Origin of the sequence: Kitasatospora sp. YST-16, assembly GCF_026802215.1 — a bacterium.
GTDB lineage: Bacteria > Actinomycetota > Actinomycetes > Streptomycetales > Streptomycetaceae > Kitasatospora > Kitasatospora cineracea.
Genome location: NZ_CP113837.1, coordinates 2,216,888 through 2,274,558, shown reverse-complemented (window position 1 = coordinate 2,274,558; position 57,671 = coordinate 2,216,888). Strand labels below are relative to the sequence as shown.

Genomic DNA, 57,671 nt, shown 5'->3' with positions numbered 1-57,671 from the left:
GCGCCGAACTGGTCGACCCCGACATCCTGCTCCTCGACGAGGCCACCGCCGCACTCGACCTCGCCACCGAAGCCGCCGTCAACCACGCCGCCGACCGGCTCAGCGGCGGACGCACCACCCTGGTCATCGCCCACCGGCTCACCACCGCCGAACGCGCCGACCGGGTCGTCGTCCTCGACCACGGCCGAATAGTCGAGGACGGCACCCACACCGAACTGCTCGACCGCGACGGCGCCTACGCCAAGCTGTGGAGCGCCTTCATCGCGGAGGGCCACCCGACACCCGCCCTCGGCTGAGCCGTCGATTCGTCGATCCGCTGAGCCGTCGCGGCCGACGGCTCCCGCGCCCGCCCCCGTGAACCGGCGGGCGCGGAACGGCAGATACGGGGAGGTGGGAGTGGGAGGGCCACCGGCCACCACCGCCGGCGGCACGCCTGGTACACAGAACGGGCGACCGATCGAGGGGACGGGAGCACCACCCCGTCACCCGGTCGGGAGGCCACGCCCATGCGCCCACGCGCGTTCGCGCCGCCCACGGTCGCCCTCTACGCGGCCGGCCAACTGCCCGCCCACCTGCTGCCCACCCTGGTGGGCCGCCTCGCCGGGGCCGGTCCCGCCGTCCGCCGAACCGTCGTCCACCCCGCCCAGGCGCACCCCACTGACGTGCGCCCCACCGCCGCCCGCCCCGTCGTCCGGATCCCGGAGCAGCGCCGGCCGGTGCCGACCGCCCACCCGGACGGGCACCTGGACCGCAGCCGCACCGCCCGCTCCGGCTACGCCTTCAGCAGCGCCCGGAACAGCGCCTCCAGGTCCACCCCGGACGGCAGTTCGCTGACCTGACCGTCCCCGACCTCCACCACCCGCCACCGGTCGGCCCCGGTCGTCGGCTCCCCGGCGTCCGCCGGTCCGGCCCCGGCGCGGAGGGCCAGGTCGGTGGTGACGAACCGGCAGCCCAGCCGGCGGACCAGCGGGCGGACGGCGGACAGGTCGGGTTCGATCCGGTGCGCGGGGCTGTCGGGGTGCGGCCCGACCAGCACCGGCTCGCCGTCCAGCCACCAGACCCGGGCCTCCTCCGCCCGCCCGTCCGCGGCCCGCACGAACCGCTCGAAGCGGCGCACCACCAGCCCGCCCGCCAGGAACTCGCCCTGCAGCTCCGCGAAGCGCGTCGCCACGCGCTCCAGCGCGTCGAGGTCGGCCAGCTCCGGCACGTAACAGGCCTCGGCCCACTCGTGCTTGCGGGACTTCACGTAGTCCTTGACCACCGCGGGCCCCCGCCCGCCCAGGGCCGCGGCGGCCTCGGCCAGCGCGCGCCGGTCCCAGCCGGTGCCGGGCAGCCAGCTGCTGGCGGGCGTCAGCGGTTCGAACGTCCGGTACCAGCCGGGCAGTTCATGGGCGGTCGCGTAGGCGGCCGGTCCGGTCAGCAGCGGGCGGCCGAGGGCGGCCAGGGCCGCGGCGAGTTCGGCGTACCGGGCGGTCGGGACCATCCAGCCCCGGTACCACAGCGGTCCCGGACCGGCCGGAACGCGGCGGACGGCTGCCCCGACGTCCCCGGCGAGCAGCGCGTCGTGGTCGAGCAGGACGTGGCCGCCGCCCACCGCCCGGACGGCCTGGGCCTCCCAGGCGAAGTGCGGGTCCACCCGGCGGGGGAGGAGCGGGTCGGACGGAAGGATGACGGCGGGTTCGACCATGCGGCTCAGATTAGGTCCACCGATCGGTGGAGGGGCCGGAAATCCCTTGGCCTCGCCCGGAGATCAGCCCGAAAACCCGATCGACACCCCGTTCCGGCCTCTGTCAGGGTGACCGCATGGGATGGATCACAGCACGTCGGAGACGCACGGGTGAGCGGCTCCCCCGGCAAGCGGCGCGGACGGTGGTGCTCTCACCGGAGGGCGAGGTGTTCCTGTTCCGGTCGGACAACTCCGAAGTCGGGGTGCACTGGAACGCCCCGGGCGGCGGCCTGGAGCCGGGGGAGACCCCGGTCGAGGGGGCCCTCCGGGAACTGCACGAGGAGACCGGCTGGACCGACCTCCGGCCCGGCGCACTCGTCTGCACCTGGGAGCACGACTTCACCTGGCACGGCACCCCGGTCCGCCAGCACGAGCACATCTTCCTGACCCACGGCCCGCGGCGTGAGCCGGGAGACGTGGCGGCGGTCCACCGGGTCGACGGCATCCTCGGCTGGCACTGGTGGACACCGGCCGAACTCGCCGCGCCGGACGCCGACCCGCTCTGGCCGCCGAACCTGTCCGGCCTGCTCACCGCCATCCGGGCCGCGGCACCCGACCCGATCGAACCCGTCCACCTCGGCCACGTCCCCAACCCCGACCGCAGAAAGGGAAACTGACGAGCACGCAACCGTCGAACGACCGCGCGACGTGCGCGGACCGGTTCAGCGGAGCTGGCGCCGACCCCTCCGGCGCCCGCGAGCCGCCGGTATCTCGGCCTGCCAATCGCGCAGCCCGAGCTCCCGGTCGTGCACCGCCTCCGGGTTGATCACCACCGACAGCCGCGCCGAACGGAGCTCCTCCGGGCCCAGCCCGGTCGAACGCTGCAACTGCTCGGTGGGAACCGACACCGCGATGGCCGGCCGCCACTCCGGCAGTACCACCTGGCAGGTGCCGGAACCGAACCGCAGCAACTCCGCCGACACCCGGCGGTCCGGAGCCCGCCCGCCCTGGCCACTGCTCTCGCCCGACCCGGGCGACCCACCGATCAGCACCCCCATCGGCACCCCGACCAGATCCACCGGCACACCACCGGCCCCAGCCCCGGCCGCAGCCTCCGCCGCTGCCACGCGGAACCCGTCCGGCGCCGCCGGCACCGCCCGCACCTGACTCAACCGCCGCGAAGGCGCGGGCCGCCGCTGCGGACGCGCCGGCCCCGCCGGGCCGCCGACGCCCCAGGCCCCCGGCGACCACTCGACCACCCCGGGGGCCACCACACCCGAGCTCACACCCGCGCCCGTACTCGCTCGCGCCTGCGCCCCCGTGTCCGGGCCCTCGCCGTCCGTCACCGGTCCGTCCGTCACCGGTCCGCCCGGCGTCGCCGGCCCGGGTGGCACCCAGTCGTACCCGGCGCCGCGGCCCGCCGAACCCGCCTGCACCGCAAGGCGGTCGGCGTCAGCGTGCGGCCGGTCCGACGCGTTCTGTTCGCGCGAGGTCATGGCTGGGCCCCTCCGGATTCTGAGCTCGCCCGATCCTGCACCACCGGCGCGCGTCGGGCCAAGGGACGTACGTGCACACCCGATGGTTCCCGTCCGCAGGGCCAAACCCGTTGCGGGCCCGAAGCGCCGGGCTATGGTGGGAGGCATGTCTCTCACGTCATGCCTGCGCTGGTGGCCGTCCTAGGACGGCCGTCCCCCACGCATGACTCCAGGGCCGTCCGCAAGGGCGGCCCCGGCGCGAGCACCTCGGACGGACCAGGGCCCACCCCGGCGGGCGGCCACCAGCCGCAACCGAGGAGCCCACCCGCCATGACCACCACCACCACCTCCGCCCCCGACACCGCGAACCCGCTGGTCGCAGCCACCGCCGCAGGACACCACCGGATCCTGACCGGCGACCGGCCCACCGGGCCGCTGCACCTCGGCCACTACTTCGGGACGCTCCGGAACCGGGTCGAACTCCAGTCACGAGGGCTCGAGTTGATGATCGTGATCCCCGACTACCAGGTGATCACCGACCGGGACCGCGCCGACCGCCTCTCCGAACACGCGGAGAACCTGGTGCTCGACTACCTGGCCGCCGGCGTCGACCCGGAGCGCGCGACGATCTTCACCCACAGCGCCGTCCCTGCGCTCAACCAGCTGATGCTGCCCTTCCTCAGCCTGGTCAGCGTCGCCGAACTCTCCCGCAACCCCACCGTCAAGGACGAGATCACCCACTCCCGGCAGGCCGCCGTCAGCGGGCTGATGTTCACCTACCCCGTCCACCAGGCCGCCGACATCCTGTTCTGCAAGGCCGACCTCGTCCCGGTCGGCCAGGACCAACTGCCGCACCTCGAAGTCACCCGCACCGTCGCCCGCCGCTTCAACGACCGCTACGCCCCGCTGTTCCCCGAACCGCAGGCCCTGCTCTCCCGCGCACCCCTGCTCCTCGGCACCGACGCCGGCAAGATGAGCAAGAGCCGCGGCAACGCCATCGCGCTCGGCGCCGACGAGGACGAGACCGCCCGGCTACTCCGCGGCGCCGTCACCGACCCAGACCGCCACATCACCTACGACCCCGAGAACCGCCCCGGCGTCTCCAACCTCCTGCTGCTCACCGCCCTCTGCCAGGACCGCGACCCGCATGCCGTCGCCGAGGAGATCGGCAACGGTGGCGCCGCCCTGCTCAAGCGCACCACCACCGAAGCGGTCAACGAGTACTTCCGCCCGCTGCGGGCCCGCCGCGCCGAACTCGCCGCCGACCGCACCGTCCTGCGCGAAGTCCTGCACGCCGGAAACGCCCGCGCCAACGCCATCGCCGACCGCACCCTCGCCGAAGTGCGCACCGCCATGGGCACCTTCTGACCCCCGACCCACCGCGCCCCAGGCTGCCGACGCCCCGGTACCCGGTCTCCGGGGCCGTCGGCAGTCTGACGGGGCGACAGCGGCAGCACCGGGATGGGCCGTTCCCGGACGGGGGATACCGTCAGCGGGCGGAACAACGGCCGGCCGCTCCGCCGAGCCCACCGCCGTCCGTCCCCGCCCGTTTCCGTTCGCCCTCACCCGCCCCCGTTCGCGCTCCCCGAAGGAGTACCGGATGTCCCTGCGCCCGCTCCGCCCCGGCGACCGGGTCGCCCTCGCCGCCCCCAGCGGCGCGATCGACCCCGCCCGACTCGACCTCGGCATCGACATCGTCCGCTCCTGGGGCCTGGACCCGGTGGTCCTCCCGCACCTCCGCGACACCCACCCCACCCTGCCGCACCTGGCCGGAGTCGACGCCCACCGCGCCGCCGACCTGCAGTCCGCCTGGCTCGACCCCGACATCGCCGCCGTCCTCTGCGTCCGCGGCGGCTTCGGCGCGCACCGGATGGTCGACCTCCTCGACTGGGACGCGATGCGGGCCGTGCTGCCGAAGCCCCTGGTCGGCTTCAGCGACATCACCGTCCTGCACGAAGCCGTCGCCCAGCGGCTCGGCGCCCCCACCCTCTACGGCCCGATGCCCGGCACCACCGTCTTCAGCACCGACCCCGCCACCGCCGAACACCTGCGCCGCACCCTCTTCGAACCCGCCACCACCACCGTCCTCACCGGCCCCGACGCCACCCCCCTCGTCCCCGGACGGGCCCACGGCGTCCTGATGGGCGGCTGCGCCTCCCTGCTCGCCGCCGACCGCGGCACCCCCGGCGCCCGCCCGTCCTTCGCCGGCGGCCTGCTCATCCTGGAGGACATCAACGAGCAGCCCTACCAACTCGACCGGATCCTCACCCAGCTCCGCCGCAGCGGCGCCCTCGACGGACTGGCCGGCGTGGTCCTCGGCTCCTGGGACGGCTGCGGCCCGCTCGACGGCGTCCGCGCCGTGATGCTCGACCACTTCGGCGACCTCGGCATCCCCGTCCTGTGGGAGCTCGGCTTCGGCCACTGCCCGTCCTCGATCACCGTCCCGCTCGGCGTCCCCGCCACCCTCGACGCCGACGCCGGCACCCTCACCCTCGACGCACCCGTTCTCAGCGCCCCTACTGGCGCGTAGGGTGCGATCCATGCACGTCGAAGGCACCCCCAGCACCGCCCCCGCCACCGAGCAGCCCGCCACCGCGGAGCAGGCAGTGGCCCGGGCCCTCGGCCTGCTCCGCGGCCCCGGCAGCGGCACCGGCCGGACAATCCTCGGCCTGACCGGACCGCCCGCCGCCGGAAAGTCCACCCTCGCGCACCTCCTGATCGACGAGATCAACCGCCACGAGGGCCCCGACACCGCCGCCTACCTCCCCCTCGACGGCTTCCACCTCTCCAACGCCCAGCTCGACCGCCTCGACCTGCGCCCCCGCAAGGGCGCCCCCGAGACCTTCGACGCCCACGGCTACCTCGCCCTCCTCCGACGTGTCGCCACCGACCGCTTCCACGCCGTCTACGCCCCCGACTTCGACCGCACCCTCGACGAACCCGTCGCCGCCCGCCACCTCATCCGCCCCCACACCCGTCTCGTCATCACCGAGGGCAACTACCTCGCCGCCCCCACCACCCCCTGGACGGACGCCCGCGCCCTGCTGCGCGAACTCTGGTACGTCGACGCGGACGAGACCACCCGCGACACCCGCCTGCTCGCCCGCCACACCACCGGCGGCCAGGACCCGACGACCGCCCGCCGGCGCATCGACAGCAACGACCGCCCCAACGCCGCCTACGTGGCGACCACCCGGGCGGCCTGCGACTGGGTGGTCCACCCGAGCGAGTTTGCACCTGCCCGCCAATCGGCGTAGTGTTCACTAGTCGCTCGGCAGGGAGCACCGGACACGCATCTGTGTGGACGGTCCCGGGGCGGCCAATCCCTTGAGAAACCAGTTCGATGATCCGTGACGGGTCGCGTGTCTTTCGCGTCCCCGTTCGTATTTTCGGCGTGCGCTTTTTCGGAGATTGCGGCCGATTCGCTTTCAGGAGCGGGGATCGGCTAGAGTTTGAAACGTCGGACGGGGCGTCAAGCCGCAGAAGACGAAAGCGAGTCGGGAAAGAGCACAAGCTCGGATCTGATAAGCTGGAAACACGAAAGAACGAAGCGCCCGGAGGGTCCGCAGGAATGCGGTCCGAAGGAAGTGTCCGTTCCTTGAGAACTCAACAGCGTGCCAAAAGTCAACGCCAGATATGTTGACATCCCCGGCCTCGACGTCTTGTCGGGGTTGGAGATTCCTTTTGAAGTAAAACACTAGCGAGGACGCAGTGCGCGGGGCCGCCTTATTCCGGTGGTTGCTGTGCCGCTCCCTGTGAAGACATTCACGGAGAGTTTGATCCTGGCTCAGGACGAACGCTGGCGGCGTGCTTAACACATGCAAGTCGAACGGTGAAGCCCTTCGGGGTGGATCAGTGGCGAACGGGTGAGTAACACGTGGGGAATCTGCCCTGAACTCTGGGACAAGCCTTGGAAACGAGGTCTAATACCGGATACGACCGTCTCCCGCATGGGGGTCGGTGGAAAGCTCCGGCGGTTCAGGATGATCCCGCGGCCTATCAGCTTGTTGGTGGGGTAACGGCCCACCAAGGCGACGACGGGTAGCCGGCCTGAGAGGGCGACCGGCCACACTGGGACTGAGACACGGCCCAGACTCCTACGGGAGGCAGCAGTGGGGAATATTGCACAATGGGCGAAAGCCTGATGCAGCGACGCCGCGTGAGGGATGACGGCCTTCGGGTTGTAAACCTCTTTCAGCAGGGAAGAAGCGCAAGTGACGGTACCTGCAGAAGAAGCACCGGCTAACTACGTGCCAGCAGCCGCGGTAATACGTAGGGTGCGAGCGTTGTCCGGAATTATTGGGCGTAAAGAGCTCGTAGGCGGCCTGTCGCGTCGGATGTGAAAGCCCGGGGCTCAACCCCGGGTCTGCATTCGATACGGGCAGGCTGGAGTGTGGTAGGGGAGATCGGAATTCCTGGTGTAGCGGTGAAATGCGCAGATATCAGGAGGAACACCGGTGGCGAAGGCGGATCTCTGGGCCATTACTGACGCTGAGGAGCGAAAGCGTGGGGAGCGAACAGGATTAGATACCCTGGTAGTCCACGCCGTAAACGTTGGGAACTAGGTGTTGGCGACATTCCACGTCGTCGGTGCCGCAGCTAACGCATTAAGTTCCCCGCCTGGGGAGTACGGCCGCAAGGCTAAAACTCAAAGGAATTGACGGGGGCCCGCACAAGCAGCGGAGCATGTGGCTTAATTCGACGCAACGCGAAGAACCTTACCAAGGCTTGACATACACCGGAAACGTCCAGAGATGGGCGCCCCTTGTGGTCGGTGTACAGGTGGTGCATGGTTGTCGTCAGCTCGTGTCGTGAGATGTTGGGTTAAGTCCCGCAACGAGCGCAACCCTTGTTCTGTGTTGCCAGCGAGTAATGTCGGGGACTCACAGGAGACTGCCGGGGTCAACTCGGAGGAAGGTGGGGACGACGTCAAATCATCATGCCCCTTATGTCTTGGGCTGCACACGTGCTACAATGGCCGGTACAAAGGGCTGCGATGCCGCGAGGCGGAGCGAATCCCAAAAAGCCGGTCTCAGTTCGGATTGGGGTCTGCAACTCGACCCCATGAAGTTGGAGTTGCTAGTAATCGCAGATCAGCATGCTGCGGTGAATACGTTCCCGGGCCTTGTACACACCGCCCGTCACGTCACGAAAGTCGGTAACACCCGAAGCCGGTGGCCTAACCCGTCAGGGGAGGAGCCGTCGAAGGTGGGACCAGCGATTGGGACGAAGTCGTAACAAGGTAGCCGTACCGGAAGGTGCGGCTGGATCACCTCCTTTCTAAGGAGCACACGGCAGCTTCGGGCGAACGTCCCGGAGTGCTAGCTCATGGGTGGAACGTTGACTATTCGGCACGGTTCGGCGCAAGCCGCCAGTACTGCCCTTCGGGGTGTGGAACGCGACTGCTTGCAAGGGACCGGGTCGGGCACGTTGTTGGGTCCTGAGGGAACGGGAGTTGCCTCATGGATGCCGGCCTCATGCCGGGCGCCCTGTTGTGGGGTGTCGGGTTTGGGTGTCTGGTCGTTGTTTGAGAACTGCACAGTGGACGCGAGCATCTGTGGCCAAGTTTTTAAGGGCGCACGGTGGATGCCTTGGCACCAGGAACCGATGAAGGACGTGGGAGGCCGCGATAGGCCCCGGGGAGCTGTCAACCGAGCTTTGATCCGGGGGTGTCCGAATGGGGAAACCCGGCAGTCGTCATGGGCTGTCACCCATACCTGAACACATAGGGTATGTGGAGGGAACGCGGGGAAGTGAAACATCTCAGTACCCGCAGGAAGAGAAAACAACCGTGATTCCGGGAGTAGTGGCGAGCGAAACCGGATGAGGCCAAACCGTTGTGGTGTGAGACCCGGCAGGGGTTGCCGCGACGGGGTTGTGGGAGTGGGCTTGATCGGTCTGCCGGCCGGTCGGCGAGTCAGAAACCGTTGGTGTAGTCGAAGGACATGCGAAAGGTCCGGCGTAGAGGGTAAGACCCCCGTAGACGAAACATCAGCGGCTTGCTTGCTCATTTCCCAAGTAGCACGGGGCCCGAGAAATCCCGTGTGAATCTGGCGGGACCACCCGCTAAGCCTAAATATTCCCTGGTGACCGATAGCGGATAGTACCGTGAGGGAATGGTGAAAAGTACCGCGGGAGCGGAGTGAAATAGTACCTGAAACCGTGTGCCTACAAGCCGTGGGGGCAGCCTTCGGGCTGTGACTGCGTGCCTTTTGAAGAATGAGCCTGCGAGTTTGCGGTGTGTAGCGAGGTTAACCCGTGTGGGGTAGCCGTAGCGAAAGCGAGTCCGAATAGGGCGTCCAGAGTTGCATGCCCAAGACCCGAAGCGGAGTGATCTAGCCATGGGCAGGTTGAAGCGCGGGTAAGACCGTGTGGAGGACCGAACCCACCAGGGTTGAAAACCTGGGGGATGACCTGTGGTTAGGGGTGAAAGGCCAATCAAACTCCGTGATAGCTGGTTCTCCCCGAAATGCATTTAGGTGCAGCGTCGCGTGTTTCTTGCCGGAGGTAGAGCACTGGATAGGCGATGGGCCTTACCGGGTTACTGACCTTAGCCAAACTCCGAATGCCGGTAAGTGAGAGCGCGGCAGTGAGACTGTGGGGGATAAGCTCCATGGTCGAGAGGGAAACAGCCCAGAACACCGACTAAGGTCCCTAAGCGTGTGCTAAGTGGGAAAGGATGTGGAGTCGCAGAGACAACCAGGAGGTTGGCTTAGAAGCAGCCACCCTTGAAAGAGTGCGTAATAGCTCACTGGTCAAGTGATTCCGCGCCGACAATGTAGCGGGGCTCAAGCACACCACCGAAGTCGTGTCATTGCAGCAATAGGGCCAACGCCTGCTGTGATGGGTAGGGGAGCGTCGTGTGCCGGGTGAAGCAGCCGAGGAATCGAGTTGTGGACGGTTCACGAGTGAGAATGCAGGCATGAGTAGCGATACAAGAGTGGGAAACTCTTGCGCCGATTGACCAAGGGTTCCTGGGTCAAGCTGATCTGCCCAGGGTAAGTCGGGACCTAAGGCGAGGCCGACAGGCGTAGTCGATGGACAACGGGTTGATATTCCCGTACCCGCTTTGAAGCGCCAACGTCGAACCTCTTGATGCTAAGCCCGTGAAGCCGCCCGGAGTCTTCGGACAATGGGACGTGGTGGAGCCGGTGACCCAACGGGGTAGTAGGTGAGCGATGGGGTGACGCAGGAAGGTAGTCCAGCCCGGGCGGTGGTAGTCCCGGGGTAAGGGTGTAGGACGTTGCGTAGGCAAATCCGCGCAACACGAAGTCTGAGACCTGATGCCGAGCCGATTGTGGTGAAGTGGATGATCCTATGCTGTCGAGAAAAGCCTCTAGCGAGTTTCATGGCGGCCCGTACCCCAAACCGACTCAGGTGGTCAGGTAGAGAATACCGAGGCGTTCGGGTGAACTGTGGTTAAGGAACTCGGCAAAATGCCCCCGTAACTTCGGGAGAAGGGGGGCCATTGCTGGTGACGGGACTTGCTCCCTGAGCTGGTGGTGGCCGCAGAGACCAGCGAGAAGCGACTGTTTACTAAAAACACAGGTCCGTGCGAAGCCGTAAGGCGATGTATACGGACTGACGCCTGCCCGGTGCTGGAACGTTAAGGGGACCGGTTAGTCCGATTTCGGTCGGGCGAAGCTGAGAACTTAAGCGCCAGTAAACGGCGGTGGTAACTATAACCATCCTAAGGTAGCGAAATTCCTTGTCGGGTAAGTTCCGACCTGCACGAATGGCGTAACGACTTCTCGACTGTCTCAACCACAGGCCCGGTGAAATTGCATTACGAGTAAAGATGCTCGTTTCGCGCAGCAGGACGGAAAGACCCCGGGACCTTTACTATAGCTTGATATTGGTGTTCGGTTCGGCTTGTGTAGGATAGGTGGGAGACTGTGAAGCGGCAACGCCAGTTGTCGTGGAGTCGTCGTTGAAATACCACTCTGGTCGTGCTGGATGTCTAACCTGGGTCCGTGATCCGGATCAGGGACAGTGTCTGGTGGGTAGTTTAACTGGGGCGGTTGCCTCCTAAAGGGTAACGGAGGCGCCCAAAGGTTCCCTCAGCCTGGTTGGCAATCAGGTGTTGAGTGTAAGTGCACAAGGGAGCTTGACTGTGAGACTGACGGGTCGAGCAGGTACGAAAGTAGGGACTAGTGATCCGGCGGTGGCTTGTGGAAGCGCCGTCGCTCAACGGATAAAAGGTACCCCGGGGATAACAGGCTGATCTTCCCCAAGAGTCCATATCGACGGGATGGTTTGGCACCTCGATGTCGGCTCGTCGCATCCTGGGGCTGGAGTAGGTCCCAAGGGTTGGGCTGTTCGCCCATTAAAGCGGTACGCGAGCTGGGTTTAGAACGTCGTGAGACAGTTCGGTCCCTATCCGCTGTGCGCGTAGGAGTGTTGAGAAGGGCTGTCCCTAGTACGAGAGGACCGGGACGGACGAACCTCTGGTGTGCCAGTTGTCCTGCCAAGGGCATGGCTGGTTGGCTACGTTCGGGAGGGATAACCGCTGAAAGCATCTAAGCGGGAAGCCTGCTTCGAGATGAGCACTCCCACCTCCTTTGAGAGGGTAAGGCTCCCAGTAGACGACTGGGTTGATAGGCCGGATATGGAAGCCCTGTGAGGGGTGGAGTTGACCGGTACTAATAGGCCGAGGGCTTGTCCTCAGTTGCTCGCGTCCACTGTGTTGTTCTGAAACAACGACCCCCCGCCGGGGAGACCCGGCCGGGCGGTGCACGGTTTCATCGTGTTTCGGTGGTCATAGCGTGAGGGAAACGCCCGGTTACATTCCGAACCCGGAAGCTAAGCCTCACAGCGCCGATGGTACTGCAGGGGGGACCCTGTGGGAGAGTAGGACGCCGCCGAACAATCATTCAAGAAAGGGCTCCAGCCGTCAGGCTGGGGCCCTTTCTGCATTTCCGGGCCGGGCCGGGAGTATTGCCGGGTGGGGCGGTGCACGGCACACTGTGGCGTCATGGTCGTGCAGCAGGGCGAGGGGGCCGGTGGTAGAGCCGGTCGGGGCGAAGACGACTTTCGGGCGTTCTACGAGGCGGCGTACGGGCAACTGGTGGCGCATCTGTACGCGCTGACGGGGGATCTGGGTGAGGCGCAGGACGCTGCCCAGGAGGCGTTCGTGCGGGCCTGGAACCACTGGGGGCGGCTGGTGTCGCACGAGAATCCGGTGGCGTGGGTGCGGTTGACGGGGCAGCGGATCGCGATCAGCAGGTGGCGGCGGGCCCGGACGGCGTTGCAGAGCTGGATCCGGCACGGGGACGGGCAGTCGCCGGTTCCGGGGCCGGGGCCGGAGACGGTGGCGTTGGTGGAGGCGTTGCGGCGGTTGCCGGAGGCGCAGCGGTCGGCGTTGGTGTGGCACCACATGGGGGGTCGTTCGGTGGCGGAGATCGCTGCGGACGAGGGAGTGCCGGTGGGGACGGTGAAAGCGCGATTGCACCGGGGGCGGCAGGCGTTGGCGGTGTTGTTGGGGGAAGAGCCGGCGGTGGTCGTCGAGGAGTCGGTGGGCGCGCCGCTGCGGCCGGTTCGGGCGGCTGCCGCGGGTGAGGGGCGGGACGGGGCGGGGCAGCGGACGGCGGGGGACGACAGCGGTGAAGGGGGGCCGGTGGCGCTGGTGTTGACGGGGGAGCAGGTGCGGGTGGCGGAGGACTGCGGGTCGCATGTCTAGGTCTGAGCTACCGGAGGTGGACGAGGCGGAGGACCGTCCGGCGATCGGGGCTGCCCGGTTGGAGGCGATGTTCGACGGGCTGCGGCGTGAGGTGGTGCTGCGGGTGCCGGCGCCGGAGAGCGCGGAGGTGGTGCGGCGCGGGTCGCGGCGCAGGCGTCGGCGTCGGGCGGGTGCGGTGGCCGGGGCGGGGGTGCTGGGTGTCGCGGCGCTGTGGACGACGGTGTCGGTGGTGCCGGTGGGGGGCGAGCACGGGGTGGCGGGGGTGCCGGTGCAGCAGTCGGCGTTGCCGCGGCCGGGGGAGTCGGTGACGTTGGCGCTGCCGCAACTCCCTTCGCTCCCGCCGACCCTGACGCCGGCTCCGGTTCCGACGTCGACGGCGGGTACGGGCATGCGGTCGACCGCGGTTCCGGCCTGGGAGGTGCTGCCGCTGGAGTCGGCGGAGCCGGAGGTGCGGGCGCTGGCGTTGGGGGTGGCACGGCTGCCGCGGGTGCTGGGCGGGTACGGCCCGTGGGCGGTGGTGGCGTCGCCGGCGAGCCCGTCGGCGAGCGCCGGCCCCACGTCCTCCGCCACCGGCACCGCTACCGGCACGGCCACGGCCACGCCCTCCGGGACGGCGTCGGCACAGGATTCAGCACAGGCTTCGGTGTCGCCGTCCGCGGGCCCGGGTTCGCTGTTCGCGGAGGAGTGCCTGCCGTGGCTGGTGACGTCGGTGGGGGCGGAGCGGGTGTGGGGGGAGACGTACGCGGACGGTGGGACGGGCGGGGCGACGGCGCGTCAGTACGTGCTGAGCTTCGGGACGGTGGCGGACGCGGAGATCGCGCGGGCCCGGCTGCTGGGGGGCGGGGCGTGCGTGGACTCCGGTGCGGGTTGGACGGTGGAGGGTCGGGCGGTCGGGGTGGTGGCGCTGGGGATGCGGCAGCCCTCGGTGGCGGCGGAGGAGGTCGCGGTGCACCTCCGCGGGTCGAAGGTGGCGGTGCTGGTGGTGCACCGGGGCGGGCGCGGGGTGGCGCCGGAGGCGGGGGCGTCGGGCCCGTTCCGGGCTTCGGCGGCGGAGTTCCTGGCGCTGGGGGCGCCGGAGCAGTCGATCGTGCCGGTCGGCTGAGGACCAGGACACAAGCACAAGCACCAGCACCAGGACGAGGGCAACGGCAAGGAGCAGGAAGGCAGCACGCACGGGGGGCTTTCGAAAAAAGTTCGGAATCCCGTGCAACCCGCCTGCTTCGGGCGGCGTTGGAGTGTTGGGACCGTCGCTGTGTGGGCGTCGGTCGAGGGGGGAAGCGCGGGGCCGGACGGTGGGGGCAGAACAGGGGACTGCCCCCACCGTCCGGCCCGGTGTCCTCCTGACAGGACCTGACAGGACATGGCAGGACCTGGTGGGACGAGGCCGTGGTGAGCCGTCGGGCTCCGGTCGGAGGGGGTGGGCGTGGGGGTCGAGGCCGTGGAGGCGGTGCCGGATCTTGCGGAGCTGCGCAGGAGGGCGGCCGCGGAGGGGCCGCCGCCCGAGGAGGGCATGGTGGTGTGCGAGAACCTGGTGCGCATCCACCGTTCCGAGGGGGTGGAGGTGCAGGCCCTGCAGGGGCTGGACCTGGTGGTGGCGGACGGCGAGTTGATCGCGGTGGTCGGGGCCTCGGGTTCGGGGAAGTCGACGCTGCTGGGGATCCTCGCGGGGTTGGACGTGCCGACGGCGGGCAGCGCCCGGGTGGCGGGGCACGACCTGTTGGCGATGGGCAAGCGCGAGCGGCTGGACTTCCGGCGCCGGAAGGTCGGCTTCGTGTGGCAGCAGACGGCGCGCAACCTGCTGCCGTACCTGACGGCGGCGGAGAACGTGATGCTGCCGATGGGGTACGCGGGCGTGCCGCGGCGGGACCGGCGGCGGTTGGCGGGGGAGTTGTTGGAGCTGCTCGGGATCGGGCACCTGGCGGGTCGGCGGCCGGCCGAGTTGTCGGGCGGTGAGCAGCAGCGGGTGGCGATCGCGGTGGGGAACGCGAACTCCCCGGCACTGCTGCTGGCGGACGAGCCGACGGGCGAGCTGGACAGTGCGACCAGCGAGGAGATCTTCGCGGCGCTGCGTTCGGTGAACGAGGAGTTGGGGGTGACGGTGCTGATCGTCACCCATGACCTTATGGTGGCGCAGGAAGTGCGCCGGACCGTGCGGATCCGCAACGGGCGGACCTCGACGGAGGTGCTGCGTCCCGAGCGGGGCGAGCCGGGGGTGGAGTACGCGGTGCTGGACCGGGTGGGCCGGCTGCAGTTGCCGTCGGACTTCACGGAGGCGTTGCAGCTCAGCCGTCGGGTGCGGTTGGCGTTGGAAGAGGACCACATCGGGGTGTGGCCGGCCGAGGAAGAGGTGCGCGGGTGAGCAGCGGGGCGATGGTGGTCGTGGAGGACGTGCACCGGACGTTCGGGGAGGGCGACCGGGCGGTGCACGCGGTGCGCGGGGTGTCGTTCACGGCGAAGGCCGGGGAGTTGACGGCGCTGCGTGGCCGGTCGGGTTCGGGCAAGACGACGCTGCTGAACCTGGTGGGCGGGCTGGACACGCCGTCCGCGGGGAAGATCAGCATCGCCGGGACGGACCTGGCGGGGCTGGACGAGGCTGGCCGGTTGGAGCTGCGGCGGGACCGGATCGGTTTCGTGTTCCAGTCGTTCGGCCTGATCTCGGTGCTGACGGCGGCGGAGAACGTCGGGGTGCCGATGCGGCTGCGCAAGGTGGCGGTGAAGGAGCGCGAGGAGCGGGTCCGGACGCTGCTGGCGATGGTGGGGCTGGCGGAGCACGCGGAGCAGCGGCCGACCGAGATGTCGGGCGGTCAGCAGCAGCGGGTGGCGGTGGCGCGGGCGTTGGCGAACGAGCCGGCGCTGCTGATCGCGGACGAGCCGACCGGTCAGCTGGACTCGGACACCGGGTTGGCGATCATGCAGTTGCTGCGCGCGGTGGTGCGCAGCGAGGGGGTGACGGCGCTGGTGGCGACGCACGACCCGCAGTTGATGGAGCTGGCGGACCGGGTGCTGGAGCTGCGGGACGGCAGGATCGTCGAGTCGTAGACCGGAGACCGGAGACCGGAGACCGGAGACCGGAGACCGAAAACCGGAAGGGGCGGGGCGGCCGCCGTGCAGTGGGCCGTCCCCGTCCCGAACGGGCGTCAGGGCGTCCAGAGTTCGCGGACCTGGTCGGCGATCCGGTGGCCCTGGGCCCGGCCGGCTTCGGCGGAGGGGGTGCGGACGGTGGTGTCGAGCGGGTTGGGGCCGGCGGCGGCGAGGGAGTCCTCGTCGGGGGTGACGGCGAGGACGTACTGTCCGGCGGCTTCGAGCAGGGCCAGTTCGGGGGCGAGGAACGGGTCGGCCATCGGGGCGAGGACCAGGACGACGGGCTGGCCGGTCATCAGGTCGGCGTTGTTGGAGCTGCGGATGCCGCCGTCCATGTAGCGGTGGCCGTCGATCTCGACGGTGGGCCAGATGCCGGGGACGGCGCAGCTGGCGGCGACGGCGTCGACCAGGGGGACGCCGCTGTGCCGGTCGAAGGTGCGGGGCCGGCCGGTGTCGGCGTCGACGGCGGTGAGGGTGAGCGGCCAGGCGGGCCAGTCGTGGCCGGGGAGGCGGCCGGCGATGACGGCGAGCCGGTCGGCGGCCGGGACGGTGTCGGCGGCGAGGGCGAACGCGCCGACGCGGCGGCGCAGTTCGTCGGGGTCGGTGATCTCGGTGAGCAGGCCGTGGAAGGTTTCGAAGAGGGCGGCGACGGCCTCGGCGGGCGGGACGATCTCGTGGTTCTGGGCGGTCGGGTCGGTCTGTCGGCGGTAGAGCTCGGCGAGCGGGAGGCCGGAGGCGAGTTGGCCGGCGACGGTGGCGCCGGCGGAGGTGCCGAGGACGTGGTCGGCGGTGCCGGGGAGGTCGAGTCCGGTTTCGGCGAGGCCGTGCAGCAGGCCGGTCTCCCAGGAGATGCCGGCGAGTCCGCCGCCGCCGAGTACGAGTCCGCGCATGGGTGGTTCTCCCTCGAATTGTTCGATTCCCCGGAATTCTGGCCCAATCGGCGGCGGTGGGCGTCAAGAAGTTGACAATTCTCGGCCCCGGCCCGTCTGATCAGCGGATATTGCGATTGGTGGCCGTAGTCTCTGACGCATGGTGCACACGGCCCGCGGCAGGCTGCGGATCTACCTCGGGGCGGCCCCCGGCGTCGGCAAGACCCACGCCATGCTGTCCGAGGCGCACCGGCGGCTCGAACGCGGCGCGGACGTGGTCGTCGGCTTCGTGGAGACCCACGGCCGGGTCCGCACCGCCGAGTTGCTGGAGGGCCTGGAGACCGTCCCGCGCCGGACGGTCACCCACCGGGGCGCCGAGTTCACCGAGCTGGACCTGGACGCGGTGCTGGCCCGCGACCCGGCGGTCGCGCTGGTCGACGAGCTCGCCCACACCAACGTCCCGGGCTCGCGCCACGCCAAGCGCTGGCAGGACGTCGAGGAGCTGCTGGCGGCCGGCATCGACGTGGTCTCCACCGTCAACGTCCAGCACCTGGAGTCGCTGGGGGACGTGGTCGAGGGCATCACCGGGGTCCGGCAGCGGGAGACCGTCCCGGACGAGGTGGTGCGCCGGGCGGACCAGATCGAGCTGGTCGACATGTCCCCGCAGGCGCTGCGCCGCCGCCTCGCGCACGGCAACGTGTACGCGCCGGACAAGGTGGACGCGGCGCTCGCGCACTACTTCCGGCCCGGCAACCTGACGGCGCTGCGCGAGTTGGCGCTGCTGTGGACGGCCGACCGGGTCGACGAGTACCTGCAGCGCTACCGGGCCGAGCAGGGCATCCAGGGCACCTGGCAGGCCCGGGAGCGGATCGTGGTCGGTCTGACCGGCGGCCCGGAGGGCGCCACGCTGGTGCGCCGGGCGGCCCGGATCGCGGCCCGCCACAGCGCGGGCGAGCTGCTGGCGGTGCACATCTCGCGCTCCGACGGGCTGACCGGCTCCTCCCCGCAGGCGCTGATCGAGCAGCGGGCGCTGGTGGAGAGCCTGGGCGGCAGCTTCCACTCGGTGCTCGGCGACGACCCGGCGGCCGGGCTGCTGGACTTCGCCCGCGGCGTCAACGCCACCCAGATCGTGATCGGCACCAGCCGCCGCAGGGTCTGGCAGTACGTGTACGGGCCGGGCGTCGGCTACACGGTGACCAGGGACTCCGGCGACATCGACGTCCACATGGTCAACCACGAGCACGCGGCGCGCGGGCGGGGCCGGATCCCGATCCGCAAGGTCACCGACCTGGGCCGGACCAGGACGGTCGCGGGCTGGGCGATCGGGGTGGTCGGGCCGCCGCTGCTGGCGCTGGCGCTCACGCAGCTGCACGGTCCGGGGCTCTCCACCGACATGCTGCTGTTCCTGTCGCTGACGGTGTGCGCGGCGCTGGTGGGCGGGCTGTTCCCGGCGATCGCCTCCGCGCTGGTGTCCTCCTCGGCGCTCAACTACTACTTCACGCCCCCCATCCACACCTTCACCATCGCCCAGCCGGAGAACATCGTCGCGGTGGCGATCTTCGCCGCGGTCGGCATCGCGGTCGCCACCGTGGTCGACCTGGCGGCCCGGCGCAGCCACGTCGCGGCCCGGGCCCAGGCCGAGGCGCAGACGCTGTCCGCGCTGGCCGGCACGGTGCTGCGCGGCGCGCCCACCGGCGAGGGGGTGCTGACGGCGCTGCTGGAGCAGGTCCGGGAGACTTTCCAGCAGGAGGCGGTGGCGCTGCTGGAGCGGGCCGAGCCGCACGGGCCGTGGCAGGCCGCCGCCGCGGTGGGCCCGCGCCCGCCGGCCGGGCCCGAGCAGGCCGACGTGGACGTCCCGGTCGGCGAGCGGCTCGCGCTGGTGCTGCGCGGCCGGGTGCTGCCCGCCGAGGACCGGCGGATGCTCGGCGCGTTCGCCAACCAGGCGGCCGTCCTGCTGGAGCGCCGCCGGCTGGCCGGGGAGGCGGCCGCGGCCCGCCGGGAGGCGGAGGGCAACCGGATCCGCACCGCGCTGCTGGCCGCCGTCTCGCACGACCTGCGCACCCCGCTGGCCGGGATCAAGGCGGCGGTCTCCTCGCTGCGCGCCGAGGACGTCGAGTGGGACCCGGAGGACGAGGCCGAGCTGCTGGCCGGGATCGAGTCCGGCGCGGACCGGCTCGACCACCTGATCAACAACCTGCTGGACATGAGCCGCCTGCAGACCGGCACCGTCACCCCGCTGCTGCAGCCCACCGACCTGGACGAGGTGGTGCCGTTCGCGCTGGGCGGCGTGCCGCCGGGCAGCGTGCGCCTCGACGTGGCGGAGTCGCTGCCGATGGTGCGGGCCGACGCGGGGCTGCTGGAGCGGGTGCTGGCCAACCTGGTGGAGAACGCCGTCAAGTACGGGCCGCCGAACTCACCCGTCCTGGTGAAGGCGGATCTGCTGGAGCGGGACGGCCGGGTCGAACTGCGGGTGGTCGACCGCGGACCGGGCGTCCCCGAGGAGGCCCGGGAGCGGATCTTCGCCCCGTTCCAGCGCCTCGGCGACGCCCCGCGCGGCGCCGGCGTGGGCCTCGGCCTGGCAGTGGCGCGCGGCTTCGCCGAGGCGATGGGCGGCACCGTCACCGCCGAGGACACCCCCGGCGGCGGGCTGACCATGGTGGTCTCGCTCCCCGCCGTCGAGCTGGCACTCCCCGACAAGCGAAAGGCCGGTCCCGCATGACCCGGGTCCTCGTGGTGGACGACGAACCGCAGATCGTCCGCGCCCTGGTGATCAACCTCAAGGCCCGCAAGTACGAGGTGGACTCCGCGCACGACGGCGCGAGCGCCCTGGAACTGGCCGCCGCCCGGCACCCCGACGTGGTGGTCCTCGACCTGGGCCTGCCCGACATGGACGGCGTCGAGGTGATCCGCGGCCTGCGCGGCTGGACCAGGGTGCCGATCATCGTGCTGTCCGCCCGGCACGCCTCCGACGAGAAGGTCGAGGCGCTGGACGCCGGCGCCGACGACTACGTCACCAAGCCGTTCGGGATGGACGAGCTGCTGGCCCGGATGCGGGCCGCCGTCCGCCGGGCCGAACCGGTCACCGCCGAGGGCGAGTCGGTGATCACCACCGAGGGCTTCACCGTCGACCTGGCCGCGAAGAAGGTCAACCGCCAGGGCGCGGACGTCCGGCTCACCCCCACCGAGTGGCACCTGCTGGAGGTGCTGGTGCGCAACTCCGGGCGGCTGGTCAGCCAGACCCAGCTGCTCCAGGAGGTGTGGGGGCCCGCCTACCGCAAGGAGACCAACTACCTGCGGGTCTACCTGGCGCAGCTGCGCCGCAAGCTGGAGGCGGACCCCTCGCACCCCCGGCACTTCATCACCGAACCGGGCATGGGCTACCGCTTCGAGCCGTGACGGAGCACCGGCGGACGGGTGATCGGGCCCACCCGCGGCCCTGCCGCCCGGCACCGGCGAACCGGTACCCTTCCGGCATGAGTGGTGACAACACCGGCGACCAGCCGCAGGGCCGTTTCCGCCGCATGCTGAGCCGGTTGACCTCCTCCTCCGAGGAGCTGGAGGCCGAGGAGCTGCGGCAGGACACCGCGGAGGCGGGCTGCACCCCGATCGCCGCCTGCGGCGACCGCGAGATCGTCACCGTCGCCGGCACCCTGCGCACCGTCACGCTCCGCCCGCGCGCGGGGGTGCCCGCGCTGGAGGCCGAGCTGTTCGACGGCACCGAGGCGCTGGACGTGGTGTGGCTGGGCCGGCGCTCGATCGTGGGCATAGAGCCGGGCCGCCGCCTCATCGCCAGCGGCCGGATCAGCCACGCACGCGGGCGCCGCGTGCTCTTCAATCCCCGCTACGAGCTGCGTCCGGTGGGACACGGGAGCGAGTCCGCGTGAGCAACGAGGCGATCAGGGTGACCGCACACGGTCCGAACGGCCCGCAGGACGACGAGCGGTCCGGGGTGTACGAGCAGCCCGCGGCCGAGCCGGAGCGGGACGCCTCGAAGGAGGCGGCCGAGACGGTGCTCAAGGCCTTCGGCGGCGTCCGCGGCATGATCGACATGACGCTGCCCGGCCTGGTGTACATCGTCGCGTTCAACATCACCCACAAGGTGCCGGTGGCCGCCTGGTCGGCGCTGGCGCTGTGCGCGGTGTTCGTGGTGCTCCGGCTGGCCCGCCGGGAGACCATCCAGCACGCCTTCTCCGGCGTGTTCGGCGTGGCGATCGGCGCCTGGATCTCGATGAAGACCGGCAAGGCCGAGGACTTCTACCTGCCGGGCCTGCTGTGGAACGTCGGCTACTGCCTGGCGCTGGCGGTCTCCGCCCTGGTGCGCTGGCCGATGATCGGCCTGATGCTCGGCCCGATCACCGGCGAGATGTTCACCTGGCGCAAGCAGAACCCCGGCCGGCTGGCCGCCTACACCAGGGCGACCTGGGCCTGGGTGCTGATCATGGGCCTGAAGCCGGTGATCCTGTTCCCGCTGTACTTCACCCACAACATCAACCTGCTGGGCTGGCTGAAGGTCGCGCTCGGCATCCCGCCGCTGCTGCTGGCGATGTACGTGACCTGGCGGATCCTGCTGACCGCGCCGCCGCCGATCAAGGCGGAGCTGGACGAGGACGAGGCGGAGCCGCGGAAGTGACGGAGCCGCAGGAGTGACCGGAGGGCCCCGCGCACCGCGCGGGGCCCTCCGTCGTGGAGCGGGGCGGGATCAGCCGGCCAGCAGCGTCTCCAGCTCCTCCTCGCGCTCCTGGGCGGCGACGAACAGCAGCTCGTCCCCGGCCTCCAGGGTGTCGCTGCCGCCGGGGACCAGCACCCGGCCCTCGCGGATGATGGTCACCAGCGCGGTGTCCACCGGCCAGGCGACGTCGCCGACCCGGGTGCCGACCAGGGCGGTGTCCGCGGCCAGGGTCAGCTCGACCAGGTTGGCGTTGCCCTGCGAGAAGCGCATCAGGCGGACCAGGTCGCCGACGCTCACCGCCTCCTCGACCAGCGCCGACATCAGGCGCGGGGTGGAGACCGCGACGTCCACGCCCCAGGACTCGTTGTACAGCCACTCGTTCTTCGGGTTGTTCACCCGGGCGACCACCCGCGGCACGCCGTACTCGGTCTTGGCGAGCAGCGACACCACCAGGTTGACCTTGTCGTCGCCGGTGGCGGCGATCACCACGTGGCAGCGCTGCAGCGCGGCCTCGTCCAGCGAGGTGATCTCGCAGGCGTCGGCGAGCAGCCACTCGGCGAGCGGGACCCGCTCCACCGAGATGGAGTTCGGGTTCTTGTCGATCAGCAGGACCTCGTGGCCGTTCTCCAGCAGCTCCCCGGCGATCGAACGGCCGACGGCTCCGGCTCCGGCAATGGCGACGCGCATCAGTGACCAGCCTCCTCGGGGCCCTTGGCGAACGCCGCCTCGACCGCGGTCAGTTCGTTGCGGCGCAGCATCACGTGCACCAGGTCGCCCTCCTGCACCACCATCTGCGGGGTGGGCAGCACACCCTCGCCGACCCGGGTGACGAACGCCACCCGGACGCCGGCGGCCTCCTCCAGCTCGGAGAGCCGGTGGCCGACCCAGGCGGGGGTGAAGGCGACCTCGGCGAGCTGGACCGAGCCCGACGGGTCCTGCCAGACCGGCTCGGCGCCGCTGGGCAGCAGCCGGCGCAGCATCTGGTCGGCGGTCCAGCGGACGGTGGCCACGGTCGGGATGCCCAGCCGCTGGTAGACCTCGGCGCGGCGCGGGTCGTAGATGCGGGCCGCGACGTGCTCGACGCCGAAGTTCTCCCGGGCCACCCGGGCCGCGATGATGTTCGAGTTGTCACCGCTGGAGACGGCGGCGAAGGCGCCCGCCTCCTCGATGCCGGCTTCCTTCAGGGTGTCCTGGTCGAAGCCGACGCCGGTGACCCGGCGGCCGTTGAAGCCCGCGCCGAGCCGTCGGAAAGCGGTCGGGTCCTGGTCGATGACCGCGACCGAGTGGCCTTGTTTCTCGAGCGTTCTGGCCAGGGCGGAGCCCACGCGTCCGCAGCCCATGATGACGATGTGCACGCGCCTACCTCACCCGATCCATTGGGGTCATGACCTGCGTAAACACCGCTCATCGTCCTTCCGTGCACCCGATTTCGGGGGCCACTTGTCGGCCGCGCCTGTGATCCGACGCGAGGGGGCAACTCGGTGTTGCCCGCAAACCCTTCTGCCGACACGCTAGCCGGTCCGCCGAACACAGTCGCGAGCAAGGTGGCCCCGCGAGGCATCCGGTGCCACCCGGAGCCCTTACGATCCCTTGTTGTGCCTATGCCTGCTGACCTACCGAAACGCATCCTGATCGGGCGTGCGCTGCGCAGCGACAAGCTGGGGGAGACGCTCCTCCCCAAGCGGATCGCGCTGCCGGTGTTCGCCTCGGACGCGCTCTCCTCCGTCGCGTACGCGCCCGAGGAGATCCTGCTGACGCTGTCGCTGGCCGGCGCCTCGGCCATCCACTTCTCGTGGCAGATCGGCGTCGTGGTCGCCATCGTGATGCTCGCGGTGGTCGCCTCCTACCGGCAGAACGTGCACGCCTACCCGAGCGGCGGCGGCGACTACGAGGTCGCCACCGTCAACCACGGGCCGAACTCCGGCCTGGTGGTGGCGAGCGCGCTGATGGTCGACTACATCCTCACCGTGGCGGTGTCGACCACCTCCGGCGTGGCCAACGTGGTCTCGGCGGTGCCCGCGCTGCGCGGGCACGAGATGGCGCTGTCGGTGTTCCTGGTCATCCTGCTGATGGGGATGAACCTGCGCGGCGTGCGCGAGTCCGGCTCGGCGTTCGCCGTCCCGACGTACGCGTTCATGGTCGGCGTCATGGGCATGGTGGTGTACGGCCTGATCAGGCACTTCGGGTTCGGGGCCGCGCTGCCCGCGGAGAGCTCCTCGTACCACCTGGCGGCGACGCCCGGGAACAGCTCGCTGGCCGGGTTCGCGCTGGTGTTCCTGCTGCTGAAGGCGTTCTCCTCGGGCTGCGCCGCGCTGACCGGTGTGGAGGCGATCTCCAACGGCGTCCCGGCGTTCCGCAAGCCGAAGAGCAAGAACGCGGCGACCACGCTGCTGATGATGGCCTCCATCGCCGTGACGATGTTCATGGGCATCATCTACCTGGCCCACCTGACCGGCACGCAGATGGCCGAGAACCCGGCCGAGCAGCTGATCGGCGCGCCCGCGGACTACCACCAGAAGACCGTGCTGGCGCAGATCTCCGAAGCGGTGTTCTCCAACTTCACGCCCGGCTTCTACTTCGTCGCCGCCACCACCGGCCTGATCCTGGTGCTGGCCGCCAACACCGCCTTCAACGGCTTCCCGGTGCTCGGCTCGATCCTCGCCCAGGACCGCTACCTGCCCCGGCAGCTGCACACCCGCGGCGACCGGCTCGCCTTCTCCAACGGCATCGTGCTGCTGGCCGGCGCGGCGATCCTGTTCATCGTGGCGTTCGGCGCCGACCCGAACCGGCTGATCCAGCTGTACATCGTCGGCGTCTTCGTGGCGTTCAACATGAGCCAGTCCGGCATGATCCGGCACTGGACGAGGCTGCTGAAGACCGAGACCGACCCGAAGAAGCGCGCCCACATGCAGCGCAGCCGGGCGATCAACACCTTCGGCCTGGTGATGACCATGGCCGTGCTGATCGTGGTGCTCGCCACCAAGATCGGCCACGCCTGGATCGCCATCGCCCTGATGGTCGTGCTGTTCGTCATGATGAAGGCGATCCGCCGCCACTACGACCGGGTCAACGCCGAGCTCAAGGCCGCCGAGGAGCCCGACGACGCCGCCCCGCCGACCCGGGTGCACGCCATCGTGCTGGTCTCCAAGATCCACAAGCCCGCGCTGCGCGCCCTCGCGTACGCCCGCCTCGCCCGGGCCCAGACCCTGGAGGCCGTCACCGTCAACGTCGACCCCGAGGACACCGCGGCGCTGCGGCAGGACTGGGACGAGCGCGGCCTCGACGTGCCGCTGAAGGTCCTGGACTCCCCGTACCGCGAGGTCACCGGGCCGGTGCTGGAGTACGTCAAGAACCTGCGCCGCTCCAGCCCGCGCGACGTCGTCGCGGTCTACATCCCCGAGTACGTGGTCGGTCACTGGTACGAGCACCTGCTGCACAACCAGAGCGCGCTGCGGCTCAAGGGGCGGCTGCTGTTCAAGCCCGGCGTGATGGTGACCTCCGTACCCTGGCAGTTGGAGTCCTCGGAGCGGCGCAAGCCGCCCAAGGCGTGGTCCGCGCCCGGCGCGGTGCGCCGCGGCGAGCCGCGGCGGCGGCCGGCGCCGGCCGGTTCGGCGAGTCCGGCCGGTTCGGCCGGTCCGGCCGACGAGGGCCGGGGCGGGACGGACACCGCGCCGCGCGACTGAGGCTCGCGCGGCCCGTCCGACCCCCGCATGGCCTTCAATGGGCCCGTGGCGGATCCTTCCCGGTCCGCCGCGGGCCGCCGTGTTTGCCGCACGGCGCGCTCCACCCGCTCCGCCCGCTCCACCCCGCTCGTCCTCCCGCTGTCTCCCGTAAGGAAGCGACCCCCGTGACCCGCAACAACCCGCCCCGCTCCTCCGGTCGCCAGGGCCGCCCCGGCCGCACGTCCGGCGCCAAGCCGGGGCAGGTCGCGCACCCGCGCTGGAGCAGCCGGCCCTCCCGGCCGGAGGCCACCGACCGGGAGGGCAACACCGCCCGCAGCCTGCCGCCCGTGCCCGCCGAGCAGCGCCCCGCGAAGGCCGAGCAGGCTGCCCCGAAGACCGAGAAGGCGGCGAAGACCGGGAAGGCCGGGAAGGCCGCGCCGAAGACCGAGAAGACCGAGAAGGCGGCGAAGGCGGCGAAGCAGGCGCAGGGCGCTGCCGGGGGTGCGGGCGGGAAGAAGCCGGCCCGGCAGGGGCGCAAGCCCGGGGCGGTGCGCCCGCCGAAGGCGCTGCGGCCCGCGCAGCCGGTGCTGCGGCAGCCCTCCGGGGACCCGCTGGTCGGCGAGCGCTACGAGGTCGAGGTCGGGCCGGTCGCGCACGGCGGGCACTGCGTGGCCCGGCACGAGGGCCGGGTGCTGTTCGTCCGGCACGCGCTGCCCGGCGAGCGGGTCGTCGCGCAGGTCACCGAGGGCACCACCACCTCGCGCTTCCTGCGGGCCGACGCGGTGGAGGTGCTGGAGGCCTCCAAGGACCGGATCGAGGCGCCCTGCCCGTTCTCCGGCCCCGGCAAGTGCGGCGGCTGCGACTGGCAGCACGTCACCCCCGGCGGGCAGCGCAAGCTCAAGGCCGCCGTCCTCACCGAGCAGCTCGCCAAGCTGGCCGGCCTCACCCCCGAGGAGGCCCGCTGGGACGGCTCGGTCGAGCCGGTCGGCGGCAAGCTCCCCGCGGGCGAGGTCCCGGCCTGGCGCACCCGGGTGCAGTACGCGGTGGACGAGGAGGGCGTGATCGGGCTGCGCAAGCACCGCTCGCACGACGTCCAGCCGATCGACCGCTGCCTGATCGCCGCGCCCGGCGTCAGCGAGCTCGGCATCGAGTCCCGCGACTGGACCGGGGTGGCCGCCGTCGAGGCGATCGCCGCGGCCGGCTCCTCCGACCGGCAGGTGATCCTGCGGCCGCGGCCCGGCGAGCAGCTGCCGCTGGTCGAGCTGGACCGCGAGACGTCCATCGCCCGGATCGACGAGCAGGACCTGTTCCACCGCGTCCACGGCCGCACCTTCGTCCGCGAGCGCGCCGCCGACCGCACCTGGCGGGTCTCCGAGGGCGGCTTCTGGCAGGTCCACCCCGAGGCCCCCGACACCCTGGTCGACGCCGTCCTCGCCGGGCTCGACCCGCAGTGGGGCGAGAGCGCGCTCGACCTGTACTGCGGCGTCGGCCTGTTCGCGGGCGCGCTCGCCGAGCGGGTCGGCGAGGAGGGCGCGGTGCTCGGCATCGAGTCCGGCAAGCAGGCGGTCGCCGACGCCCGGCACAACCTGGCCGCGCTGGAGCACGTCCGGATCGAGTGCGACAAGGTCGAGACCCTGCTGCCCCGCACCGGCATCACCTCCACCGACCTGATCGTCCTCGACCCGCCGCGGGCCGGCGCCGGCCGCGACACCGTCGCCCACCTCAGCTCCCTGTCCGCCCGCCGGATCGCCTACGTCGCCTGCGACCCGGCCGCCCTCGCCCGCGACCTCGCCTTCTTCCGCGAGGGCGGCTACCGCCCGGTCTCGCTGCGGGCCTTCGACCTGTTCCCGATGACCCAGCACTTCGAGTGCGTCGCCATCCTGGAGCCGGTCCGGTAACGGCGCACGGGCACTCCACACGGGCGCGGGAGCCCTTCCCGCGCCCGTGCGGCGTTTCCGGGGACGGCTCCGTTCAAGGGGATGGCGTGAAGATCCGGCAGGAGTAGCATCCTCGGAACGTGTGGGCATGGTGACGCTGCGCACACGTCGTTCGCCGTGCTCAGGAGGGGAAGCCGTGCACCAGTTGACCAAGGGCGCCAATGCGGAGCTGTTCGCCGAGGGGAACGAGCCGGGGCCGGTGACGGTCGCCCTGAGCTGGACCGATCCGACCGGGGCGGGCGACGCCGACGTGTCGGTGCTGCTGCTGGGCGCGGACGGCAAGGTGCGCGGGGACACGGACTTCCTCTTCTACAACTGCCCGGCCACGTCCGACGGTTCGGTGCAACTCCTGGGCAAGGTGCCGACCGGAAGCGGCACCCAGGACCGGATCCTGGTCGACCTCGCGGCGCTGCCCGCCGAGGTGCACCAGGTGGTCCTGGCGGCCAGCCGCTACGCCGGTGCCACCTTCGGGGAGCTCGCCGAACTCCGGCTGGCCGTGCTGGACGGCGGCGGGGACACCCTGGTGGCCTTCGACATCCCCGACGCCGGGGAGGAGACCGCGTTCGTCTTCGGCGAGGTCTACCGGCGCGGCGGGGCGTGGAAGTTCCGCGCGGTCGGCCAGGGCTACCGGTCCGGACTCGGCGGCCTCGCCGGGGACTTCGGCATCGACGTCGACCAGGAGGAGGAGGCGGCGCAGGCCGAGCGGGCCGCCGAGCCGGGCGCACCCGCCGCCGGAACCGACTCGGCCGCCGACCCGGCCGCCATCGCACCGGAAGCCGTCGCACCGGAAGCCGTCGCACCGGCCGCCGAGCCGCCGGCCGCGCCGAAGCGCGCGGTGCGCACCGCCAAGAAGCGGGTCACCCTGCCGAAGGCCGCGAAGGCCGACCTGGCCGACCACCCGTCCTGGAAGCAGGCCCGGCTGTTCTCGGTGGCCGGGCTGAAGAACGAACTGGACCGGGAGAACCGGGCCACCGCCACCCTGCTGGCGGTGATGGCCGAGGTACCGGAGTTCGGGCGCCGGATCACCGCGATGTTCAACGCCCCGGCGGGCACCGTCCAAACCTTCACCGAGACCAGCTTCAAGCACGGCGACGGCACCGTCCGGCCCGACGGCACGATCCGGGTCAGCCGGGCCGGGAAGATCTGGACCGCCCTGGTGGAGACCAAGACCGGCGGCAGCCCGCTCAAGTCGGAGCAGGTGCAGGCGTACCTCGACGTCGCCCAGCGGCACGGCTACGAGACGGTCATCACGCTCTCCAACGACCTCGCGCTGGACGGCGAGCCCCCGGTGACGGTCGACCGGCGCCGGGCCCGCAAGGTCGCGCTGCGGCACCTGTCCTGGGCCGAGGTCGCGCACGAGGCGCACCTGCTGTGCCACCACGACGGCGTGGTCAACCCCGCGCACGCCTGGCTGCTGAGCGAGTTCCTGCACTACCTGCGGCACGAGAACTCCGGCTGCCACGGCTTCCAGAACATGGGCCCGGCCTGGGTGACGGTCCGCAACGCGATCTCCGAGGGCACCCTGCGGGCCGGGGACCGCAACGCGCTGCGGGTGGTCGAGAACTGGGAGCGGCTCACCCGGCAGCTGTGCCTGCGCCTCGGCGGCGAACTCGGCGTCCCGGTCTCCCCGGTGCTGCGCGGCAAGCGGCGCACCGAACCGGCCGTCCGCCGGGCCCAGGCCGTGGACGAGCTGGCGGCCGGCGGCCGGATGCGCTCCGAGCTGGCGGTGCCCGGCCTGCCCGGGCCGATCGTGCTGGAGGCGGACCTGCGCACCGGCCGGATCGAGACCACCGTCGAGGTCGCGGCCGCCGAGCGCTCCCGGGCGCTCACCCGGGTCCAGTGGCTGCTGCGGCAGCTCGCGGACGCCCCCGCCGAGCTGCGGATCGAGGCGCTGACCGCGGACGGCGGCCCCGGCCCGTGCGAGCTGCTGCGGGCGCTGCGGGTCGAGCCCGGCCTGCTGGTGCCCGCCGACGGCGCGGAGATCCGGGCGTTCCGGCTGACCCTCCCGGCCGGCATGGGCACCCGGCGGGGTACGGAGGAGACCGGGTTCATCCGCAGCGTGGACACCGTCGTCGACCGCTTCCTGAACGAGGTCGTCCGGGTGCTGAAGCCCGCCGAGTAGCGGGCGGCCGGGCCGGTCGACGGTGGTGGTCCGCTTGCCGGGCAAGGGAGTTGGCGGATCGAGACGGTTGGCCGGTTTTCGCGGGGGCGTGGGCGGACATGGTGGGGGAGCGGGGGAGCGGCCGGTTTGCGCCCTTGTTGTGCTAGCACCTCGGCGCTAGCGTTGAAGGATGGCCAAGAAGCAGCTGAACGTCAGGGTGGACGCGACCACCGCCGAGATGGCCCGCGAGCGGGCGGAGCAGCAGGGGATCAGCATGAACCAGTACATCGAACGGCTGGTGCAGCAGGATATGGGCGAGGCCGGGCGCAACTTCGTGGACGCCGCGGCGCAGTTCATGAAGGAGCACGAGGCGGTGTTCCTCGCCGAGTTCGGGTCGCCCGGCGAACTCCAGGACGTGCGCCGTTGAAGCTGGAGGTCGACCTCTCGTGGCTGCTCATGACCGCCGAGCAGTACACGCCCGGTGACCCGCAGGTCACCGACTACGGATCGCTGCTCGCCGCGATCACCAGGCACCAGGCCGAGGTCTTCGACATCGCGGTCTACCCCGAGCCGCAGGACCGGGCGGCGGCGCTGATGCACCAGCTGATCCGGGTCCCCGCGCTGGAGCGCAACAACGAGCTGTTCGCCACCGCCGTGGCCTACGCGTACCTGGTGGCCAGCGGCTGCCGGGTGGCGACCACCGCGCGGGAGGTGCGCAGCCTGGCCCGGGCGATCCGGGAGGGCAAGCTCGGCATCACCGGCGTGGCGGAGCGGCTGGCGATGTGGGTGGTCGACGAGTCGGAGGAGGAAGAGGTCGGCGACGACGGCGAGGAGTGAGGAGCCCCACCGGGCGGCCCCGACGCGTCAGGGGCCGGGAGAGCGACGAGGCGCCCGCGGGCGGGATACCCTCGACGTTCCCCCGGCCCCTGACGGTTCCCGGGCACCGAACGATCTGCGCCGAGGATGCGAGCGAGTTGCTGCAGGACATCGAGCCCTACCTGGTCTGCCCGCACTGCGCCCGCCCGCTGGCACTGGACGGCCGCACCCTGCGCTGCGCCGACGGCCACAGCTTCGACCAGGCCCGGCAGGGCTACGTGAGCCTGCTGGCGGGGGACGCCAAGCAGGGCACCGCCGACACCGCCGAGATGGTCGCGGCCCGCGACGACTTCCTGGCGGCCGGCCACTACGCCCCGCTGGAACGGGCGCTGGCCGCGGCCGCCGCCGGGGTCGCGGCGGAGAGCGGACTGGTCGCGGACCTCGGCGCGGGCACCGGCCACTACCTGGCCCGGGTGCTGGAAGCCCGGCCGGACGCGGCGGGCGCGGCGCTCGACCTGTCCAAGTACGCGCTGCGGCGCGCCGCGAAGGCGCACCCGCGGATCGGCGCGGTGGTCTGCGACGCCTGGCGGCCGCTGCCGCTGCGGGACGGCGCCGCCGACGTGCTGCTGAACGTGTTCGCGCCGCGCAACGGCCCCGAGATGCGGCGGGTGCTGCGCCCCGGCGGCCGACTGCTGGTGGCCGCCCCCACCTCCCGCCACCTGCGGGAACTGGTGGGCGCGCTGGGCCTGCTGTCGGTGGACGAGGACAAGGAGCGGCGGATCGGCGAGAAGCTCGGCCCCTGGTTCGCGCCGGTGGAGCGCACCGAGGTGGAGTTCGCGCTGCGGCTGTCGCGGGCGGACGCCGCCGCCGTGGTCGGCATGGGCCCGAGCGCCTGGCACACCGAACCGGCCGCGCTGGCCGCCGCGCTGGCGGCGCTGCCCGAACCGGTGGAGGTCACCGGTTCGGTGCTGGTCACCGCGTACGAGTGACGGGGCCGGGCGGCGCCGGGGACGGTTGGGACTCGAAGGGGTGAAAGGGCGTCAGGAGGGACGTTTCTGCACCTCAGGGCACACCTAGAGTGCTCCGGGTGACCAGCGAAGCTCCCTTGGCCCCGCCCCTGCCTGCCGCCCCCCGCGAGGCGCGGCAGCCGTCCGTTCCGACGGTGGCGCCCGTACCGGTGACGGCGTCCGTACCGGTGACGGCGCCCGCGACCGCGTCCGCGCCGGAGGTGAAGCGCCCCATCATCGAGGAGTTGCGGCTGACCTCCTTCAAATCCTACCGGCGGGCCGTGCTGCCGATGGCGCCGCTGACGGTGGTGCACGGGCCGTCCGGGGCGGGCAAGTCCAACGCGCTGGACGCGTTGAGCGTGCTCTCCCGGCTGGCCCTCGGGGAGGAGATCAGGCCCTCGCTGGACGGCGTCGGCGGCCCGCGCGGCCCGCTCGCCGCCCCCGTGCGCGGCGGGCTGATCGGCTGCGTGCCGCACGGGCGCAACGCGATCATCCTGGGCTGCACCGTGCGCTCCTGCGTCGGAACGATCCGGCTCGAAGTGGTGGTGCGCACCGACGAACGCGTCCGGATCGCCCGCGAACTGCTCACCCTGGACGGCCGGACCCTGATGGAGACCGGCGAACAGGACCTCGCCCGTGGCCGGGTCAACGTCACCTGGCACAACGACTCCCGGCAGGGCGACATCCGGGCCCCGCTGCCCAGCGGCAGCCTGATCACCGCCCAACTCCCGCTGCGGGTCGCCGGATCCTCCAAGGGCGAGCGCAAGGTGCTGGCCGCCGCCGAGCAGGTGCTCACCGCACTGCGCGAGATGTTCGCGCTGCACCCCGTGCCGGCCGCGATGCGCGGCTGGGGCCGGCCCGAGCCGCAGGCCCGGCTGCGCGGCACCGCGGGCAACATCTCCGCGGTGCTCCACCGGCTGGAGCACGAGTGCCCGCGCCGCTGGGCCCGCCTGCTGCGCGCCGTCCAGGCCGCCGCCCCGCACCCGCTGCTCGGCCTCGGCGTCGCCCGCCGCGGCGAGGCCGAACGGCAGCGGCTGATCGCCGTCTTCGACGAGGGCGTGCTCGGCCGCACCGGCGCCGACCAGGCCTCCGACGGCATGCTGCGGCTGCTCGCCTTCGCCGCCGTCCTGCTCACCGGCGCGGCCGTGCTGGACGTCGACCCCGCCATCGAAGTACCGGACGCTCACCGCCAGTTGGTGCTGCTCGCCGAGGACGTCGGAGCTGGCCTGGCCGCCGAACAGGCCGCCGCCCTGCTCCGGCTGGCCCGCGAGGTCACCGGCAAGGGCGACATCCGGCTGCTGGCCACCCTCCAGGAACCCGGTGCGGCCCTCGGCCTGGACGGCGTCGAACTGGTCGAGTGCCGACGCGATCCGGCCACCGGCCACAGCCTGCTGCGCCGCACCGAGCCCGCCGCCCGGGTGCCGGTGCAGGGCGCGGCGCGCGGCGAGGACGCGGTGGTAGACCTGGGGGAATGAGCGACGAAGAAGAGCGGACGGTGCCGGACGCGGAGCCCGGGGCGGCGGTGCCGTCCGTTGTGGCGCCGGGGTCTGAGCGGACGGCGCCGGCGGCGGAGTTGACGGTCTCCGGGCTGCAGCGGCGGCTGGCCGAGTTCGCGGCCGCCCGCGACTGGCAGCAGTACCACACCCCGAAGAACCTGGCCTCGGCGCTGACCGTCGAGGCCGGCGAACTGCTGGAGATCTTCCAGTGGTTGACGCCCGAACAGGCCGCCGACGTGATGTCGGACGAACGGGCGGCGCACCGGGTCCGCGACGAGGTGGCCGACGTGCTGGCCTACCTGTTCCAGCTGTGCACCGTGCTGGAGGTGGACCCGCTGCGGGCGCTGGCGGAGAAGATCGAGCGCAACGAGAGCAGGTTCCCGGTGCCCTAGGGAGGGTTCCCGAAGTGCCGGGAAATCAGCCGGAATTCCCTCGTGCGGGGGACCCGGGTTGTCCACAGGGCCGGGTTGTCCACAGGTGCGCCGAACCCGCTGGGAGCAGCGCGCGGGCGGCGGCACGCTGATCCCCGTGACCGACCGCCGAAGGACGGCGGCGGTGGACGAGGGGAGCGCACCATGGAGGCGCTGCGGCTGATCAAGACCGTCCGGCACGCCCTGACCGAGGCCCGGACGACCGGCGACATCCTGCACGAGGCCTGGCAGTCCGGGCTGCTCACCGAAGCGGTGGGAGCCCGGATCGCCGACCACGACGGGGAGTCCTTCGCCACCCTCGGGCAGTTGCTCTGCGAGGCCGGCGCGCACACCGCGAGCTGCCTGCGGCAGCCACCCGAACCGGGCCTGGACGACCTGCCCGGCGGCCCGGTCGGGGTGTACCCGGAGTGGTCCGGGCCGACGCTGGTCGAGCGGTTCAGCGCGCTCGGCGAACTGGAGCCGGTGCTGACCGAACTCGCCCTGCTGCTGGAGCAGATGAACGAGAGCCTGGTGGTGCTCGCCTGCGGGGCCGAGACCGAGAGCCTGTACTGGAGCTGCATCGACGGGCTGGACGCCGGCTCCGAGTGCCGCGACCTGGTGGCCGAACTCCTGCGCGAGCAGCGGGGTCCAGCGGGTGCGCGGGCCCCGGACGACGGACCGGGAGAGCGGGCGGAGAGGGAGGAACGGGAGGAAGGCGGGGAGGACCTGTTCGGCGCGGGGGCGCCGGGTGCGGCCCGGCGGGAGGAGCCGAGGCTCGTGGTCCCGCTGGGCCCGCCGGTCCCGGCGGCGTGCGGCGCTCAGGTGCGGGGCGAACCGTCCGCCGGGGTGTCCTGCTCGCCGCGGGTGGCGGCGGCGGAGCGCAGGTCGGAGTCGAGTCCGGCCAGGTCGGTGTTGATCGAGGCGAGCAGTTCCTGCATCTGCTCCAACAGCGACTTCGGGGTGGCGGGCGCGTCGCCGTCGGCGGTGTCCGCAGTGGGCGGCTCGGTCCAGGGCTCGGACATGAGGGGGCCCCTTCAGCTCGGTGGTGCGGTGTGAAGCGCCGGGGGTCGGCGCCGCCGGTCCAACGAGCCCCCGCCGCGCGCGGTCACCCCGGACCACCCGTTGAGGTCCAACCGGCGGTCCTGGTCAGCCGCAGGAGTGAGCCGAGTTTGCGGGGCCCGCCCCCGCTGGGCTACGGCGCCGGGCACGAGCGAGGCCCGGCCGTCGGGGCCGTCGGGCCCGCCGTCGGCCGGGCTGCTGGGGAGCAGGAGCCCGGCCGACGGACGAACACCGCCTGACAGGAGGTCAGTTGTGCGAGTGCAGATCCGCGTTCAGACCGCCCCACGAACCGGAGCGGGCGATCACCTCGACCGCGCCCGACTGCGAGTTGCGGCGGAACAGCAGGTTGTCCTGGCCGGACAGCTCCACGGCCTTGGCCACCGAGCCGTCCGGCGTGGTGACCCGGGTGCCGGCGGTGACGTACAGGCCGGCCTCGACCACGCAGTCGTTGCCGAGCGAGATGCCGATGCCCGCATTGGCGCCCAGCAGGCAGCGCTCGCCCACCGAGACGACCTGCTTGCCGCCGCCGGAGAGGGTGCCCATGATCGAGGAGCCGCCGCCGACGTCGCTGTGGTCGCCGACCACCACGCCCGCGCTGATCCGGCCCTCGACCATCGAGGTGCCCAGGGTGCCCGCGTTGAAGTTGACGAAGCCCTCGTGCATCACCGTGGTGCCCTCGGCCAGGTGCGCGCCCAGGCGCACCCGGTCGGCGTGGGCGATCCGGACGCCGGCCGGCGCCACGTAGTCGGTCATCCGGGGGAACTTGTCGATGCCGTACAGGGCCAGCTGCCCGCCCTCGGCGCGCACCGCCAGCCGGGCCCGCTCCACGTTGGCGACCGGGGTCGGGCCGATCGACGTCCAGGCGACGTTCGCCAGCAGGCCGAAGATGCCGTCCAGGCTCTGGCCGTGCGGCTTCACCAGACGGGAGGAGAGCAGGTGCAGCCGCAGGTAGACGTCGTGCGCGTCCAACGGCTTCTCGTCCAGCGAGGAGATCACGGTGCGCACCGCCACCACCTCGACGCCGCGCCGGGCGTCGGTGCGGAGCGCCTCGGCGGCGCCCGGGCCGAGCGCCAGCTCGGCCTCCTCGGCGCTCAGCCGGACGGTGCCGGACGGGCCGGGAGCGGCGGCCAGCTCGGGCGCGGGGAACCAGGTGTCGAGGACGGTGCCGTCGGCCGCGATGGTCGCCAGGCCGGCGGCCACCGCGCCGCTTGCGGGGGTGGAGGTTTCAGCAGTCACATCCCGCACCGTAACCAATCGGGCCGAGGGCTGACCAACACGCTCACCGGACGGACAAAACCTGGTGCCCCCGAACAGGCCGGCGGGCCATACTCGGCCGGGTGTTCGTATCGATCTCCACCACCGGCACCGCCGAGAACCCCGCCTCCGACCTGGGCTTCCTGCTGCACAAGCACCCCGACAAGGTGCAGCGGTTCGCCACCGCGCACGGCACGGCACACGTCTTCTACCCCGAGGCCGGGGAGCAGGCGTGCACCGCCGCGCTGCTGCTGGAAATCGACCCCACCGCGCTGCTCCGCCAAGGCCGCGGCAAGGGCCGGTCCGGCTCGCCCGACCTCGCGCTCGCCCAGTACGTCAACGACCGCCCGTACGCCGCCTCCTCGCTGCTCGCGGTGGCGCTGCGCACGGTCTACCGGTCCGCGATGAAGGGCGAGTGCGCGCACCGGCCCGAACTGCCCGGCCGGGCGCTGCCGCTGCGGATCGCGCTGCCCGCCGTCCCGGTGGCCGGCGGCGACGGCCCCGGGCTGGTGGAGCGGCTGTTCGCCCCGCTGGGCTGGCAGGTCGACGCGCGGCCCGTCCCGCTGGACGAGTCCTTCCCCGAGTGGGGCGACTCCCGGTACGTGCGGCTCGAACTGACCGGCACCCTGCGGCTCGCCGACGCGCTGCAGCACCTCTACGTGCTGCTGCCGGTCCTCGACGGGTCCAAGCACTACTGGGTCGCCCCCGACGAGGTCGACAAGCTGCTCGCGGCCGGCCAGGGCTGGCTCGCCGACCACCCCGAACGGGCCCTGATCATCCGCCGCTACCTCTCCCGCCGCTGGTCGCTGACCAGGCTCGCCACCGAGCGCCTGGCGCTGGCCCGGCTGGCCGAGGCCGACGACCGCGAGGCCGAGGAGATCGATAACGCCGTCCCGGACGTCCCGGACGCTCCGGAGACCGCAGACATCGCAGATGTCACGACTGTCACGACTGTCACGGCTACCGCTGAGGAGGTGAACGTCACCGGACCGACCGGACCGATCACGGCGGTGGCGGAGACCGCCGGTGCTGCGGAGGACGGCCGGGAGCGCGGGGAGTCGCTCGCCGCGCAGCGGCGGACGGCGATCCTGGCGGCGCTGGCCCGCACCGGCGCGGCCCGGGTGCTCGACCTGGGCTGCGGGCAGGGCGAGTTGGTGGGCGCGCTGCTCAAGGAACCGCGGGTGACCGAGGTGCTCGGGGTGGACGTGTCCTCCCTCGCGCTGACGATCGCCGCCCGCCGGCTGCGGCTGGACCGGCTGCCGGAGCGTCAGGCCCGCCGGGTGAAGCTGGTCCAGGGTGCGCTGACGTACACCGACGCCCGGCTGAAGGGCTACGACGCGGCGGTGCTGTGCGAGGTCATCGAGCACCTCGACCTGCCCCGGCTGCCCGCGCTGGAGTACGCCGTGTTCGGCGTGGCCCGGCCCGGTGCGGTCGTGGTCACCACTCCGAACGCTGAGTACAACGTCCGCTGGGAGACCCTGCCCGCCGGGCACAAGCGGCACGACGACCACCGCTTCGAGTGGAGCCGCGCCGAGTTCGCGGCCTGGACGGAGCAGGTCGCGGCCGACTACGGCTACACCGTCGAACTGGAGCCGGTCGGTCCGGTCGACCCCGAGGTCGGCGCACCCACCCAGCTCGCGCACTTCCGCCTCGCCGAACCCGCCACCACTGAACCCGTCGCCACCACTGAACCCGCCACCGCCGAACCCGACGCCGCTGGACCCGCTGTCACCGGCACCCCGTCGCACGACCACGCCCCGGAAGGGAGCGCCCACCGATGACCACCGAAACCCCGGAGCCGACCCCTGCCCGGGCCGGCCGCCGACTGCCCGTCACCGATGTCTCGCTGGTGGTGCTGATCGGCAGCACCGGCTCCGGCAAGTCCAGCTTCGCCCGCAGGCACTTCAAGCCCACCGAGGTGGTCTCCTCCGACTCCTGCCGGGGGCTGGTCGCCGACGACGAGAACGACCAGTCCGCCTCCGCCGACGCCTTCGACGTGCTGCACTACATCGTCGGCAAGCGGCTCGCGGCGGGCCGGCTCACCGTGGTCGACGCCACCAACGTCCAGCAGGAGAGCCGCCGCCAGCTGCTCGCCATCGCCCGGGAGCACGACGTGCTGCCGATCGCCATCGTGCTGGACGTCCCGGCCGAGGTGTGCGCCGAGCGCAACCGGGCCAGGCCGGACCGGCAGCTGCCGGCGCACGTGATCCCCCGTCACCAGCGCGAGCTGCGCCGCTCGCTGCGCGGGCTGGAGCGCGAGGGCTTCCGCAAGGTGCACGTGCTGCGCGGCGTCGAGGAGGTCGAGCGCGCCGAGATCGTCCCGGAGAAGCGGTACAACGACCTGCGGCACCTGACCGGCCCGTTCGACGTCGTCGGCGACATCCACGGCTGCCGCTCCGAGCTGGAGACCCTGCTCGGCCGGCTCGGCTACCGGATCACCCGCGACGAGCAGGGCCGCGCCGTGGACGCCGCGCACCCCGAGGGCCGCACCGCGGTCTTCGTCGGCGACCTGGTCGACCGCGGCCCGGACACCCCGGGCGTGCTGCGCCTGGTGATGGGCATGGTCGAGGCCGGCCACGCCCTCTGCGTCCCCGGCAACCACGAGAACAAGCTCGGCCGCTGGATGGGCGGCCGCAAGGTCACCGTCTCGCACGGCCTGCAGGAGTCGATCGACCAGCTGTCCGCCGAGAGCGACGAGTTCCGGGCCCGGGTGCGGGAGTTCATGCGCGGCCTGGTCAGCCACTACCTGCTGGACGGCGGCGCGCTGGTGGTCTGCCACGCCGGCCTGCCGGAGAAGTACCACGGCCGGGCCTCCGGCCGGGTCCGCTCGCACGCGCTGTACGGCGACACCACCGGCGAGACCGACGAGTACGGCCTGCCGGTGCGCTACCCGTGGGCCGAGGAGTACCGCGGCCGCGCCCTGGTGGTCTACGGCCACACCCCGGTGCCGGTGGCGAGCTTCCTCAACAACACCATCTGCCTGGACACCGGCTGCGTGTTCGGCGGCAGCCTGACCGCGCTGCGCTACCCGGAGCGGGAGATCGTCGCCGTCCCGGCCGAGCAGGAGTGGTACGAGCCGGTCCGCCCGATGCACACCGACGCGCCCGGCGGCCGCGAGGGCCGTCCGCTCGACCTGGCCGACGTGGCCGGCCGCCGGGTGGTGGAGACCGCCCGGTTCGGCAACGTCGCCGTCCGGGAGGAGAACGCCGCCGCCGCACTGGAGGTGATGAGCCGCTTCGCGCTCGACCCGAGGCTGCTCGCCTACCTGCCGCCCACCATGGCCCCCTCGCCGACCTCCCGGCGCGAGGGCTTGCTGGAGCACCCCGAGGAGGCGTTCTTCGCCTACCGGCACGACGGGGTGCAGCAGGTGGTCTGCGAGGAGAAGCACATGGGCTCGCGGGCCGTCGTCCTGGTCGCCCGGGACGGGGCCGCCCTGGAGAAGCGCTTCGGCCTGCCCGGCCCCGGCGCGATCTGGACCAGGACCGGCCGCGCCTTCCTCAACGACCAGCAGCTCACCGGGGCGATCCTCGACCGGCTGCGGGCCGCCGCCGAGGACGCCGGCCTGTTCGACGAACTCGACACCGGCTGGCTGCTGCTGGACGCCGAGCTGCTGCCCTGGTCGCTCAAGGCGGTCGAACTGCTGCGCCGCCAGTACGCCGCCGTCGGCGCGGCCGCCGGGGCCGCCCTGCCCACCGCGCTCGACGCCCTCGCCCGGGCCGCCGACCGCGGGATGGACGTGGCGGAGCTGACGGTCCGCCAGCAGGAGCGGGCCGAGGACGCCCGGTCCTTCACCGAGGCGTACCGGCGCTACTGCTGGCCGACCGAGGGCCTCGAAGGCATCCGGCTGGCCCCGTTCCAGCTGCTCGCCGCCGAGGGCGCCAACCTGGCGCTGCGCCCGCACACCGAGCACCTCGCCCTGATCGACCGGCTGGTGGAGGCCGACCGGCTGGCCGCCGACCGGGCGGCCGTGGAGCCGGTGCTGCACCGCACCGGGCGGCTGCTGGTCGACACCGGGGACGAGTCCTCGGTCGCCGCCGCCGTCGCCTGGTGGGAGGAGCTGACCGGGGCCGGCGGCGAGGGCGTGGTGGTCAAGCCGGTCGACCCGCTGCACCGGGACGGCTCCGGGCGGCTGGTCCAGCCCGGGCTGAAGGTCCGCGGCCGCGAGTACCTGCGGATCATCTACGGCCCGGACTACACCCGGCACCTGGACCGGCTGCGCCAGCGCTCGCTCGGCCACAAGCGCTCGCTCGCCCTGCGCGAGCACGCGCTCGGCCTGGAGTCGCTGGACCGGCTGGCGGCCGGCGAGCCGCTGTGGCGGGTGCACGAGGCGGTGTTCGCGGTGCTGGCCCTGGAGTCAGAACCGGTCGACCCCCGGCTCTGACCCCGCAGCGACCCGGGCCCCGGGCAAACCCCGGGGCCCGGAGGGCTCGGGGGCCCGGACGGCCTGGAGCGGGCCGTCCGGGCCCCGGCAACGCGTCGGCCATCACAGTGTTGCATGAATATTCGAATCCTCGTATACACTTCCCGTCTCAGTCCGTTGATCGACCCAGGAGACCGGTATGGCGTTCAACCTCCGGAACAGGCACTTCCTCAAGGAGCTCGACTTCACTCCCCAGGAGTTCCGCCACCTGGTCGACCTGGCGGCCCAGCTGAAGGCCGCCAAGTACGCGGGCACCGAGCAGCCCCGGCTGCGCGGCAAGAACATCGCGCTGATCTTCGCCAAGACCTCCACCCGCACCCGCTGCGCCTTCGAGGTGGCCGCCCACGACCAGGGCGCGTCCACCACCTACCTGGACCCGGCCGGGTCGCAGATGGGGCACAAGGAGTCGATCAAGGACACCGCGCGGGTGCTGGGCCGGATGTTCGACGGCATCGAGTACCGCGGCGACGGGCAGGAGATCGTCGAGGAGCTGGCCGCGCACGCGGGCGTCCCGGTCTGGAACGGCCTGACCGACGAGTGGCACCCGACCCAGATGCTGGCCGACGTGCTCACCATCCAGGAGCACTCCGGCAAGCCGCTGAACGAGACCACCCTGGTCTACCTCGGCGACGCCCGCTTCAACATGGGCAACTCGATCCTGGTCACCGGCGCGCTGCTGGGCATGGACATCCGGATCGTCGCGCCCGCCTCGCTCTGGCCCGCCGAGGAGGTCCGCAAGGCGGCCGAGTCGCTGGCCGGGGCCAGCGGTGCCCGGATCACCCTCACCGAGGACGTGGCGGCCGGCGTCGCGGGGGCGGACTTCCTCTACACCGACGTCTGGGTGTCGATGGGCGAGCCCAAGGAGGTCTGGGCCGAGCGGATCGCGCTGCTGAAGCCCTACCAGGTCTCGATGGACACGGTGCGCGCCACCGGGAACCCGGCGGTCAAGTTCCTGCACTGCCTGCCCGCGTTCCACGACCTCGGCACCGAGGTCGGCCGGCAGATGCACGAGCTCACCGGCATGTCGGAACTGGAGTGCACCGACGAGCTGTTCGAGTCGGCGCACTCGGTGGTCTTCGACCAGGCCGAGAACCGGCTGCACACCATCAAGGCCGTGATGGTGGCGACCCTCGGGTCCTGAGGGGTCTCGGGTCCTGAGGGCCTCAGAAGTCGACGTCCACGCAGGCCGCCCGGTCGGCCGCGGCGTGCGGACCGGCGGGCGTGCCCGCGTGCAGCACCAGCGAGTGCGCCTCGTCGGGCCGGAACTCCCACGGGACGGCCGCCGAGGCGGTGCCGGACCCGTCCGGGGCGGTGCGCACGGTCATCCGCACCTCGTTGTCGGCGGCGTCCGACCCGGCCACCTGCTGGTAGTGCGGCCCGGAGGACGCCGGGTCGGAGCCGCAGCGCCCGGTGTGCACGTGCGCGGGGAACTCGTGCGCACCGGCCACCCCGGCGAGTTCCAGCGTGACGGAGGTGTGCCCGGCCGCGCGGCCGACCGTGACCCGCACCTGCGAGCCGTACGGCACCAGGTCGGGCGCGTGGGTGATCGCCCGGGCCGGGACGAAGCCGTCCGCCCGGTCGAACCGGGTGTCCACCACCCGGTCGGTCCCGGGAGCGCCGGCGGCCCCGGAGGCACCGGCCGGTCCGGGAGCACCGGCCGGGCCCTGGGCGGCGGGCGGAGCGATCGGCAGCAGGGCGAGCGGCACCAGCAGCGCACCGGCAGCGGAGGACAGGGGCATCGCGGACCTTCCGACGGGCCGTCAGGGAGAACAACACCCGACACGGTGGCCGCCCCCGCCCCGCCGCGCACGCCGCCGTGCCGCACCGCCACCCGCAGTCACCCGTACGGGAACCGGCACTCGAACAGCACCGCTACGGCCAGCCGGCCCGTCCGGTCCCGACTCGTCCGGTCCCATTCCGTCCCGACCCAGGCCGTCCCGCCGCCCGGTCGGCCATCGGGCAGTCAGCCCGTCGCCGTGATGCCGCGGATCTCGCAGCGCGGGCCGCTGGCGCGCATCAGGCGCAGGTCGGCGGTGATCAGCGGGGCGTGGTGGTGCTCGGCGACCGCGACGTAGGCGGCGTCGTCCGGGGTCAGGTTGTCCTTGAGCTCCCAGATCCGGCCGAGCAGCGGGGCGACCTCCACCTTGCGGATGGCGAGTCCGGGCAGTCGGCGGGTCAGGGCGGTGACCTCTTCGGCCGTCAGTTCCTTGGCGAGGTACAGCCCGCGCAGCGACTGCATCACCTCGATCACCACGTGCTCGGGCGCCACCCACTCGGGGTCGGCGGCCAGCGCGGCCCGGGCGGCGTCGCCCCGGGGGCCCCGGTCGGCGAGCGACAGCACCACTGCGGAAGCGTCCACCACGATCATTCGGCTCACGCTAGTCCGTTCGCCCCGGCCGCCCCGCCACCGGGGTGCTCATCCGCCGCCGACCGGGCCCGCCGAGCCGCCCGCCCCGCCATCCGCCGCGTTCGGCGGCCGGGTGGCGGAAGGGGCGGCGGACGGGAAGGCGGAGGGGCCGGTGGTGGCGGGCGGGCTCGTGTCGGCCGTCAGGGCCCGCTGCCGGGCGGACTCCCGGGCCTGCTCCTCCTCGGTGCTAGGCAGCGCGTCCAGTCCGGCGGCGACCTTGGCGAGCCGGTTGCGGTCCAACGGCGGGTCGCCGCCCTCCGGGCCGGTGGCGGTCAGGACGGTCCGGACGCCGTGGTGGTCGAGCAGGTCCGCCCGGTAAGTGGTCCGGTGCTGCTGGTCGGAGAGTGCGAGCAGCACGCCGTTGGTGTCCTTGCCGGTGACCGGGGCGCACTCCTCGGTGTCCCGGTGGTCGCGGCAGTCGTAGCTCTCGCCGGCGCCCCGCGGCGTCCCGCCGGGCTGCTGCACGCGCACCTCGACCGTCCCGGCGTCCGCGCCGGAGGCGGTGCGGAACCGGGCCCGGACGGTGTCGGTCCGCGTGCCGTCGGCGGTCGAGCCCTCCTCGCTCCAGCTGTCGAGGACCAGGTCCGGGACGAACACCAGCAGCCGGTCGAGCACCACGGGCCTGGCCTTGGTGACCGAGGGCGCGGGGACGGCGGACGGCCCACCGGATCCGGGCCCGAGTCCGGATCCGGATCCGGGCCGGGCGGCCGCCACCGCGGACGGCCCGGGGCCCGCGCCGGGGCGCAGCAGCAGCCCGCCGCCCACCGCGAGCGCGGCGACCACGGCGACCGCCCCGGCCAGCGCGAGCCGCCGCCGCACCCGGATGGCCCGCCCCTCGGCGGTGGCCCCGGCGACCAGCAGGCCGAGGTCGGGCGCGCTGCCACCGACCGCCCGCACGAAGACGTCGCTCAGCTCCTGCTCGGGCATCGGGAGGTTTCTCGCTCTCTGACGGTCGGTGCGGTCGGTGCGGAGGTCAATGCGGTCAATACGGCCGGTGCGGCGGTCAGTGCGGTCACGGCACCAGGCTGTCCAGGTGCGGGGCGAGCTGGCGGCGCAGCCTGGTCAGGGCGCGCAGGGCGCGGACCCGGACGGTGCCGGGGGAGAGCTGGAGTTCGGCGGCGGTCTCGTCGACGCTCCGGTCCTCCCAGTAGCGCAGCACCAGCACCGCCCGGTCCTTGGGCGGCAGTTCGGCGAGCGCGGCGAGCAGGGCGACCCGCAGCGCGGGGTCGTGGTCGGGGGCGGCCTGCTCGGGGACGCTGTGGAGCACGGGGAGTTCGGCGCTGCGGCGCAGCCGCCGGTGCGAGAGGTAGCAGCGGACCAGCACGGTGCGGGCGTACGCGGCGGGGCTCTCGGCGTGCTTGACCCGGTGCCAGGAGGCGTAGATCCGGGCGAGGGCGGTCTGGGTGAGGTCCTCGGCGAGGTGCCAGTCGCCGCACAGCAGCAGCGCGGTGCGGAACAGCGCGGCGCCCCGGGTGTGCGCGAACTCCTCGAACTCGCGCCGCTCCTCGGCGGCCCTGCGTCGTCCCACCACCACCCGCGCACCCCTGTCGCCGTCCCCGTACTCAGAAGACAGACGCGCGGGGCGGCCGGTTGCGTTACGCCCCGGTCGTGCTCGGGGGGTCGGGAGGTGCACCCTGGTGGGAAGCACGGCAGCGCGGTGGTGGGGCGAGCCGGTGGAGTGTGGGCGGAGCCCATGCACTATGGTTTATCTCGACATCGAGATACATTCCGCGTTACGATTTATCTTGACGTCAAGATACTTGCCGAGGGGTCCAGAGGTGCGGACCTCCATCATCGGCCCGGTAAGCGACAGCAGGCAGGTTAGCTAAGGCTTACCTTATCACCGGGTGGACCAAGAAGGAGTCAGTCGTGTCCGCGAACAGCTTCGACGCCCGCAGCTCGCTGCAGGTGGGCGACGAGTCGTACGAGATCTTCAAGCTCTCCGCCGTCGAGGGTGCCGAGCGGCTGCCGTACAGCCTCAAGGTCCTGCTGGAGAACCTGCTCCGCACCGAGGACGGCGCCAACATCACCGCCGACCACATCCGCGCCCTGGGCGGCTGGGACCCGACGGCCGAGCCGTCCGAGGAGATCCAGTTCACCCCGGCGCGCGTGATCATGCAGGACTTCACCGGCGTGCCCTGCGTGGTCGACCTGGCCACCATGCGCGAGGCCGTGAAGGAGCTGGGCGGCGACCCGTCCAAGATCAACCCGCTGGCGCCGGCCGAGCTGGTCATCGACCACTCCGTCATCGCCGACAAGTTCGGCACCCCGGACGCCTTCGTCCAGAACGTCGAGATCGAGTACGGCCGCAACAAGGAGCGCTACCAGTTCCTGCGCTGGGGCCAGACCGCGTTCGACGAGTTCAAGGTCGTCCCGCCCGGCACCGGCATCGTCCACCAGGTCAACATCGAGCACCTGGCCCGCACCGTCATGGTGCGCAACGGCCAGGCGTACCCCGACACCTGCGTCGGCACCGACTCGCACACCACCATGGTCAACGGCCTGGGCGTGCTGGGCTGGGGCGTCGGCGGCATCGAGGCCGAGGCCGCGATGCTCGGCCAGCCGGTCTCGATGCTGATCCCGCGCGTGGTCGGCTTCAAGCTGAACGGCCAGCTCCCGGCCGGCACCACCGCCACCGACCTGGTGCTCACCATCACCGAGATGCTGCGCAAGCACGGTGTGGTCGGCAAGTTCGTCGAGTTCTACGGCGAGGGCGTCACCTCGATCCCGCTGGCGAACCGCGCCACCATCGGCAACATGTCGCCGGAGTTCGGCTCGACCTGTGCGATCTTCCCGATCGACGCCGAGACCATCAACTACCTGAAGCTCACCGGCCGCGACGAGCAGCAGCTCGCCCTGGTCGAGGCGTACGCCAAGGAGCAGGGCCTCTGGCACGACCCGTCGGTCGAGCCGGTCTACTCCGAGTACCTGGAGCTGGACGTCTCCACCGTCGTCCCGTCGATCTCCGGCCCGAAGCGCCCGCAGGACCGGGTGGTCCTGGCCGAGGCCGCCACCAAGTTCGCCGAGGCGCTGCCGACCTACTCGGCCGAGGCCTCGAAGCCGACCACCGTCACCTCCCCCGACGGCTCGACCTACGAGATCGACAACGGCGCGGTCGTGATCGCCTCGATCACCTCCTGCACCAACACCTCCAACCCCTCCGTCATGCTGGGCGCCGCCCTGCTGGCGAAGAAGGCCGTGGAGAAGGGCCTGCACGTCAAGCCCTGGGTCAAGACCACCCTGGCGCCCGGCTCCAAGGTCGTCATGGACTACTACGAGAAGGCCGGCCTGCTCCCGTACATGGAGAAGCTGGGCTTCAACCTGGTCGGCTACGGCTGCGTCACCTGCATCGGCAACTCGGGCCCGCTGCCCGAGGAGGTCTCCGCCGCGGTGAACGAGTCGGACCTCGCGGTGGTCTCGGTGCTCTCCGGCAACCGCAACTTCGAGGGCCGGATCAACCCGGACGTCAAGATGAACTACCTGGCCTCCCCGCCGCTGGTGGTCGCCTACGCCCTGGCCGGCAACATGAACGTCGACATCACCAAGGACGCCCTGGGCCAGGACGCCGACGGCAACGACGTCTTCCTCGCCGACATCTGGCCGTCGGAGCAGGAGGTGGCCGACACGGTCGCCAACTCCATCGACCAGGACATGTTCGCCAAGGACTACGCGGACGTCTTCGCCGGTGACCACCGCTGGCAGTCGCTGCCCATCCCGACCGGCAACACCTTCGAGTGGGACGCCGAGTCCACCTACGTCCGCAAGCCCCCGTACTTCGAGGGCATGGCCAAGACCCCGAGCCCGGTGAGCGACATCTCCGGCGCCCGCGTGCTGGCCAAGCTGGGCGACTCGGTCACCACCGACCACATCTCCCCGGCCGGCAACATCAAGCCCGGCACCCCGGCGGCGCAGTACCTGACCGCCAACGGCGTGGAGAAGCGCGACTTCAACTCGTACGGCTCGCGCCGCGGCAACCACGAGGTGATGATCCGCGGCACCTTCGCCAACATCCGCCTGCGCAACCAGATCGCGCCGGGCACCGAGGGCGGCTACACCCGCGACTTCACCCAGGCCGACGCGCCGGTGTCGTTCATCTACGACGCCTCGCAGAACTACCAGGCCGCGGGCACCCCGCTGGTGGTCCTGGCGGGCAAGGAGTACGGCTCCGGCTCGTCCCGCGACTGGGCGGCCAAGGGCACCGCGTTGCTCGGCGTCAAGGCCGTCATCGCCGAGTCCTACGAGCGCATCCACCGCTCCAACCTGATCGGCATGGGCGTCCTGCCGCTGCAGTTCCCGGCCGGCGAGAACGCCGACTCGCTGGGCCTGACCGGCGAGGAGACCTTCGAGTTCACCGGTGTCACCGAGCTGAACGAGGGCCGCACCCCGAAGACCGTCAAGGTCAAGGCGGTCGGCCCGGCGGGCACGAGCACCGAGTTCGACGCGGTGGTGCGCATCGACACCCCCGGTGAGGCGGACTACTACCGCAACGGCGGCATCCTGCAGTACGTGCTGCGCAGCCTGATCGGCTGACGGCGCCAGTAGGCCGCGAGGGGCCGGACCGCATCGTGCGGTCCGGCCCCTTGTGCGTTTCCGGCCAATGGACTAAACCTCTCCCTCAGCACATGGTCCATACCAATTGACGCTGAATCGGAGAGATTCACGGAATGACCAGACGCACATCCGCGGTCCTCGCCGCCGTCCTGCTCGCCTCCGCCTCGGCCTTCGCGGCCGCCCCGGCGCAGGCCCACGAGAAGAACCACCGGCTGGAGGGCCAGCGGGTCGGCTACTTCACCCAGTGGGGCATCTACAGCGGCTCCACCGCCAAGAAGGTCCAGGACAGCGGCCAGGCCGGCAAGCTGACCGTGATCAACTACGCCTTCGGCAACGTCTCCGCCGACGGCACCTGCTTCGAGGCCAACGGGGCCGGGGCGGGCGACGCCTGGGCCGACTACCAGCGCCCGGTGGGTGCCGAGGAGTCGGTGGACGGCGTGGCCGACACCGCCGACCAGCCGCTCAAGGGCAACTTCAACCAGCTCCGCAAGCTCAAGGCGGAGAACCCGCAGCTGCGCGCGGTGGTCTCGCTGGGCGGCTGGAGCTGGTCCAAGTACTTCTCGGACGCGGCGCTCACCGACGCCTCGCGGAAGAAGTTCGTCTCCTCCTGCATCGACCTGTACCTCAGGGGGAACCTGCCGCAGCTGGGCTCCGCCGAGGGCGGCGCGGGCGCGGGCGCCGGGGTGTTCGACGGCATCGACATCGACTGGGAGTACCCGGGCGGCGGCGGTGACGGCGGCAACGTGGTGCGGCCCGAGGACGGCAGGAACTACACCCTGCTGATGCAGGAGTTCCGCCGCCAGCTGGACGCGCTGTCCGGCAAGAAGGGCCCGCACTACCTGCTCACCGCGGCGGTCCCGGCCGGTGAGTCGAAGATCGACCAGATCGAGGTCAAGAAGGTCGCCAAGTCGGTGGACTGGCTGAACCTGATGACCTACGACCTGCACGGCCCGTGGGAGGCGCAGGGGCCGACCAACCACGACGCCAACCTGTACGCGGACCGGGCCGACGCCTCCGGGCAGCAGCTCAGCGTCGACCGGGTGGTGCGGACCTACCTGGACCGCGGCCTGCCCGCGAAGAAGGCCGTGGTGGGCGTCCCGTTCTACGGCTACGGTTGGACGGGCGTGCCAGCCGGCCCGAAGGGCGACGGCCTGTACCAGTCCGCCACCGGGTTGTCCCGGGGCGGAAACCTGCCGTACAACCAGATCAAGGACCTGCCGGGCACGGTCTTCACCGACCGCGCGCACGGCGCGACCTGGAAGTACGACGGCACCGAGTTCTGGACGTACGACACCCCGGACCTGCTGACCCGCAAGGCCCGTTACGTCGAGCAGAACGACCTGGGCGGCGTGATGGCCTGGTCGCTGGACAACGACGACGCCCGGGGCACCCTGGTCGCCGCCCTGGACAAGGGCCTCCGGGAGGACTGACCGCCGTCGGGCGGTTCCGTGCGCAGCTTCGCACATCACGGTTCGATCGCCGTGTTGCGCGAAGCTGCGCATTTCTATGTTCTTGCGAGCATCAACGCGCTAGATTCCGGTGCATGCCTGGCGCGAACACGTAATCTGCAGGGTCCCTGCACATTGCACATGCTGCATCGCGGACAACGGTTCGACTGTCAGGTTTGTTATCAGACCCGCTGACTATTGCCGCTGAGTGAACAGTGGACTATACCTTTGCAGCATCATCACACCGCCTCTGACCGGCACCTTCGCCGCTGGGCACCTTTCGGGCTACGGGAGTTGACGATACGTCAGCTCCGGTCCACTTCTTCTGGAACTGAGGGGTTAGGGCACGCATGGGCTCTGCAACCGAGTACAACCGCCGCGACCTGTTCAAGCGCGCGGCTGCGATCACCGTCCTCGCGGCCGGCGGCACCTCGCTGCTCGCGGCCTGTGCCGGCGGTTCCGGCAGCGGTGACAGCAAGTCGAGCGCCGCGCCGTCGCTCGGCAGCGACAGCAAGAACCCGTTCGGGGTCAAGGCCAGCGACGCGCTGGACGTCGTGATCTTCAAGGGCGGCTACGGCGACGACTACGCCAAGGTCTTCGAGGACGCCTACAAGAAGGCGTACGCCGGTGCGAACGTCTCCCACCTGGGCACCCAGGAGATCAGCGGCAAGCTGCAGCCGCGCTTCAACGCCGGCAGCCCGCCGGACGTCTTCGACAACTCCGGCGCCCAGGCCATGAAGGCGGACGTCCTGGTCAGCGCCGACCAGCTGACCGACCTGACGGTCCTGCTGGACGCCCCGTACCTGGACGACCCGTCCAAGAAGATCCGCGACGTGCTGCTGCCCGGCACCGTCGAGCAGGGCACCATCAACGGCAAGATGTACTCGCTGAACTACGTCTACACCGTGTTCGGCCTGTGGTACTCCGCCAAGCTCTTCAAGGAGAAGGGCTGGACCCCGCCGAAGACCTGGGACGAGTTCATCACCCTCTGCGGCACCATCAAGGCCGCGGGCATCGCCCCGTTCGCGCACCAGGGCAAGTACCCCTACTACGCGAACTACGTCATCTTCAGCCTGATCGCCAAGCAGGGCGGCCTGGACCTGGTCAAGAAGATCAACGCCTGCGACGCGACGGCCTGGGACGACCCGGCGGTGCTGGCCGGCGTCACCGCGTTCAACAAGATCATGGAGGGCGACTTCCTCCTCCCCGGCACCAACGGCATGACCCACACCGAGTCGCAGACCGCCTGGTGCCAGGGCAAGGCCGCCTTCATCCCGTCCGGCTCCTGGCTGGAGAACGAGATGCTGGCCTCCACCCCGGCCGACTTCGACATGGCCTTCCTGCCCATCCCGTCGCTGCCGAACGACAAGCTGCCCGCCACCGCCCTCTGGGCCGGCGCCGGCGAGCCGTTCATGGTCCCCAGCAAGGCCAAGAACAAGGCCGGCGGCCTCGAGTTCCTGCGCATGATGCTGACCAAGGACGGTTCCTCGAAGTTCGTGGCCACCGCGAACTCGCTCACCGTCCTGAAGGACGGCGTCAACGCGGACGTCCCGCTCAAGCCGGGCACCAAGTCCTCGGCCGCGGCGGTCAAGGCGGCCGGCGACGTCACCTTCAACTTCAGCTTCCAGGACCTGCAGACCGCGTTCGACGCCGAGGTCGAGAACGCCACCAACGAGCTGGTCAACAAGCGCATCTCCCCGGCGGAGTGGGTCTCCCGCGGCAAGGCCGCCACCTCCAAGAAGGTCTGACCCCCCAGCAGGCCGACGGCTTGACACCGCAAGGCCGGGGCCCGCACGCGGGCCCCGGCCGTTCCACGCGATACCGCAGTTCCAGGCCTGTCTGACCACAGGCTGTCGGCGGACAGGAGCAGCTCCCATGCGACACCGTAAAACACCCTTCATCTTCGGGTTCCTCGTGGTTCCCGTCGTGCTGTACATCGCCCTGGTCATCTGGCCCTACCTGCAGACCTTCGGCTACTCGCTGACCGACTGGTCCGGCGCCTCGCCCGACATGAACTTCATCGGGCTGGACAACTACACCAAGCTCTTCCAGGACAGCGCCTTCCTCGACGCGCTGCAGCACAACCTGCTGCTGCTGATCGTGCTGCCGCTGGCCACCATCCTGCTGGCGCTGTTCTTCGCCTTCATGCTCAACGTGGGCGGCAAGAGCGGCACCGGCGGCGTGCAGGGCGTGCGCGGCTCGGCCTTCTACAAGGTCGTCTTCTTCTTCCCGCAGGTGCTGTCGGTCGCCATCCTGTCGGTGCTGTTCCAGGGCGTGTACCGGACCGACAAGGGCGGCCTGCTCAACGGCGTCCTGATCGCGCTCGGCATCGTCGACGAGAACCACCCCTGGGACTTCGCGTCCAATCCGACCTTCGGCCTGTGGTGCGTCATGGGCGTGATCATCTGGTCCGGCGTCGGCTTCTACCTGGTGCTGTTCTCGGCCGCCATGCAGAGCATCCCGAAGGACATCTACGAGGCCGCCCTGCTGGACGGCGCCAAGCGCGGCACCACCTTCTTCAAGATCACGCTGCCGCTGCTCTGGGAGAGCATCCAGACCGCCTGGGTCTACCTGGCGATCGCCGCGATGGACGCCTTCGCCCTGGTCTCCACCATGACCCCCGGCGCGTACTACGGCGGTGGCCCGGACCACCACAGCGAGATCATGGCGACCTTGCTGATGCGCAACTTCATCACCTACGGCAAGGCCGGCTACGCCTGCGCCATGGGTGTGGTGATCTTCTTCATCACCCTGGTCCTGTCCGTCGTCTCGCTCCGGGTCACCCGGCGCGAGAAGATCGAGTTCTGAGGTTCCCGGCATGAGCACCAACACCGACGCGACCACCGGAGTCCCGGCCCAGCGCAGCGGAGGGAACGACAAGCCGCGCAAGCCCGGCAAGAACCAGCGCTTCGCCGACGGCGGGGGAGTCCTCAACGTCTTCTCGCACGGCTTCCTGGCCCTGTGGGCCGTGCTGATCATCGTCCCGCTGATCTGGATCGTCCTCGGCTCGTTCAAGAACAACACCGAGATCGGCAACAGCGCCTGGAGCTGGCCCTCGCACTGGGGCTTCGACGCCTTCACCCGCGCCTGGGACAAGGGCATCGGCGACTTCTTCGTCAGCACCGTGATCGTGCTGGCGGGCTCGCTCACGCTGACCATGCTGCTCGGTTCGATGGCCGCCTACGTGCTGGCCCGCTACGAGTTCCGCGGCAACCGGGTCATCTACTACTTCTTCGTGGCCGGCGCGATGTTCCCGGTCTACCTGGCGCTCGTCCCGCTGTTCTTCATGATGAAGAACCTCGGCACCGTCATCCCGTGGCTCGGCCTGAACCAGTACGCCGGCCTGATCCTGGTCTACACGGCCTACTCGCTGCCGTTCACCGTGTTCTTCCTGCACTCGTTCTTCCGGTCGCTGCCCAGCGCCGTCCACGAGGCCGCGATGATCGACGGCTGCTCGCACACCCGGGCGTTCTTCCAGGTCATGGTGCCGATGGCGAAGTCCGGCCTGATCAGCGTGTTCATCTTCAACGTGCTCGGCCAGTGGAACCAGTACCTGCTGCCGCTGACCCTGATGCAGCAGCAGAGCAGCGGTGACCCGGACCGCTCGATGCTGGCCCAGGGCCTGATGAACCTGGCCCAGCAGTCCGGCTACGCCAGCGACTTCCCCGGCCTGTTCGCCGGCATGACGATCGCCATGCTGCCGGTGCTGGTGGTGTACCTGTCCTTCCAGCGCCAGGTCCAGGCGGGCCTGACCTCGGCCACCCTGAAGTAGCCGCAGTACCCTCGCACGTGGGGCAACTCCCTTTCCAGAGAAGGGAGTCGCCCCACTCTGCGTCACTGGGCGTCGCACTCCTGGGCGCGCAGCGCGCGGGCCAGGTCGTCCCGGCACTCCAGCACCAGCCGGCGCAGCGCCGGGGCGGCGTCCGGGCGGGTGGACAGCCAGGCGTCGGTGGCCGCCAGGGTCTCCGGGGTGGTCTGGTAGCGCGGGAAGAAGCCGCCGACGATCCGCATGGCGATCTCGATCGAGCGCTCCGCCCAGACCGTCTCCAGTGCCTCGAAGTACGGCGCGGCGTACGGCGCGGTCAGCTCCCGCTGCCCGGGCCGGTTGAAGCCCGCGATCTCGGCCTCGACCAGGGCGTTGGGCAGCTCGTCGGAGTCGACCACCGCGGCCCAGGCGGCGGCCTTGGCCTCCGGGGTGGGCAGCGCGGCCAGGCACTGGGTCCGCTGCCGGCGGCCGCCGGCGGTGTTGTCGCGCTCCAGCTCGGCGGCCAGCTCCTCGGCGGAGGCCCGCCCGTGCGAGGCGAGCGCCAGCCAGAAGCTCCAGCGCAGCTCCTGGTCGACCGTCAGGCCGTCGATCCGGCCGGTGCCGTCCAGCAGGCCGCGCAGCAGCTGCAGGTGGTCGGCCCGCTCGGCGGTGTCGGCCAGGAAGCGGGCCCAGGCCAGCTGGTGGTCGCTGCCGGGGGTGGCCTGCGACAGCTCGCGCAGCGCGCACTCGGCCAGCGCGGTGCCGTACTCGGCGCGCCTGGCCGGGTCGGCGTACACCGCCAGCGCGTCGCCGGCCTGCTGGTGCAGCGACTGCAGCACGCCGACGTCGGACTCCCGGCCGGCGAAGCGCAGCACCAGGTCGAGGTAGTCCCGGGTGGGCATCAGGCCGTCCCGGGTCAGGTTCCACACCGCGGACCAGGCCAGCGCCCGGGCCAGGCCGGGCGCGTCGGGCCCGGCCTCGTCGGCGAGGCCGCCGAGGCCGCCGAGGCCGCCGAGGCCGGTGCGCAGGGTCTCCAGCGAGCGCTCGTCGAACCGGACCTTGCAGTACGTCAGGTCGTCGTCGTTGACCAGCACCAGCGCGGGCACCGGGCGCCCGGCCGCCGCGGCGACCACGGTGCGCTCCCCGGCCACGTCCAGCTCGTAGCGGTCGGTGCGCAGCAGCGCGCCGTCCGCGTCCAGGTCGTACAGGCCGACCGCGATCCGGTGCGGGCGCAGCGGCGTGCCGTCCTGGCGGACCGCCAGCTCGGTGATCCGGCCCTCGGCGTCGTGCACCAGCTCGGGGGTCAGGGTGTTGACGCCGGAGGTCTGCAGCCAGGCGGCGGACCAGGCGCGCAGGTCGCGGCCGCTGGTCTCCTCCAGGGCGTCCAGCAGGTCGGTCAGGACGGTGTTGCCGAAGGCGTGCTTCCTGAAGTAGGCGCGGGCGCCCTCGAAGAAGGCGTCCCGGCCGACGTAGGCGACCAGCTGCTTGAGGACGGAGGCGCCCTTGGCGTAGGTGATGCCGTCGAAGTTGAGCTTGGCGTCCTCGAGGTCGCGGATGTCCGCGGTGATCGGGTGGGTGGTGGGGAACTGGTCCTGCCGGTAGGCCCACGCCTTGCGGCGGTTGGCGAAGGTGATCCAGGCGGAGCGGTACCGGGTGCCGGCGCCGATCTGCGCGTAGGAGCCCATGAAGTCGGCGAACGACTCCTTCAGCCACAGGTCGTCCCACCACTTCATGGTGACCAGGTCGCCGAACCACATGTGGGCCATCTCGTGCAGGATCACGTTGGCCCGGGACTCGTACGCGGCCTCGGTGACCTTCGAGCGGAAGACGAACTCCTCGCGGAAGGTCACGCAGCCGGGGTTCTCCATCGCGCCGATGTTGTACTCGGGGACGAAGCACTGGTCGTACTTGCCGAACGGGTACGGGTAGTCGAACTCCTGGTGGAAGAAGTCCAGGCCCTGCTTGGTGACGGTGAGGATCTCGTCGGCGTCGAAGTGCGGGGCCAGCGAGCGCCGGCAGGTGGCGGCCAGCGGGATCTCCAGCCGGGTGCCGTCCGGGAGTTCGCGGGTGTAGTGGTCGCGCACCACGTGGTACGGGCCGGCCACCACGGCGGTCAGGTAGGTGGAGATCGGCCGGGTCGGCGCGAACTCCCAGGTGCGGGCGGCGCCCTCGTCGGTGATCCGCTCGTGCACCGCGTTGGCGTACACGTCCCAGGCCGCCGGGGCGGTCACGGTGAAGGTGAACGGGGCCTTCAGGTCCGGCTGTTCGAAGTTCGCGAAGACCCGGCGGGCGTCGGCCGGCTCGTAGTGGGTGTAGAGGTAGGTCTCGCCGTCCGCCGGGTCGACGAAGCGGTGCAGGCCCTCGCCGGTGCGGCTGTACGCGCACTCGGCGACCACGGTCAGCTCGTTGTGCGCGGCCAGCACCGGCAGCGTCACCCGGGCGCCGTCGAACACCTCCGCCGGGTCCAGCGCGAGGCCGTTCAGCTCGACCGAGACCACCTCGGGGGCCAGCAGGTCGGCGAAACTGGTGGCGCCCGGCTCCGCGCAGTCGAACGAGATCCGGGTGGTGGAACGGAAGGTGGGCCGGCCGGGGTCGGCCGCCGCACTGACGTCCAGGTGGACGCGGTAGCTCTCCACCCGGATGATCGCGGCCCGGTCGCGGGCCTCCTCACGGCTCAGGTTCTTGCCCGGCACGTCGGCACTCCTCTGTACGGAACACACGGTTTCGGAGCGCTCATGGCACTCCGTCGTGGGCATCCTTTCACGCCCCCCGAGCTGTGCCATTGCACTGGAGGCGGAATCATCGCGGGCACCTTGCGGTTGGACCCCCGGGGGACTCCCGAACGCCTCCGCCCGCCGACCCGAAGGACGCCGTCAGTGACGACCGCAGACTCCCGCAAGATCGCCGACTTCTGGTTCGACCCGATCTGCCCCTGGGCCTGGATGACCTCCCGCTGGATGCTCGAGGTCGAGAAGCTCCGCCCGGTGGACACCCGCTGGCACGTGATGAGCCTGTCCGTCCTCAACGAGGGCCGGGACGACCTGTCCGACTTCTACCGGGAGATGCTGGCCGCCGGCTGGGGCCCGGTCCGGGTGCTGATCGCCGCCGCCCAGGCGCACGGCGACAAGGTGCTCGGCCCGCTCTACACCGAGCTCGGCACCCGCTTCCACAACCAGGGCCTGCCCAACAACCGGGAGACCATCGTCGCCGCGCTGCGCGCCGCCAACCTCCCGGAGGAGCTCGCCGACGCCGCCGACACCGACGCGTACGACGACGCGCTGCGCGCCTCGCACGCCGAGGGCATCGGCCTGGTCGGCGAGGACGTCGGCACCCCGGTGATCGCCGTCGACGGCCCGGAGGGCGACCGGGTCGCCTTCTTCGGCCCGGTCGTCACCCCCACCCCGCGCGGCGAGGCCGCCGCCCGGCTCTGGGACGGCACCATCCTGGTCGCCTCCACCCCCGGCTTCTACGAGATCAAGCGCACCCGCACCGCGGGCCCGTCCTTCGAGTAGCACCCCGAGCAGCACCCCCGCGGAAGGGGGAGGGAACCCCGCGCCCCGTCAGGGACGCGGGGTTCCCGCCGTCCCGGCCCCCCTGCTCCGCAGCGCGCCCGCCACGGCCAGCACCAGCGTCAGCCCGGCCGTGAAGTACAGCTGCACGCGGTTGGCGGAGTCCAGCGTCATCAGCACCAGCACCGCCAGGATCGCGGCCAGCGCCAGGTACGTCAGGTACGGGAACGCCCACATCCGGACGGGCAGTTCGGCCGCCGGGGAGCGGCGGCGCATCCGCAGCTGGGCCACGCAGATGAACGCCCAGACCACCAGCACCGCCGCGCCCACCATGTTGAGCAGCCAGGAGAAGACCGTCTCCGGCCACCAGTAGGAGAGCAGCACCGCGAGGAAGCCGAACCCGCACGAGGCCAGCACCGCCCGGCGCGGCACCCCGCCGGAGAGCCGGGCCAGCGGGCGCGGCCCGTGGCCGCGGGCGATCAGCGAGTGCGCCATCCGGGAGGAGCCGTAGATGTTGGCGTTCATCGCGGACAGCAGCGCGATCAGCACCACCACGTTCATCAGCTGCGCCGCCCCGGGGATGCCCAGCGCGTCCAGCACCGCGACGTACGGTCCCGGCTTCACCACCGCCGGGTCGTCCCACGGCACCAGCGTGACGATCACCGCCATCGAACCGACGTAGAACAGCGCGATCCGCCACATCGCCGTGCGCACCGCGATCGCCACGCTGCGCCGCGGGTCCTCGGACTCGGCGGCGGCGATGGTGACGGTCTCCAGCCCGCCGTACGCGAAGACCGAGGCGAGCAGGCCGGTGATCAGGCCGCTCGCGCCGCCCGGCAGGAAACCGCCGTGGCCGGTCAGGTTGGACAGCCCGGGCGCGGGGGTGCCGGGCAGCAGGCCGCAGACCGCCAGCACGCCGATCACCAGGAAGGCGGTGATGGCCAGCACCTTGACCGCGGCGAACCAGAACTCGAACTCGCCGAAGTTGCGCACGGCCGCCAGGTTGGTCAGGCAGAAGAACGCCATGAAGACCGCCACCCAGGCCCAGGACGGCACGCCGGGCAGCCAGCCGGAGACGATCCCGGCCGCGCCGATCGCCTCCACCGCGACGCCCACGCACAGCAGCACCCAGAACAGCCAGCCCACGGTGAACCCGGCCCACGGCCCGATCTCCCGGTCCGCGTGCACCGAGAAGGAACCGGAGGCCGGGCGGGCCGCGGACATCTCGCCGAGCATCCGCATCACCAGCATCACCAGCAGCCCGGAGGCGGCGAAGGCCAGCACCACGGCCGGCCCGGCGGCGGCGATCCCGGCGCCGGAGCCGACGAACAGCCCGGCGCCGATCACCCCGCCGAGCGCGATCATCGACAGGTGGCGCTGCTTCAGCCCGTGGGCCAGGCCCGCGTCCTCGGTGCCCGGCCGCGGGGCGGCCGCCGTCTCGGGAGTGGGGGTGCGGGTCATGCGGAAGGATCCAGACTGTTCGACTACCGGGCGCTTTCGCGGGGATCTGTCCACTATTCGGCATCTGTCCGGGGCCTCCCAGGGCGGTACCGCCATCCGGACGGCCGGGACACGCAGCGCGACGGGACGGACACCCGCGGTGCTGGTGAGGGCTCGGTCACAGGCCGGACCCGACAAGCCGGGACGGTCGGCTTTTGTCACGGCCGACGCGGCGGGAAGCACCTGACCCCGCGTAGGTTCACAGGTGATCACCCGCATCGGACCCCCGGGAGCAGCCATGGCCATCGCCGCGCCGACACCCTCCACCGCCGTCCTCGCCGACCTGCTGCCGCAGGCGTCCACCCGGCTCGGTGCGCGCACCCGCGACCTGGCCCTGGTGGCCGGCGGCGCCGCGCTGACCGGCCTGGCCGCGCAGCTGTCGGTGCCCGTCCCCGGCTCCCCGGTGCCGGTGACCGGCCAGACCTTCGCCGCCCTGCTGGTCGGCACCGCGCTCGGCGCCCGCCGCGGCGCCGCCGCGCTCGGCCTCTACCTGGCGGCCGGCGCGGCCGGCCTGCCCTGGTTCGCCGAGGGCACCTCGGGCGCCGGCCTGGCCACCTTCGGCTACGTGATCGGCTTCGTGCTGGCCGCCGCGCTGACCGGCGCGCTGGCCCGCCGCGGCGCCGACCGCAGCCCGCTGGCCACCGCCGGCGCGATGGCGCTCGGCAGCCTGACCATCTACGCCGTCGGCGTGCCCTACCTGGCCTTCGCCCTGGACGTCCCGCTGGCGAAGGCCGCCCACCTCGGCCTGTACCCCTACCTGGTCGGCGACGCGCTCAAGCTGGTGCTCGCCATGGGCGCCCTGCCGCTCACCTGGAAGCTGCTCGGCCGCCGCTGACGCACCGTCACCACCGCCGGGTCCGCGCCCCTGTCGGGGAGCGGGCCCGGCGGCATGTCACACTCGTGGGCATGC

Annotated in this window: 46 protein-coding genes and 3 rRNA genes (2 of these 49 running past the window's edge); 37 read left to right on the top strand and 12 right to left on the bottom strand. The window is 71.6% G+C overall.

Annotation, left to right across the window (positions count from 1 at the left end):
* Together OU787_RS10280 and OU787_RS10275 are read left to right on the top strand one after the other, a co-directional pair.
* On the top strand, positions 1 to 296 hold the final stretch of the coding sequence (locus tag OU787_RS10280) for an ABC transporter ATP-binding protein (RefSeq protein ID WP_268659167.1). It extends 3,421 nt beyond the left edge of the window; only the last 296 of its 3,717 coding nucleotides appear in the window; the start codon falls outside the window, past its left edge; its stop codon occupies positions 294 to 296.
* A gap of 210 nt (positions 297 to 506) precedes the next feature.
* Positions 507 to 839 carry a hypothetical protein gene (locus OU787_RS10275; protein ID WP_268659166.1) on the top strand — a complete coding sequence of 111 codons (333 nt, stop codon included), beginning with the start codon at positions 507 to 509 and terminating at the stop codon, positions 837 to 839.
* Here the strand turns inward: OU787_RS10275 and OU787_RS10270 are convergent.
* Positions 773 to 1,687 carry an ATP-grasp domain-containing protein gene (locus OU787_RS10270; RefSeq protein WP_268659165.1) on the bottom strand — a complete coding sequence of 305 codons (915 nt, stop codon included), beginning with the start codon at positions 1,685 to 1,687 and terminating at the stop codon, positions 773 to 775. The genes OU787_RS10275 and OU787_RS10270 overlap by 67 nt on opposite strands.
* A 116-nt stretch (positions 1,688 to 1,803) precedes the next feature.
* On the opposite strand from OU787_RS10270, the gene OU787_RS10265 reads away from it, so the two are divergent.
* Positions 1,804 to 2,343 (top strand): NUDIX hydrolase, encoded by a 540-nt coding sequence (locus OU787_RS10265; protein WP_268659164.1) that lies wholly within the window; start codon positions 1,804 to 1,806, stop codon positions 2,341 to 2,343.
* 45 nt (positions 2,344 to 2,388) lie between these two features.
* On the opposite strand, the gene OU787_RS10260 is transcribed toward OU787_RS10265, so the two are convergent.
* Positions 2,389 to 3,162: a hypothetical protein gene (locus tag OU787_RS10260; protein WP_268659163.1), complete on the bottom strand. Its 774-nt coding sequence runs from the start codon at positions 3,160 to 3,162 to the stop codon at positions 2,389 to 2,391.
* Between the two features lie 309 nt (positions 3,163 to 3,471).
* Between OU787_RS10260 and trpS the strand changes: the two genes are divergently transcribed.
* The 10 genes from trpS to OU787_RS10210 all read left to right on the top strand — a co-directional run bounded on the left by trpS (position 3,472) and on the right by OU787_RS10210 (position 15,859).
* Positions 3,472 to 4,509 (top strand): tryptophan--tRNA ligase, encoded by a 1,038-nt coding sequence (gene trpS / locus OU787_RS10255; protein ID WP_268659162.1) that lies wholly within the window; start codon positions 3,472 to 3,474, stop codon positions 4,507 to 4,509.
* A gap of 232 nt (positions 4,510 to 4,741) precedes the next feature.
* Positions 4,742 to 5,671 (top strand): S66 peptidase family protein, encoded by a 930-nt coding sequence (locus tag OU787_RS10250; protein WP_268659161.1) that lies wholly within the window; start codon positions 4,742 to 4,744, stop codon positions 5,669 to 5,671.
* Positions 5,672 to 5,681: 10 nt separating this feature from the next.
* On the top strand, positions 5,682 to 6,398 hold the full coding sequence (locus OU787_RS10245) for a nucleoside/nucleotide kinase family protein (protein ID WP_268659160.1): 717 nt from the start codon (positions 5,682 to 5,684) through the stop codon (positions 6,396 to 6,398).
* A 507-nt stretch (positions 6,399 to 6,905) separates the two neighbouring features.
* A 16S ribosomal RNA gene (locus OU787_RS10240) occupies positions 6,906 to 8,421 on the top strand.
* 279 nt (positions 8,422 to 8,700) lie between these two features.
* A 23S ribosomal RNA gene (locus OU787_RS10235) occupies positions 8,701 to 11,807 on the top strand.
* 84 nt (positions 11,808 to 11,891) lie between these two features.
* Positions 11,892 to 12,008, top strand: a 5S ribosomal RNA gene (gene rrf / locus OU787_RS10230).
* Together the 16S, 23S and 5S rRNA genes form the textbook arrangement of a ribosomal RNA operon.
* A 107-nt stretch (positions 12,009 to 12,115) precedes the next feature.
* Positions 12,116 to 12,820: a SigE family RNA polymerase sigma factor gene (locus tag OU787_RS10225; RefSeq protein ID WP_268659159.1), complete on the top strand. Its 705-nt coding sequence runs from the start codon at positions 12,116 to 12,118 to the stop codon at positions 12,818 to 12,820.
* On the top strand, positions 12,813 to 13,922 hold the full coding sequence (locus OU787_RS10220) for a hypothetical protein (RefSeq protein WP_268659158.1): 1,110 nt from the start codon (positions 12,813 to 12,815) through the stop codon (positions 13,920 to 13,922). Before OU787_RS10225 ends, OU787_RS10220 begins: the two co-directional genes overlap by 8 nt.
* A 408-nt stretch (positions 13,923 to 14,330) precedes the next feature.
* Positions 14,331 to 15,179, top strand: a complete 849-nt coding sequence (locus OU787_RS10215; RefSeq protein ID WP_232794832.1) for an ABC transporter ATP-binding protein — start codon at positions 14,331 to 14,333, stop codon at positions 15,177 to 15,179.
* 11 nt (positions 15,180 to 15,190) lie between these two features.
* Positions 15,191 to 15,859 carry an ABC transporter ATP-binding protein gene (locus tag OU787_RS10210; RefSeq protein ID WP_232794831.1) on the top strand — a complete coding sequence of 223 codons (669 nt, stop codon included), beginning with the start codon at positions 15,191 to 15,193 and terminating at the stop codon, positions 15,857 to 15,859.
* A gap of 98 nt (positions 15,860 to 15,957) precedes the next feature.
* Here the strand turns inward: OU787_RS10210 and OU787_RS10205 are convergent, their stop codons facing one another.
* Positions 15,958 to 16,791 carry a patatin-like phospholipase family protein gene (locus OU787_RS10205; protein ID WP_030458290.1) on the bottom strand — a complete coding sequence of 278 codons (834 nt, stop codon included), beginning with the start codon at positions 16,789 to 16,791 and terminating at the stop codon, positions 15,958 to 15,960.
* A 139-nt stretch (positions 16,792 to 16,930) separates the two neighbouring features.
* Between OU787_RS10205 and OU787_RS10200 the strand changes: the two genes are divergently transcribed.
* The 4 genes from OU787_RS10200 to OU787_RS10185 all read left to right on the top strand — a co-directional run bounded on the left by OU787_RS10200 (position 16,931) and on the right by OU787_RS10185 (position 21,400).
* A complete protein-coding gene (locus OU787_RS10200) occupies positions 16,931 to 19,489 on the top strand; it encodes a sensor histidine kinase (protein WP_030458289.1) in 2,559 nt (852 codons plus the stop codon).
* The gene (locus tag OU787_RS10195) at positions 19,486 to 20,166 is read left to right on the top strand and encodes a response regulator (protein ID WP_030458288.1); all 681 of its coding nucleotides are present in this window, start codon (positions 19,486 to 19,488) and stop codon (positions 20,164 to 20,166) included. Before OU787_RS10200 ends, OU787_RS10195 begins: the two co-directional genes overlap by 4 nt.
* A 77-nt stretch (positions 20,167 to 20,243) precedes the next feature.
* Complete coding sequence (locus OU787_RS10190; RefSeq protein WP_030458287.1) at positions 20,244 to 20,654, top strand: OB-fold nucleic acid binding domain-containing protein; 411 nt, start codon at positions 20,244 to 20,246, stop codon at positions 20,652 to 20,654.
* Between the two features lie 17 nt (positions 20,655 to 20,671).
* On the top strand, positions 20,672 to 21,400 hold the full coding sequence (locus OU787_RS10185) for a DUF3159 domain-containing protein (RefSeq protein WP_268659157.1): 729 nt from the start codon (positions 20,672 to 20,674) through the stop codon (positions 21,398 to 21,400).
* 69 nt (positions 21,401 to 21,469) lie between these two features.
* Here OU787_RS10185 and OU787_RS10180 read toward each other — a convergent pair whose 3' ends face one another.
* The gene (locus OU787_RS10180; RefSeq protein ID WP_030458285.1) at positions 21,470 to 22,126 is read right to left on the bottom strand and encodes a potassium channel family protein; all 657 of its coding nucleotides are present in this window, start codon (positions 22,124 to 22,126) and stop codon (positions 21,470 to 21,472) included.
* On the bottom strand, positions 22,126 to 22,794 hold the full coding sequence (locus tag OU787_RS10175) for a potassium channel family protein (RefSeq protein ID WP_030458284.1): 669 nt from the start codon (positions 22,792 to 22,794) through the stop codon (positions 22,126 to 22,128). Before OU787_RS10175 ends, OU787_RS10180 begins: the two co-directional genes overlap by 1 nt.
* A 246-nt stretch (positions 22,795 to 23,040) precedes the next feature.
* Between OU787_RS10175 and OU787_RS10170 the strand changes: the two genes are divergently transcribed.
* The 9 genes from OU787_RS10170 to OU787_RS34545 all read left to right on the top strand — a co-directional run bounded on the left by OU787_RS10170 (position 23,041) and on the right by OU787_RS34545 (position 33,924).
* The gene (locus OU787_RS10170) at positions 23,041 to 25,122 is read left to right on the top strand and encodes an APC family permease (protein WP_268659156.1); all 2,082 of its coding nucleotides are present in this window, start codon (positions 23,041 to 23,043) and stop codon (positions 25,120 to 25,122) included.
* Positions 25,123 to 25,667: 545 nt separating this feature from the next.
* Positions 25,668 to 26,999, top strand: a complete 1,332-nt coding sequence (locus tag OU787_RS10165) for a class I SAM-dependent RNA methyltransferase (RefSeq protein WP_380366962.1) — start codon at positions 25,668 to 25,670, stop codon at positions 26,997 to 26,999.
* A gap of 175 nt (positions 27,000 to 27,174) precedes the next feature.
* Complete coding sequence (locus OU787_RS10160; protein ID WP_268659155.1) at positions 27,175 to 29,160, top strand: TerD family protein; 1,986 nt, start codon at positions 27,175 to 27,177, stop codon at positions 29,158 to 29,160.
* A 169-nt stretch (positions 29,161 to 29,329) separates the two neighbouring features.
* On the top strand, positions 29,330 to 29,566 hold the full coding sequence (locus OU787_RS10155; RefSeq protein ID WP_030458280.1) for a toxin-antitoxin system HicB family antitoxin: 237 nt from the start codon (positions 29,330 to 29,332) through the stop codon (positions 29,564 to 29,566).
* Positions 29,563 to 29,976 carry a hypothetical protein gene (locus tag OU787_RS10150; protein WP_030458279.1) on the top strand — a complete coding sequence of 138 codons (414 nt, stop codon included), beginning with the start codon at positions 29,563 to 29,565 and terminating at the stop codon, positions 29,974 to 29,976. Before OU787_RS10155 ends, OU787_RS10150 begins: the two co-directional genes overlap by 4 nt.
* Positions 29,977 to 30,113: 137 nt before the next feature.
* On the top strand, positions 30,114 to 30,944 hold the full coding sequence (locus OU787_RS10145) for a putative RNA methyltransferase (protein ID WP_268659154.1): 831 nt from the start codon (positions 30,114 to 30,116) through the stop codon (positions 30,942 to 30,944).
* A gap of 188 nt (positions 30,945 to 31,132) precedes the next feature.
* Entirely contained in the window at positions 31,133 to 32,437 is a 1,305-nt protein-coding gene (locus OU787_RS10140; protein ID WP_268659153.1) for an AAA family ATPase, read from the top strand.
* Positions 32,434 to 32,850: a nucleotide pyrophosphohydrolase gene (locus OU787_RS10135; protein WP_268659152.1), complete on the top strand. Its 417-nt coding sequence runs from the start codon at positions 32,434 to 32,436 to the stop codon at positions 32,848 to 32,850. The genes OU787_RS10140 and OU787_RS10135 overlap by 4 nt, the downstream gene beginning before the upstream one ends.
* A 183-nt stretch (positions 32,851 to 33,033) precedes the next feature.
* The gene (locus OU787_RS34545) at positions 33,034 to 33,924 is read left to right on the top strand and encodes a DUF6099 family protein (protein ID WP_327059371.1); all 891 of its coding nucleotides are present in this window, start codon (positions 33,034 to 33,036) and stop codon (positions 33,922 to 33,924) included.
* A gap of 249 nt (positions 33,925 to 34,173) precedes the next feature.
* Here the strand turns inward: OU787_RS34545 and dapD are convergent, their stop codons facing one another.
* A complete protein-coding gene (gene dapD, locus OU787_RS10125) occupies positions 34,174 to 35,163 on the bottom strand; it encodes a 2,3,4,5-tetrahydropyridine-2,6-dicarboxylate N-succinyltransferase (RefSeq protein ID WP_030458274.1) in 990 nt (329 codons plus the stop codon).
* Positions 35,164 to 35,264: 101 nt separating this feature from the next.
* Between dapD and OU787_RS10120 the strand changes: the two genes are divergently transcribed.
* From OU787_RS10120 to argF, 3 genes are all read left to right on the top strand, one after another.
* On the top strand, positions 35,265 to 36,962 hold the full coding sequence (locus OU787_RS10120; RefSeq protein WP_268659151.1) for a 3' terminal RNA ribose 2'-O-methyltransferase Hen1: 1,698 nt from the start codon (positions 35,265 to 35,267) through the stop codon (positions 36,960 to 36,962).
* The gene (locus tag OU787_RS10115; RefSeq protein ID WP_268659150.1) at positions 36,959 to 39,562 is read left to right on the top strand and encodes a polynucleotide kinase-phosphatase; all 2,604 of its coding nucleotides are present in this window, start codon (positions 36,959 to 36,961) and stop codon (positions 39,560 to 39,562) included. Before OU787_RS10120 ends, OU787_RS10115 begins: the two co-directional genes overlap by 4 nt.
* A gap of 178 nt (positions 39,563 to 39,740) precedes the next feature.
* Positions 39,741 to 40,742 carry an ornithine carbamoyltransferase gene (argF, locus tag OU787_RS10110; RefSeq protein WP_030458271.1) on the top strand — a complete coding sequence of 334 codons (1,002 nt, stop codon included), beginning with the start codon at positions 39,741 to 39,743 and terminating at the stop codon, positions 40,740 to 40,742.
* 22 nt (positions 40,743 to 40,764) lie between these two features.
* Here the strand turns inward: argF and OU787_RS10105 are convergent, their stop codons facing one another.
* The 4 genes from OU787_RS10105 to OU787_RS10090 all read right to left on the bottom strand — a co-directional run bounded on the left by OU787_RS10105 (position 40,765) and on the right by OU787_RS10090 (position 43,542).
* A complete protein-coding gene (locus tag OU787_RS10105; RefSeq protein WP_268659149.1) occupies positions 40,765 to 41,340 on the bottom strand; it encodes a superoxide dismutase family protein in 576 nt (191 codons plus the stop codon).
* Between the two features lie 224 nt (positions 41,341 to 41,564).
* Complete coding sequence (locus OU787_RS10100) at positions 41,565 to 41,969, bottom strand: type II toxin-antitoxin system VapC family toxin (RefSeq protein ID WP_030458269.1); 405 nt, start codon at positions 41,967 to 41,969, stop codon at positions 41,565 to 41,567.
* A gap of 48 nt (positions 41,970 to 42,017) precedes the next feature.
* Positions 42,018 to 42,935, bottom strand: coding sequence for a hypothetical protein (locus OU787_RS10095; RefSeq protein ID WP_268659148.1), 918 nt, complete (start codon positions 42,933 to 42,935; stop codon positions 42,018 to 42,020).
* A gap of 85 nt (positions 42,936 to 43,020) precedes the next feature.
* A complete protein-coding gene (locus OU787_RS10090; RefSeq protein ID WP_030458267.1) occupies positions 43,021 to 43,542 on the bottom strand; it encodes a SigE family RNA polymerase sigma factor in 522 nt (173 codons plus the stop codon).
* Between the two features lie 335 nt (positions 43,543 to 43,877).
* Between OU787_RS10090 and acnA the strand changes: the two genes are divergently transcribed.
* The 5 genes from acnA to OU787_RS10065 all read left to right on the top strand — a co-directional run bounded on the left by acnA (position 43,878) and on the right by OU787_RS10065 (position 51,779).
* Positions 43,878 to 46,538, top strand: a complete 2,661-nt coding sequence (gene acnA / locus OU787_RS10085) for an aconitate hydratase AcnA (protein WP_030458266.1) — start codon at positions 43,878 to 43,880, stop codon at positions 46,536 to 46,538.
* 134 nt (positions 46,539 to 46,672) lie between these two features.
* Positions 46,673 to 47,989, top strand: a complete 1,317-nt coding sequence (locus tag OU787_RS10080) for a glycoside hydrolase family 18 protein (RefSeq protein WP_268659147.1) — start codon at positions 46,673 to 46,675, stop codon at positions 47,987 to 47,989.
* A gap of 368 nt (positions 47,990 to 48,357) precedes the next feature.
* Positions 48,358 to 49,755 carry an N-acetylglucosamine/diacetylchitobiose ABC transporter substrate-binding protein gene (ngcE, locus tag OU787_RS10075; protein ID WP_030458264.1) on the top strand — a complete coding sequence of 466 codons (1,398 nt, stop codon included), beginning with the start codon at positions 48,358 to 48,360 and terminating at the stop codon, positions 49,753 to 49,755.
* 127 nt (positions 49,756 to 49,882) lie between these two features.
* Positions 49,883 to 50,815, top strand: a complete 933-nt coding sequence (locus tag OU787_RS10070; protein ID WP_268659146.1) for a carbohydrate ABC transporter permease — start codon at positions 49,883 to 49,885, stop codon at positions 50,813 to 50,815.
* A 10-nt stretch (positions 50,816 to 50,825) separates the two neighbouring features.
* Complete coding sequence (locus OU787_RS10065; protein ID WP_268659145.1) at positions 50,826 to 51,779, top strand: carbohydrate ABC transporter permease; 954 nt, start codon at positions 50,826 to 50,828, stop codon at positions 51,777 to 51,779.
* A 62-nt stretch (positions 51,780 to 51,841) separates the two neighbouring features.
* Here OU787_RS10065 and pepN read toward each other — a convergent pair whose 3' ends face one another.
* Entirely contained in the window at positions 51,842 to 54,445 is a 2,604-nt protein-coding gene (pepN, locus tag OU787_RS10060) for an aminopeptidase N (protein WP_268659144.1), read from the bottom strand.
* A gap of 183 nt (positions 54,446 to 54,628) precedes the next feature.
* On the opposite strand from pepN, the gene OU787_RS10055 reads away from it, so the two are divergent.
* Positions 54,629 to 55,264, top strand: a complete 636-nt coding sequence (locus OU787_RS10055; RefSeq protein ID WP_030458260.1) for a mycothiol-dependent nitroreductase Rv2466c family protein — start codon at positions 54,629 to 54,631, stop codon at positions 55,262 to 55,264.
* A 48-nt stretch (positions 55,265 to 55,312) separates the two neighbouring features.
* Here the strand turns inward: OU787_RS10055 and OU787_RS10050 are convergent, their stop codons facing one another.
* Positions 55,313 to 56,722, bottom strand: coding sequence for an amino acid permease (locus tag OU787_RS10050; protein ID WP_268659143.1), 1,410 nt, complete (start codon positions 56,720 to 56,722; stop codon positions 55,313 to 55,315).
* 277 nt (positions 56,723 to 56,999) lie between these two features.
* Here OU787_RS10050 and OU787_RS10045 point away from each other — a divergent pair, with 277 nt between their 5' ends.
* Both OU787_RS10045 and OU787_RS10040 read left to right on the top strand, forming a co-directional pair.
* Positions 57,000 to 57,596, top strand: coding sequence for a biotin transporter BioY (locus OU787_RS10045; protein ID WP_268659142.1), 597 nt, complete (start codon positions 57,000 to 57,002; stop codon positions 57,594 to 57,596).
* Positions 57,597 to 57,667: 71 nt separating this feature from the next.
* Positions 57,668 to 57,671 carry the 5' end (the start) of a ribose-5-phosphate isomerase gene (locus tag OU787_RS10040; RefSeq protein WP_030458257.1) on the top strand. It continues 482 nt past the right edge of the window, so only the first 4 of its 486 coding nucleotides appear in the window; the start codon lies at positions 57,668 to 57,670; the stop codon falls past the right edge of the window.

Coding starts and splice junctions, on each gene's coding strand:
- OU787_RS10275 (WP_268659166.1), top strand. CDS start 507: ATGCGCCCACGCGCGTTCGCGCCGCCCACGGTCGCCCTCTACGCGGCC.
- OU787_RS10270 (WP_268659165.1), bottom strand. CDS start 1,687: ATGGTCGAACCCGCCGTCATCCTTCCGTCCGACCCGCTCCTCCCCCGC.
- OU787_RS10265 (WP_268659164.1), top strand. CDS start 1,804: ATGGGATGGATCACAGCACGTCGGAGACGCACGGGTGAGCGGCTCCCC.
- OU787_RS10260 (WP_268659163.1), bottom strand. CDS start 3,162: ATGACCTCGCGCGAACAGAACGCGTCGGACCGGCCGCACGCTGACGCC.
- trpS (WP_268659162.1), top strand. CDS start 3,472: ATGACCACCACCACCACCTCCGCCCCCGACACCGCGAACCCGCTGGTC.
- OU787_RS10250 (WP_268659161.1), top strand. CDS start 4,742: ATGTCCCTGCGCCCGCTCCGCCCCGGCGACCGGGTCGCCCTCGCCGCC.
- OU787_RS10245 (WP_268659160.1), top strand. CDS start 5,682: ATGCACGTCGAAGGCACCCCCAGCACCGCCCCCGCCACCGAGCAGCCC.
- OU787_RS10225 (WP_268659159.1), top strand. CDS start 12,116: ATGGTCGTGCAGCAGGGCGAGGGGGCCGGTGGTAGAGCCGGTCGGGGC.
- OU787_RS10220 (WP_268659158.1), top strand. CDS start 12,813: ATGTCTAGGTCTGAGCTACCGGAGGTGGACGAGGCGGAGGACCGTCCG.
- OU787_RS10215 (WP_232794832.1), top strand. CDS start 14,331: ATGGTGGTGTGCGAGAACCTGGTGCGCATCCACCGTTCCGAGGGGGTG.
- OU787_RS10210 (WP_232794831.1), top strand. CDS start 15,191: ATGGTGGTCGTGGAGGACGTGCACCGGACGTTCGGGGAGGGCGACCGG.
- OU787_RS10205 (WP_030458290.1), bottom strand. CDS start 16,791: ATGCGCGGACTCGTACTCGGCGGCGGCGGACTCGCCGGCATCTCCTGG.
- OU787_RS10200 (WP_030458289.1), top strand. CDS start 16,931: ATGGTGCACACGGCCCGCGGCAGGCTGCGGATCTACCTCGGGGCGGCC.
- OU787_RS10195 (WP_030458288.1), top strand. CDS start 19,486: ATGACCCGGGTCCTCGTGGTGGACGACGAACCGCAGATCGTCCGCGCC.
- OU787_RS10190 (WP_030458287.1), top strand. CDS start 20,244: ATGAGTGGTGACAACACCGGCGACCAGCCGCAGGGCCGTTTCCGCCGC.
- OU787_RS10180 (WP_030458285.1), bottom strand. CDS start 22,126: ATGCGCGTCGCCATTGCCGGAGCCGGAGCCGTCGGCCGTTCGATCGCC.
- OU787_RS10170 (WP_268659156.1), top strand. CDS start 23,041: ATGCCTGCTGACCTACCGAAACGCATCCTGATCGGGCGTGCGCTGCGC.
- OU787_RS10155 (WP_030458280.1), top strand. CDS start 29,330: ATGGCCAAGAAGCAGCTGAACGTCAGGGTGGACGCGACCACCGCCGAG.
- OU787_RS10135 (WP_268659152.1), top strand. CDS start 32,434: ATGAGCGACGAAGAAGAGCGGACGGTGCCGGACGCGGAGCCCGGGGCG.
- OU787_RS34545 (WP_327059371.1), top strand. CDS start 33,034: ATGGAGGCGCTGCGGCTGATCAAGACCGTCCGGCACGCCCTGACCGAG.
- OU787_RS10115 (WP_268659150.1), top strand. CDS start 36,959: ATGACCACCGAAACCCCGGAGCCGACCCCTGCCCGGGCCGGCCGCCGA.
- argF (WP_030458271.1), top strand. CDS start 39,741: ATGGCGTTCAACCTCCGGAACAGGCACTTCCTCAAGGAGCTCGACTTC.
- OU787_RS10105 (WP_268659149.1), bottom strand. CDS start 41,340: ATGCCCCTGTCCTCCGCTGCCGGTGCGCTGCTGGTGCCGCTCGCCCTG.
- OU787_RS10100 (WP_030458269.1), bottom strand. CDS start 41,969: ATGATCGTGGTGGACGCTTCCGCAGTGGTGCTGTCGCTCGCCGACCGG.
- OU787_RS10095 (WP_268659148.1), bottom strand. CDS start 42,935: ATGCCCGAGCAGGAGCTGAGCGACGTCTTCGTGCGGGCGGTCGGTGGC.
- OU787_RS10080 (WP_268659147.1), top strand. CDS start 46,673: ATGACCAGACGCACATCCGCGGTCCTCGCCGCCGTCCTGCTCGCCTCC.
- ngcE (WP_030458264.1), top strand. CDS start 48,358: ATGGGCTCTGCAACCGAGTACAACCGCCGCGACCTGTTCAAGCGCGCG.
- OU787_RS10070 (WP_268659146.1), top strand. CDS start 49,883: ATGCGACACCGTAAAACACCCTTCATCTTCGGGTTCCTCGTGGTTCCC.
- OU787_RS10065 (WP_268659145.1), top strand. CDS start 50,826: ATGAGCACCAACACCGACGCGACCACCGGAGTCCCGGCCCAGCGCAGC.
- OU787_RS10050 (WP_268659143.1), bottom strand. CDS start 56,722: ATGACCCGCACCCCCACTCCCGAGACGGCGGCCGCCCCGCGGCCGGGC.
- OU787_RS10045 (WP_268659142.1), top strand. CDS start 57,000: ATGGCCATCGCCGCGCCGACACCCTCCACCGCCGTCCTCGCCGACCTG.